Below are 56,674 nucleotides of genomic sequence, written 5' to 3'. Positions count from 1 at the left end.
TTTGGTGCGGGTGCCTTTAGCTCCGTTTTCGAGAATAATGAACGTAGAAGGCTGAATGCTCTGTTTGGTGGGCAAGGAAAGAGGAAAGATGGGCTAATTCTTAACAAACAAGAGGCCGACATCGAGCTTGGAGCTTTGTCGGTACATAATTACGTCCTCACACTCGACAAGAAACCAGGGCCGCTGAAAAGTGCGAGCGGAAATGGAGGCAATGTCATTTTCCTCAATGAACTCTCATCGGCACTTGATCCAAGTGTTCTTCAACAGGCTGCAGATCAAATTGATGGAAAAATATCATCGATCTAACCCTTAAAAATATGTACTGTCACTGCACAACTGCATCATTTACGGTGGCCGTTAGATCACGTGGCTTCGTCGTCTGGTGCCAATTCGCCTCCGGCCTACGCCTCATATGATGTTCATGTTCATCGGCCCGCAGTTTTGCTAGCGGCTTACTTCCCGCCGGCGTTCCGGAGACCGCCTCTCAAGGTTTGGCCCTTGCCATTCGCTAGTGGTTACCGTTGAATCAATCGGATAAAACCGGCTGAACGGTGATCTTCCCACAGGGGACTTTCACACCATTAGTTCATGCCCATGCTGGGCGTACACCAGGCTATGTAGCAGATGCCAAAACCTCCGCTACGCTAAGGCGTTGGCACCGGTGATAGCGGCGTTAGGCCACTGACCCGGAAATTCTCTAACGCCAGCACCAAAGCTTGCCATCGCGCAGGGTTGATGGGCAAGGGATATGCGCATATTATTGGAGTGTCATTTCTTCCGAGGACTGAACCATGCAAGCTGCTGAAGCCACCAAATCCATACGAAAGCCAACAAACCTATCGCTGGACAGTGCCCTTCTCAAAGAGGCAAAAGTTTTAGGAATTAATGTCTCGCGGTCAGCAGAGGCTGGGATCGCGGTGGCTGTGAAACTTCATAAGCAGGAGAACTGGCTGAAAGATAATGCCAAAGCCCTCGCAAGCTCGAACGCATACGTCGAGGCTAACGGCTTGCCTCTCGCAAAGCATCGCCAGTTCTGATGGCTCGTTTCGATGTCTTTGAAAATAAGGGTGGGGCTGGTTTTCTACTGGACGTTCAGTCAGACCTTCTCAGTGGCTTGAACACCCGAGTTGTCGTGCCACTGTTGCCCAAAACCTCGGCACCGTCCCCTGCTCAGAGGCTGAATCCTGTATTTAGCATTGAGGGTCAAGAGGTAGTCATGGCTACTCAGTACATGGCTGCTGTGTCCGAAGGTGAATTGCGTTCTGGCGTTGGTAGCCTTGCTGAACAACAGGATGAAATTTCCGTAGCATTGGACATGCTATTTTTAGGTTTTTGATACAAGGCCCTCTTTAAATTGGACATGCGGTACTGAGACTATGAGATGTATCCCGATTCGGAGTCTAGTTAACAAGCCGCGTGAACTGGGCGTTAAAACTTTTAAGAAGGAGGCATCATGCCAAGGATGACATTACCTAGCCTGTTCGTTCTATCCACACTCCCTGGTTTCGTACTTGCCGGGCAGCCAACCGCAGATGATTATTTGGCGAGCAAATCATTGCTTCTGGAAGTGCGGTACTGCGAGTGTCAGGCCACTAGACCAGACAGCCCTCCATCAGATCTATTGTCAGATTTTCTTGAAAGTTCAAACATGTTGCAGGCTTCTATTTCCGGCAAAGATAAGGGTTTCCTGTCGTCCCAAGAGTTTTCCATGGGCTATGAGTTAAGGCCTGCCGAAGGCTCGCCCGGAACATTTAATTTCAACTACGCTGGAGAGTATCTAGCAAGTAGCGGTGACAGTTCCGGCTACGGAAATCTGGTATTGAAAGCGGGCCAATGGACTAGTCTTTTCGGCTCACATCACGAAAATGAAACTGACTCGCAACATACGGATGTCGCGGTAAGGTTGGTCAAGATGGGTGGCTCCTGATCGTAAGTTTTGACAGTGCGCGCTGACTAAAAATTGACCATTCTCAATGTAGATCTACACTCATCTCATGGTGTAACAAAACGTAACGACAACAACAATCAAAGGGCAACCATCATGAGTCATAAACCATCCCTTCGTTCACTCAGTGTAGCGGCGGCCTCGGCCGTTTTGGTGAGCTTGCCGCTGGCCCTGCAGGCTAAAGCGCCTGAGGTAAGCCAAGATGTGTATTTGGACGGACTGGAAAGCCCGTGGGATCTGGCCTTTATGCCCGACGGCACCATGTTCTTCACTGAAAAGTGCAAAGGCCTCTCGGTTCAGTTGCCCGATGGCACGGTGAATCACCTGTTAGGCATGAGCGGTTCTGAAGGCTATGCCATGACCACTGACGATCTGTTCTGCTCCGGCCAGGCCGGCATGAACGGCGTTACGCTGGACCCAGATTTTGCGGACAACCACACCATCTACGTCTATTCCGCGTATCGCGTAGGCGACGACCCCGCTTCCAATCGGGTGTTACGACTGAAGGTGGGCGGTGACCTGGCCACCGTGTCTGATCGCACCGACATAGTGAAAGACATCCCCTACAAACAGGCACCCACGGATCATCCGTTCGGTGACTCCGGCGCCCACAACGGGGGGCGCATTCGCTTCAGCCCGGATGATGGCTTCCTTTACGTTACAACGGGCGACAACCACAACAGCAGCCTGCCGCAATTTGGGGACAACCTGGGTGCCAAGGTCTTGCGCATTGACGGCAATGGCGACGCGGCCCCCGGCAATGCCGACGCCACACCGGAGGGTTTCGACCCGCGCATCTTTACCTACGGTCACCGCAACGTTCAAGGCATCGCATTTCACCCAGAAAGCCACCAGCCAATCGTCACTGAACACGGCCCCTGGCATTCTGATGAAGTAAACGCCCTGGTGCCAGGTGGCAACAGCGGTTGGGACCCGCGCCCGAACATGGCAGGCCGGGGAGATTGCCCGGATGATTACTGCGGTTACCAGCCCAACCAAAACGAGGGAATGGACCCCGAGGAGCGCTCGGCCTACATGCCCATGACGGACCTTGAAACGTATCCGGATGCCATGAAGCCGCTGTGGAATAACAACGGCTACTCCCAGGGCATCAGCAGTGCCGCCTTTCTGGAAGGTGAACAGTGGGGAGACTGGAACGGCCGCTTGGTAGTCAGCTTTATGGGGATCGGTTTTGGTGGTACACCGGTAGGCCAGCGTATTAACGTGATTGATCTGGCGGCCGATGGACCAACTGTTCAGGACATCACCGAAATGCCGGTACCGGCAGGTTCTGCCCGTTTCCGCGGCCTGGTGATGGGGCCGGATGGTGCGCTCTATGTTACCGTTGACGAAGGCCAAATTCACCGGTTTACTGTTGAGTGATTACCTGACTGACTGCACTGCCCTCGGGCAGTGCAGTCCCCTCCAGAAGTTGAAGGACACCTTATGAAGCGAACAATGCTGTTTGCGTTGGCTTGTGCCCTGGGTCTGGCCCAGGCCCAAGCGGCAGATACCGCAGCAGGCAAGAGCCTCTACGCCAGCAACTGCGCCCAGTGCCACGGGCCGACCGCCAAGGGTATGGCCAGCTTTCCTGCTTTGGCTGGAAAAGATGCAGACTACCTCCAGTCTAGGCTGGAAACCTATCGCGCGGGCGAGAAAGTCGGGGCGAACTCCAGCCTGATGATTCCCAATGCGCGGAACCTGAGCGACGACGACATAGCTAACCTTTCGGCTTTCCTCTCAAATAACGCCCAGTAGTTCCTGCTTTGTTACAACCGCCACCCCTGTGTTCCGGTTCACCGGATGCGCGCAGAGCTGGCTTGTCTATCTTTTCAAAGGTTACTACCAAGGGGTCAGTTTTGTTGCCTGAGTTGAAAACGGTTGGGCTTTTCCTTGTTACAGCGTTAGCGGAAATTGTTGGCTGTTATTTGCCGTACCTCTGGCTTCGCGAGGGCAAAACTATCTGGCTTTTGGTGCCGGGCGCGCTGAGCCTTATGGCATTTGCCTGGTTACTGTCACTGCACCCCACCGCTGCTGGCAGGGTCTATGCTGCGTATGGTGGCGTTTATATTTTTACGGCAATACTTTGGCTGTGGGCCGTTGATGGAGTAAGACCAACGGCATGGGATTTGGTTGGTTCAGGTGTTGCGCTAGTGGGTATGGCAATCATCATGTTCGGGCCGCGCACCACATAACCACAAACTCTTGGGAAGGCTCTGATCTCAAAGAGGCTGAAGAAGAGAGCCGCAAGATAAAACGTCTTGAAGATGAGGTTCACTTTAACGACGCCAGTGCGACGATAACGCCTTCGTCTGCGGCCAGTTTGCCTTGGCAGATATCTGGATAGATCTCTGCCAGTCCACTCAAGCCTTTCACCGTTCTGATTTTTAACCAGTTTCGGCTCCATGCAGCCGATGCATGCAAAAAGCGCTCACTCCGTTCAGAAAAACCCTGCGGTCCCCAGTCTTTCATGCGTTTTTGGATGTACGCAGGCGCAAAGAAGAACTCGCTTTTCGCATCGTCCAGGCCCGCATCCCCCTGGCTATCGGCCCAATGGGTCAGACCAACTCTGATGCTGTAATTCAGGTTTTCGCCCATCCGTTGGGCCAGTTGCTTGAGCAGTGCACTGTTGCCCGACATATCCACGATAACTGTCGGCAGACTGGTATCAATTTGATCAAGCTGATCATAGGTATTCGCGTGCTGATAGACCCCCAGCTGCTTTACCAGCTCAAGGTTGTGTGAGGAGGTGAGCGCAACAGCGGGTGGTGCACCCGGATCATTTGCCAGTGCATAGGCCAGGCCGGTACTTGTTTTGCTGGAGGCGCTGAGAATGATAATTTGCCGGGCCTGATGCCACTCTTTATCTTTAAGGGCGTCCCATAAACAGAACGACGTGATATGGAGCGGCCATAAAAGCATGCGCTCTGCCTCGGCTCTCTTGTCGGCGTCTGCGCCCTGCGGGATTCGGGTATAGTTGTTATAAGCCGGTGGCAACTCCGCCCGATGTGCGCTGCCTTCCATCAGCTGACGCTCAGTAATGTGTGTTGGTTGCATAACAACGTGTGTTGCGGGCGGAAAGTAACCGAATAGCCTCTCCCCCACGGCTATTTGATCACAGCAAGAGTCGATAACCTCTGCAAATCCCCAAACAGGGATGACGCCCCAGCCAGCGCTGTCTTCACCCACAGGCGGGTAAAACTGCCAGTAACCAAGCATGTCGCCGGCCGCAGCGTAGGTGATGTTATTAGCCGTAAAAGAAAAGCTGTCTACGGCAAGCCTGATTTGCCCAGGTACAAGTGGTGCGTCGACGGCGTCAGGGTCTAAAGGAACCAGACGCTGCGTGAGAAAATCGTCTTTTCGTGTCTGGAATTGCGACATCTTTAGATCCTTTTTGGTTTAATTCGCATCTCTAATAAAGTTGATTTTCATCATAGTTCATTACCGAAAAACTTCTCGCCGTGTGCACCTCACCAAGCCTACTGGACACGCACCATCGTGATAAAACGATTTTTTTTGATTGAGCTGTGTTGTTCGCGCTTCACCCTTCAATGAGCATGGCCCTACGGGCGACCGATAGTCAGCAATAGCTTGCGCTTGCTGGTCGCTATGCACATGGGTGTCATCTATTGGGACATCCTCTACAATCTTGATACCCCAAGCGACACAGTGATTATTCTCCCGGAGGGCCTGAGTGTTAGAAGCTCATGATTTTTGGCTATTTTTAAGTGCAAGTTTTTTGCTCTGGATTACCCCGGGGCCCGACACCATGTACATTTTAGCCAGAACCATATCTCAGGGGCGCTTTGCGGGGCTGCTATCTGTACTCGGTGTAAGTGCCGGAATTCTCGCGCACACCCTCTTTGCAGCAATCGGGCTTTCCGCGATACTGGCAACTTCCGCGCTAGCATTTACAGCGGTTAAATTTATCGGCGCCGGGTATTTGATCTACCTGGCATTCAAGCCTTGCGCAATCATCGCAGGTTGGCTGCCGCTTCTGGGGTAGCAGCTCAACGCCGTTCACAACTTTTTTACCAGGGTTCCTTACTAACTTACTGAACCCTAAAATTGCTATTTTCTTTCTCGCATTCTTGCCGCAGTTTGTGGCTCCTGATAGCAATAACAGCTCCAGTATATTTCTGTTTTTAGGCGGTGTATTTGTGCTGGGCGGCACGCTGTGGTGTCTTTTGCTTGTCGCGTTCGCCTCCAGATTTACACAGGCAGCCAGGTCGAATACCCAGTTGGCTGGGGTTGTGGGTAAAATCACAGGGTTTGTGTATATCGGGCTTGGTTTAAACCTGCTCCGTGCAAAGCTTTAGCTCTGAATATCGAGCAGAACAGATCGCACCATGATCGCCGAAAGTATAAGCTACAGCGCCTGCGAAACGCTCAGGATTCATAAAAATGAAAGACTTGACTGATAATCTACGCTCCCTTGACTGGCTTGAAGCCATTCGCTGGACTGCCGACGGCCTGGTGCCGGCTATTGCTCAGGATTCCGCCACAGGCGACATTCTGATGATGGCGTGGATGAACCGGGAATCGCTTCGCCTTACCGTTGAAGAAGGCCAGGCAGTGTATTGGTCACGCTCGCGAGGCAAGCTCTGGCGCAAAGGTGAATCTTCTGGGCATCAGCAGGTCATTAAAGATATCCGCCTCGATTGTGATGAGGATGTGATATTGCTGAAAGTAGAGCAAAAAGGTGGCATTGCCTGCCACACAGGCCGGCGCAGCTGTTTTTACCGCTCCCTGAAAGACGGCCAGTGGGCCAGCGTTGAGCCTGTTATTAAAGATCCGGAGGCCATTTATGGTAGTAACTAAGGAGTGTGTGCAGTGAGTGATGTTCTGGAAAACCTCACTCGGGTTCTCGAAGCCCGTAAAACAGCGGATCCGGAGAAATCCTACGTCGCCAGTCTTCACGCCAAAGGTCTGAACAAGATTCTGGAAAAGGTTGGCGAAGAGTGTACAGAGACACTTCTGGCCGCCAAGGATGCCGAGCACTCGGGAGACACCCGGGCGGTGATCAGTGAAACCGCAGATCTCTGGTTTCACAGTTTGGTTATGCTCTCTAGCCTGGGGCTTAGCCAGAAGGATATTCTGGATGAGCTGTCTAACCGGTTTGACCTTTCGGGGCTAGACGAAAAGGCTTCCCGAATCGAGTAATCTGGCAATACCCCTTACGGGGGTTTCCGCCAACCTACTCCCTTGGCGTACAATACGGCTCTACAGAAACATCAAAAACGAGGACCCCGTAATGGGCATCAGTATTTGGCAACTTCTTATTGTACTGGGCATTGTGGTTCTGCTGTTCGGGACCAAAAAACTGCGCAACATTGGTGGCGATCTCGGTGGCGCCATTCGCGGTTTCAAGAAGTCCATGAATGACGACGACAAACCGGAAGACCCGGACTCTTTGGAAGGCAACGCTAATGAGCAGTCTCAACAGGCCCCTGAAGAGAAATCCAAGGACAAAACCAAAGGCTGAGACCAAGCAGAATGTTTGATATCGGCTTTCTAGAGCTGCTAATTTGCGGCGTTATTGCTCTGCTGGTGCTCGGCCCCGAGCGCCTGCCTACGGCTGCCCGGGCGGCTGGGCGTTGGGTTGGCGGTGCGCGACGCATGGTCAGCCAGTTTACCTCCGAACTGGACCGCCAACTGAAAGCCGATGAGCTGAGAAAAGAGCTGCGCGAAGCCGGCGATGTGGCTTGGACGACGTGAAGAAAACCGTACGTGGCGCCCTGGACGAAGCCAAACAATACGAGCACATGATTATGTCGGACAAACCAGCCAGCAAATCGGCGACCGACAAACAGGCTGTGGCTAAACAGAGCCATATAGCCGAAGACTCTGGCGCAAGCAATTCGGCCGATTCGGTTGCCACACCAAAATCATCGGATAAGCCTTCATGAATGCAAAAACAGATGGTGAAAAGCCAGGCCATCAGAGCACCTCGCCGCAACAACCCGAAATGCCTCTGGTTGCGCACCTGCTAGAGCTTCGCAACCGGTTGCTGAAAATGGTTTTGGCGGTAGTTATCTGCTTTGCGGCCATTTACCCCTTCGCCAACGAGTTGTACCTCTGGTTGTCAGAGCCTATTCGATCACTGCTGCCTATTGGCCAGACCATGATCGCAACGGACATCACCTCACCGTTTTTCGCGCCCCTTAAGCTGGCGCTGTTTTTATCGGTGTTCGCAGCCATTCCAATCATTTTGTACCAGCTCTGGAGCTTTGTTGCACCGGGGCTTTATGCCCATGAGAAGCGGCTGGCTTTTCCTCTGCTGTTTACGTCCGTTATTCTGTTCTATCTGGGCGCCGCGTTTGCGTATTTTGTGGTATTCCCGCTGGTGTTCGGCTTCTTTACGGCCATCGGCCCAGAAGGCATTGTTGAGCTGCCAGATATCAGCAGCTATCTGAACTTTGTACTGAAAATGTTCTTTGCTTTCGGGGTCGCCTTTGAGATCCCCATTGCCACCATTTTGTTGATTCTAAGTGGCGTAACAACACCCGAAGACCTTGCAGCAAAACGGCCATACGTAGTGGTGGGCTGTTTTATAATCGGTATGATGCTGACACCGCCAGACATAATTTCCCAAACCCTTCTGGCCGTGCCCATGTGGATCCTGTTCGAGCTAGGCATTCTGTTTGGCCGCTTGGCAAAGCGTGAAGTGGCAGAGCCGGAAGCGGACGAGTGATCTCCTGAATGAATCTGGCTTTACTGTTTGATGAAGACTTTGTTGCGCAAGATCGCGCTGTACTGCAGGGTCGACGGTTTGAGCATATAAAATCTGTGCTCGGAACATCCATTGGGGATCATCTCCCGGTTGGCCGCGTAAACGGTCAAATTGGGCTTGGGGAGGTGGTAGCGCTCACGGACTCTGAAGTTGAATTGGTTGTGTTGCTGGATCAGCAGCCCCCGCCGCCTTTACCTCTTACGCTTATCCTGGCCATGCCCCGGCCTAAAATGTTCCGCCGTATTCTGCAAACCAGCTCGACGCTGGGCATAAAAGACATCTGGCTGGTTAATAGCTACAAGGTAGAGAAAAGCTTTTGGCAAACGCCATGGCTGTCGGATGACAACCTGCGGGAGAACCTGACCCTTGGGCTGGAGCAGGCAAAAGATACGGCCATGCCAAACGTGCATATTCGCAAGCTGTTCAAACCCTTTGTGGAAGATGAGCTGCCCGCCCTACTGAAAGGTAAACAGGCCTTGGTCGCGCACCCGGGCACTTCTACGCCCTGCCCCACACACCTGAACAGGCCCACTGCGCTGTGCATAGGGCCGGAAGGCGGCTTCACGCCTTACGAAGTGGGAAAACTGGAAGAGGCCGGCTGCCAAAGCGTTCACTTAGGGCCACGCATCCTGCGGGTGGAAACAGCTGTGCCCGTTCTTGTCAGCAGGTTGTTTGACGCCTGCCTTTGAAATCAGCCCGCCTCTGACCTTGCTTCCCACATCCGCAGCAGGGGCGTAATCACGGCTACCAGCACAGCCCCCGCTACAACCCCGATCAGACCATTAGCCAGCATAGGAATCAGCGTGGTCGCCAAGCCACCAAAGTCTGCGGCGAAGTGTTCGATAGCGTTATAAATCGGCGGTATGCCGTGCACCAGAATGCCACCACCCACCAGAAACATCGCCAAGGTGCCGACAATGGATAAGGTTTTCATAAGATAAGGCGCAAGCCAGAGAATGCCATTGCCCACCCGCTGGGCCAGCTCATTGTCTTTCTGGCTCAGGTAAAGGCCAACGTCGTCCAGCTTTACGATCCCGGCAACCAGGCCATAAACCACCACAGTGATCATTACAGCCACAACCGACAGCACCGCAAACTGCATAGCGATGCCGGCGCCCGCCACCACTCCCAGGGTGATAGCAATAATCTCCGCAGAGAGGATAAAATCTGTTCGGATAGCGCCTTTTATCTTTCGTTTTTCCAAGACCTTCAGGTCTACCTCAGGCTTTTTCAGGGCTTCGCGAAGCTCCTTTTTTTTCTGCTCATCTTCTTTTGCATGCAGAAATTTATGGGCCAGTTTTTCAACCCCTTCAAAGCACAGAAACCCACCACCAAGCATCAGCAACGGCGTAACCAGCCAGGGCACAAAAAAACTGATCGCGACAGCGGCCGGTACAAGAATCGCCTTGTTCACCATCGAACCTTTGGCAACAGCCCAGACAACGGGCAGCTCCCGGGCAGGCTTTACACCAGTAACCTGTTGCGCGTTCAGGGCAAGGTCGTCCCCCAAAACACCCGCGGTTTTCTTTGTGGCGGCTTTTGTCATCAGGGAGACATCGTCGAGCAGTGTCGCAATGTCGTCGATAAGCATGAGCAGACTGGTTCCTGCCATCAGTGTAGATCCTTTATTTTGGTAGCCGTTTAAAGAGTAAGGCCCATCGCCTCTGCAGCGATACGATTTTTTACCGGGCCAAGCCCGTCAAGCCAGCGCATACCAGTATTTCTGATCAGCCTGAATGGCAACTCATCACGACCAAAGAACTGTTTAAAGCCCTCCATAGCCACCATCATGGTCAGATTCTCGCCTTTGCGACGGCGCTGGTACCGCGCCAGAACCAGTTCATGTGCGGGGTTCAAACCGGATCTTTTGGCCTTGCTCAGCTCGTCCAACAACACCCGGACATCGCCGTATCCGAGGTTGGCACCCTGGCCCGCAAGCGGATGAATAGTGTGGGCAGCATCTCCTACAAGTGCAAAGCCGGGGGCAATATAGTCTTTGGCGTGGCGCTGCCGAAGCGGAAAGGCAAAGCGCTTGGAAACCGACTCAATAGCGCCAAGCTCTCTTTCGATGGCTCGCTCCAATTCCGCAGTGAACGCGGTATCGCTCAGAGCCATCAGGCGCCGGGCTTCTTCGGTATCTTGCGACCATACAATAGAGCAGAAGTGCTCGTCACCGTTTTCCGTTGCCAATGGTAAAAACGCCAATGGCCCAGTTTGGGAAAACCGCTGCCAGGCGGTGTATCTGTGGCTTTGAGCCGTACGCACAGTGCACACAATGGCCTGCTGGTCGTAATCCCATTCACGGGTAGGCAACCCAACCCACTGACGCAGGCGAGAGTGGGTGCCATCGGCCGCGACCACAAGACGGGCACCGAGTTTGCGGCCATCGGCAAGTTCAATGCTGCGTTGATCGCCACCCTGGGAACAACCGGTAACCTGCACACCGTCAATCAACTCAACACCGCTCGTTTTAACAGCCTCGAACAATGCCCGAACCAGGCTGCGGTTTTCAACGATCGTCCCCAAGGCACGGGCCTGCAGTTCGGCCGCATCAAAGTGGATACGCCCGGTGCCATCGCCATCCCACACGGTCATGGCTTGGTAGGGACAATGGCGGCCTGCCACAACGCCTTGCCAGGCGCCCAGTGAGTCCAGCAACTGCTGGCTGGCCACGGAGATGGCGCTAACACGGGGTTCAAAATCCGCCACGCCTTTCACCGCCACAGGGGTACTCAGCAATGCGGCACGATCACCCCCTTCAACCAAGCCAACCTTCCAGCCCTGCTGAGACAAGCCAAGAGCCAGAGCCGTGCCAGTCATGCCACCGCCAACCACAAGAATATCGAACACCTGGGTATCACTCATGTCTTATCACTCGCCGCTGGCCCACTGATATTAGCTCGGCGCCCGCCAGTGCCCATAGCGTTGCGCGCGAACAATCGCTTGGCGCCGGGTAGTAAATCCAAACCCATTAAGCCGGCATCCCGCGCTGCGGCAACCGGGGCCAATGAGTGCCCAAAAATGCGGATCAGTGAATTGGAGAACTGCACGGTTTGCTGCCAATCCGGGCGATGCAATTCGTGGTAGCGACGCAAAATTTGGAAGTCCCCAGGTGGCCGGCCTTGCTCTGCTGCCAATCGGAACTGCTCTACCAGAGTCATCAGGCCCCGCAATGCCAGGTTAAAACCCTGCCCGGCAACGGGGTGTAAGGCGTGTGCAGCGTTGCCCACCAGCGCCACACCCGGCCGTATTGGCTCGTCCACCGTGGTGAGTGTTAGGGGGTAATGATTGCACTCGCCTATATGGGTAAACCGGCCCAGGCGCCAGCCAAAACGCGCCTGAAGTCGCTGGCATTTGTCGCTATTCGGCATAACCAGAACCTCTTCGAGTTCCTGGTCGCTCAGCGTCCATACCAAGGCAGACTGATGGCCCGCGCGGGAGGGTGACCCGTGGGGCAACATCGCCATGGGTCCGGTTTCGGTAAAACGCTCGAATGCACAGAACTGATGGCTGTCGCTGGTGGATACGTTGGCAATCAGGGCGTTCTGATTATAGCTGTGATGTATTGGCTGAAAGCCGAGTTTTTCTCTCAGCCCGGAGCGCCCACCGTCTGCAACAATCAGGCACTGCGCCGTTAGGGTGTGGGTCTCGTTGCCGGTTTTCAGCGCAACGCTTACGCCCTGCTCGCAGGGCGTCATATCAACAACCTCGGCCGGCGCCTGCCACTGTACGCTGGTGGCGAGCAGCTCCCGCATCAGGCACAGCCCCATCCAGCGGTTATCTACCACATAGCCCAGGGCTTGCTGCTCGTATTCTTTGGCATTCAGGCGAGTGGCGCCGAAACGGCCCCGGTCAGACACGTGAATGTGTTTAATGGGCGTGGCATGCTCTGATAACCGCTGCCATAGCCCAAGCTCTTCAAAAATAAGCCGTGACCCCCAAGCCAGCGCTGTGGAGCGGGCGTCATAACTGGGCTGATAAGAATCCGGCAAGGCATCCGCCGATAACGGGAAAGCCTCAACCACAGTTACGCTCAGGTTTGGTGCAACTCTGGCAAGCGCCAGGGCCAGTGTCGCCCCTGCAAGTCCGCCGCCGGCAATAATCACATCGGTATCTGAGTGTTTCACCGGCTCATTCCGCCATCAGCGCTTCAATCTCTTCAATGGTTTTGGGCACGCCCTCTGTCAACACTCGGCAGCCTTCTTTGGTAACCACCACGTCGTCTTCTATACGGATGCCGATGCCACGCCACTTTTCATCCACATCGGTATTACTCGGTGAGATATACAAGCCGGGCTCAACCGTAAGCGCCATGCCTGGCTCAAGCAGTCGCCATGCGTCGCCAACCTTATAGTCGCCTACATCGTGCACATCCAGGCCTAGCCAATGGCCGGTGCGGTGCATGAAGAACGGCTTGAAGGCTTCACTGGCAATGGCGTCGTCAACGGTACCTGACAAAATACCCAACTCGATCAAGCCGCCCGTAAGCACTCTCAACGCTGCTTCGTGGGGGTGGTTCCAGTGATTGCCGGGGCGAACGGCGTCAATAGCGGCGTACTGCGCGTCTAGCACCACTTGATAAACCGCCCGTTGCTCGGGGCTGAACGTGCCACTGACCGGGAAGGTGCGGGTAATGTCGGAGGCGTAGCATTCCACCTCACAGCCTGCATCGATCAGCACCAGATCGCCCTCTTTCAAAGGCGCCATATTCTCGATGTAGTGCAGTATGCAGCCATTGGTGCCCGCGCCAACAATAGATGGATAGGCCGTGGAGCGGGCCCCGTGATCCATAAATGTATGAATCAGTTCGGCCTCAAGGTTGTATTCACTACCTCCCTTGCGCGCTCGTTTCATGGCAAGGCAGTGGGCCTTGGCGCTGATCTCACCAGCACGAGCCATAGCCTTGATCTCGCTGGCGCTCTTATACAACCGCAGATCGTGCAGGAGGTGCTCCAACGATACGAACTCACCCGGCGGGTGAGCGCCGCTTTTTACTTTGCTGCGAAGAACCTTGACCCAATCCATCACACGGGTATCGAAACCCTGGTCTTTGCCCAGCGGGTAATACACCCGGCTGCGGCCTTCGATCATACCGGGCAGAATGTCGTCGATATCGGCCACAGGAAAGGCGTCATCCAGGCCGTAACGCTCAATCGCGCCCTCGGGCCCTACCAAAAAGCCATCCCAGAGCTCTTTCTCGGGGTTTCTTTCTTTGCAGAACAGCACTGATTCACCGTGTTCACGGCCTGGAATCAGCGCCAGTACCGCCTCGGGCTCGCCAAAGCCAGTCAGGTACTGAAAATCGCTGTCTTGGCGAAACGGGTGCAGTACGTCGCGGTTGCGAACACGCTCTGGTGCAGCCGGAATGATAGCGATGCTGTCCGGCGCCATGCGCTCCATCAGCTTGCGACGGCGCTCGGCAAATTCCTTGACGGGTATAATGGACGACATAAGTTCTCCCGCAGTGTGTGGCGTTCTCAGTGTAGCGTTGGCGCTTGGGACGCAGGCTTTTCTGGAGGATTGAATTCGGTAAACACGGCAAGAGCGCCAAGCCGAATGTACTCAATAATTTCCAGCAGGTGCTGCTCGCCCTCGTCGTTCGGCTCCTGATCTTCAGATACCTGGCTAATGGCCACCATATCCTCCATCAACTCGCGAATCTCTTCTGGCGCCTCGCCAAGAGACTCTCCGGCAGACAAGGCCATACCCTCAAGAAAACCTCGCACCCAAGCCACCAAAGCTTCCAGGCGCTGATCTATGGCGTAGTCATCATCAGGCAGCAGCGGATAAAAGCTCATATCCTCTGATTTTAAAAACGCCAGCGTTTGTTCATACGCTTCGTTCATAAAAACGGTCAGGCTCTCGCCTTCGCCAGCCGCACTCTCAGGCAGGCCCATGTGTTCGCACACCATGAACAGCCACTCTGGCTCCTCTAACCGGGCACCCGTAGCCATACGACCACAAAGAGCGCCGTGCAGCTCGGAGGGGTGACTGAAGGCTTTATGGGCTGTAAAAACATTCGCCCAGCGCTCAAATTCAGCGGCATGAGCCGCGTCGGCAGTGTCTGTTTCTGACATGAACCAAGGCAATCCTGTGTTGCGAAGTGAAGGTCATATCTTAGCATTCAGGTGTCTTCAAGGCACTGACCGGTTGGTACTTAGGCCGCAAGAATTGCCAACAAACAACTTATGACACCCCTGTAAATTGACCGCTATGGCACACACACTTATAGTTAGTCGCAATTACCTCAAACCTATGCTGGGCACGTCATGGAACAGTCCGAAGTACAAGCATTAGCGGACAAGCTGGACAAGCTGATCGAACACTGCCAAAAACTGGAGCAGGACAACGCTACATTAAGGCAGTTGCAGGACGGCTGGAACCGGGAACGGGGCCAGCTTATGCAGAAGAATGATCTTGCCAAAAACAAGATCGAAGCCATGATCGGCCGCCTTCGGGCACTGGAGCACCATTAATGTCTACGCAACCCACCACCGTTGAGGTGAAAATTCTCGATAAAGAATACCTGGTGGCCTGTCCCCCAGAAGAGCAAGATGCCCTCGTTCGTGCTGCCAGGCACCTGGACCACAAGATGCGTGAAATACGCACCAGCGGCAAAGTTTTTGGCACTGAGCGCATTGCGGTGATGGCCGCACTGAACATGACCCACGAACTGCTTGAGCGCGACAGCATGTCGGATGCCACCAGCACGCTCCTGAAAACCATGGACAGCAAACTGGAAAACGCCCTCGGAGAATCGTCAAACCACTGAGCCTGTAGAGATTCCCCAATAGGTGTTGCAATCTGCCCCGGATCTGGCCCTATAATGAACTCACTTCCTGGGCTGTTCGCTGGTCGGATTCGTCCTCGAGCCGATGCGCTTTACCCAGGTGGCTACTCTAGGGCATTGTGAGCACGTCCCCGCAAGGGGAAAGCCTAATATGTCACAGCGGCCACCGACCTTGAACTTTGGGTTCAAGGGCTACATCTGATAACGGCAGCCCGGGAAGCTTTATTTTGAGCCAGCTTATCGACTCCCCCCCTTCTGAAACCGATTTAACGTCACTGCCCCGCAGCGAGCTACGCAAACATTTGCGCCAACGTAGACGCCTGCTATCGCCTCGGGAACAAGAACATGCCGCTGTTTCGCTTGCCGTTAATCTGGTGAAAAATCCGGACCTACACAGGGCCAAGCACATAGCCATTTACCTACCCAACGATGGCGAGATTGATCCGCATCCGTATATCGCCATGGCCCAGCGCAAAGGCGTTCACTTCTACCTTCCTGTACTGCATCCGGTTCACCCGGGAAAACTGGTTTTCAGCCCGTATTACGATGGTGTGGAGCTGACGGCCAATCGCTTTGGCATTCCCGAACCTGCATTCAGCAAAGGGCTCAAGCGACCTGCCTGGTCGTTGGACGCAGTTTTATTCCCACTGGTGGGGTTTGATGAAAACGGTGGAAGGCTGGGAATGGGAGGCGGGTTTTACGACCGCACGTTCGCGTTCAGCCGCCTGCGCCCAAGATTGGCGCCCAAGCTTATTGGCTTGGCTCACGACTTTCAGCAGGTGGGCGAGCTACCGATTGAACCTTGGGATGTGCCACTGCATAGCGTGGTGACAGATAAGCGGCTTTACCGAGTAAAATAGCGAGGGGGAGGGGCGGATTACCGAGCGGCAGGAGCCCTGACCACATAGGCGGAATCTGCTGCAACAGAACTTTTCGTTACGGCCGAGGGCCTATCCTCAGAAGCCTGAAGTGATGTAAACCCTGTAATCACAAGGCCGACAGCAAAAATCAGCACAATTGCCCGGATAATGTCAGGCTTGCCACCCATGGTATATCTTCCTGCTCTAATAAAGTTAAATCTTCGGGAAATCAGTTAACTATTCTTGTTTCCCAGATTTTGACGAAAGACTAACACGCATCCTGAATTTTACAATTTTTAACAGATTAAAATTCAGTAAGAAAATTAAGCAGTAACACTGAGGAAGGTTGCGCGAAAGAGCCAGCCGGGAATTGAGTTCCCGGCTGGCTGCACTCACAGGCTAAGAGGCTTTACCGTTACCTGCCCCCAGGAACAGCTGGTAGGCTTCGTTGTCTGTCATGTTTTCATAACGAAAACCCACCTTTGCAAGCATGGCTTCAAAGTCTTTTACTTCGTCATTTTCTACCTGGGCTCCTAGCAACACTCGGCTGTAGGCGGCGCCATGATTGCGGTAGTGGAACATGGATATATTCCAGCGTGTTCCCAGAGACATCAGGAATTTCAGTAAGGCGCCCGGGCGCTCCGGAAACTCAAACTGGAAGACTTTTTCATTGGTAATCGTGAGGGCGTGGCCGCCAACCATATGGCGAATGTGCTGCTTGGCCATATCGCTGTCTGTGAGATCAAGAACAGAGTAGCCGGTTTCACGGAGATCCTGTACCAGCTCATCCTCTGCCCAAACCACCCGCCTGGACCTGAACACCCACAAAAATCGTCGCCTTGCCAGCATCTGCGTAGCGATAATTAAACTCGGTGATGCTGCGCTTATGCAGAGCGTTGATGAAGGTTTTGAAGGCCCCCGGCTTCTCCGGTATGGTCACCGCAAGAATGGCCTCACGCTTCTCGCCGATTTCTGTGCGCTCGGAAATATAGCGCAGGCGATCAAAGTTCATGTTGGCACCGCTCAGGGTGGCAACCAGGTTTTCATTCTCGATCTTTTCCCGCTCAATGTACTTCTTGATGCCGGCAACGCCCAGCGCCCCGGCAGGCTCTGAGATAGAGCGGGTGTCTTCAAAGATATCCTTGATAGCGGCGCAGATCTCGTCGGTGGAAACGGTGATCACCTCATCCACATGGTCTTTGCAGATTTCCCAAGGATATTTTCCGATCTGCTTTACCGCGACCCCATCCGCAAAGATGCCCACTTCGTCCAATATCACGCGTTTGCCGGCCTTCATGGCGGCTTGCAGGCAATTCGAGTCATCTGGCTCAACACCAATCACCTTGATATCAGGGCGCAAATATTTGATATAGGCCGCCATACCCGCAATCAGGCCGCCCCCACCTACACAAATAAATACCGCATGGATCGGCTTGCTGAATTGCGACAATATCTCCATGGCGACCGTGCCTTGCCCGGCGATAACATCCGGGTCGTCATAAGGCGGTATGTAGGTATAGCCATGTTTCTCGATCAGTTCGTGTGCGTGCGTTGCGGCTTCATCAAAGGCATCGCCTCTGAGCACTACCCGCGCGCCATGATCCCGCACCGAGCGCACTTTGATCTCCGGCGTAGTCTGCGGCATGACAATAACCGCTTTAATACCCAGCTTTTTGGCCGCCAGCGCTACACCCTGCGCGTGATTACCGGCAGAGGCACAGATAACGCCCTTGGATTTCTGCTCTTCCGACAATTGAACAAGCCGGTTGTACGCGCCGCGAATCTTGAAGGAAAACACCGGCTGAAGGTCTTCGCGCTTAAGCAGAATATTGTTGCCAAAGCGTTTGGACAGGCTGTGGGCTTCAGTGAGGGGTGTTTCGATGGCCACGTCATAGACGCGCGCATCGAGAATCTTCTTGATGTAGCGTTGCGGCATGTTGGTTCCGGTTACTGATGTGTGTTTGGGAAAACCTACAGTGTAGAAAGTTTGCACGGTAGCCGTCTATAAGCAGACCACGCTTAAGCGCTATAATGAGCCTGAACTCATACGATTTGCATCCGGAGTGCCCCATGACCCAGGACGAACTTAAGAAAGCCGTTGCCAAAGCCGCAGTGGATTACATAGCACCGCGTTTGGAGCGTGACAGCGTTATCGGTGTTGGTACGGGAAGCACCGCCAACTTTTTCATCGATATGCTCGCAGATTTGAAAACCGAGTTCGATGGCGCAGTGGCCAGCTCGGAAGCAACAGCGCAGCGCCTGAAAAGCCATGGCATTCCTGTATATGATCTGAACAGCGCCGGCGAACTGGAGTTTTATGTAGACGGCGCCGACGAAGTCAACGAACGCCTTGAGCTGATCAAAGGCGGCGGCGGTGCACTGACCCGCGAGAAGATCGTTGCAGCGGTTGCCAAGACCTTTATCTGCATTGCAGACGAATCCAAGAAAGTCGGTATTCTGGGCGATTTTCCTCTGCCGGTAGAGGTGCTTCCCATGGCACGGAGCCATGTTGGCCGTGAAATTGTTAAATTGGGCGGCGACCCCGTGTACCGGGATGGTTTCACCACCGACAACGGCAATATAATTTTAGACATCTACAACATGGATATTTCCCGCCCGATCCAGGTTGAGGAGCGGCTGAACAACGTTGTGGGCGTTGTGACCAACGGGCTCTTTGCCCGCCGCCCGGCTGACCTGCTACTGCTGGGCACCAGCGAAGGCGTCAAGAGCATTCCCCGCAAAGGCGCCTGACGCTTTTAACCCAAATGGTTCTTAAGCTGGCTCCCGGGCCGGCTTTTTTATTGCACGACCAAACAACAACCAAGCGCTTGCTTGGTTCTGTAAATTGAGCGACACTCACCTTTTATTCCAAGAACAAAGGTAATACCACCGTGTCCAACTACTTCAACGAAACCCATGAACAGGTGCGACTAACCGCCCGCAAATTTATACAAACCCATGTACTTCCTCATATCGATGAATGGGAAGAAGCTGGCGAGTTTCCCCGTGAAATCTATCAAAAAGCAGGGGATGCGGGTCTACTTAGCATAGGTTTCCCTGAAGCTTTGGGCGGGATAGGTGAAGGAGATATTTTCCTGAAAGTGGCTGTGTCTGAGGAACTGATGCGCTCCACCTCAGGCGGCTTCGTAGCCAGCCTGGGCTCTCTGGATATCGGCATGCCCCCTGTTGCCAAGTGGGCAAAAAAAGAAATCCGTGAACAGATTGTGCCCCCAGTATTGCGCGGCGAAAAAATTGCAGCTCTCGCAATTACCGAGCCCGGCGGTGGGTCCGATGTAGCCAGCCTCAAAACCCGCGCCGTGCGCGATGGCGATCACTACATCGTGAACGGCAGCAAAACCTTCATCACCAGCGGCACCCGGGCCGACCACTACACTGTAGCCGTGCGCACCGGAGGCGAAGGCCACGCCGGCATAAGCCTGCTGCTGATCGATCGCGACATGCCCGGCTTTTCCACCGGCACCAAACTCCGCAAAATGGGCTGGTGGGCCAGTGACACCGCCGAGCTTTTCTTTGACGACTGCAGGGTACCAGCGGATCGCCTGATCGGCGCTGAAAACGCCGGCTTCATCGCCATCATGAGCAACTTCCTGGCGGAACGCCTCAGCCTGTCCATCATGGCCTACATGACCGCCCAGCTTGCGTATGAAGCCGCCATGGAATACACGAAACAACGCCAAGCCTTCGGCCGCTCAGTTGCCGGCTTCCAGGTTACCCGCCACAAACTGGTCGACATGGCCACTCAAATCGACGTGGCCCGTGAATACACCTACCGTTGCGCAGCACTGATGCAAGCAGGCAAAAACCCGATCAAACAGGTCGCCATGGCGAAAAACTTCTCCGTGGAGGTGTGTGAGAAGGTCACCCGCGAGGCCGTGCAGCTTTTCGGCGGCATGGGCTATATGCGCGAATCTGTGGTGGAGCGGCTATACCGGGACGCGAAGATTCTGTCAATTGGCGGCGGCACGACGGAAATCATGAAAGAACTGATTGCCAAGCAGATCAAACTTTAACTATCCCCTCGCAATCCAGCTTTGCGCCCGACACGACCAACGTTTAGTTTCGAACTGCGAGAGAGTCCCGTATAATTGCGCGCACAAATTTTAACCGCAGTTAAACGCACACTCGAGACCTACCAGGAAGGATCGCATATGCAATTCGCCAACATCCCCGCAGGCAAAAACCCGCCTGAAGATATCTACGTTGCCATTGAAATTCCGGCCTTCAGCTCCCCGGTCAAGTATGAACTGGACAAAGACATGGGCGCGCTACTGGTAGACCGGTTTATGGCTACCCCCATGTTCTACCCGGCAAACTATGGGTTTATCCCCCACACTTTGGCCGACGACGGTGACCCGATCGATGTGCTGGTCGTTACTCCTCACCCGATTGAACATGGCGCGATTATCCGCTGCCGGCCGGTGGGTGTCCTGAACATGGAAGATGAAGCCGGTGGTGACGTAAAGCTGCTTGCCGTGCCACACACCAAGCTGACCACTGCCTACGACCATGTCAAAGAGCTCGAAGATCTGCCAGTTATGCTGCGCGACCAGATCAAGCACTTCTTTGAGAATTACAAAACCCTGGAGCCGGGCAAGTGGGTTAAGGTACAAGGCTGGGGCAGCGCTGCAGATGCGAAGCAAGCCATCGTTGATTCAATCAAGGCTTACACCAACTGATTTGCTTGATTGATTGAACACATAAAAAACCGGGCCATTGAGCCCGGTTTTTTATGTGTAAATGAACGCCCTCAACCGCGTGACAAAAGATCTCGCATATCGCTGATTGCCGCATTGGCGCGTGAAAGATAGGCCGCCATGGTCAGTGAATGGTTTGCCAGAACACCAAAGCCACTGCCGTTAAGGATAACCGGGCTCCACATTTCTCCTTGAGCGCCTTCAAGCTCAATAATCACCTGCTTCACACTGGAGATCGCGTTTTTGTCCCGGAGTATCTTCCGGAAATCCACTTCAATCGCGCGGAAGATATGCAGCAACGCCCAGGAGCTGCCCCGAGCCTCATAAAACACATCGTCAATTTTAGCCCAGTCAGTTTTAATGTCGCCGCCACTCGTTTCTTCCTCCAGCGGGTTGTCTGCATCCACATTGGCTACAGCTTCTGATACAGATGCCTTGCCAACGCTCTCACCCAGGGTGCGCGAAAGGCTGCCCAAGCGGGTTTCCAGATCGCCTAGCCAATTGCTCAAATTGTCGGCGCGGGCGAAGAACTGTGCATTGGACTGCTCCGGGCTAGAGAGACGGTTGAGGTAACGCTTGAGCGCCGTGATACCACGACGGTATTCCGCTTCCGTAGAAGGAATAGCCCAGCTTGCGCTGTCGAAGTGAAACTGCGGCTCGGCAATGATCAAATCAGGGTCTTCGGCAGACTGGCTCTGGGAGCGGCTGATGTCCTTGCGCATGGCGCGAGAAAGATCACGTAGCTGCACCAGTACGCCGTATTCCCAGTTGGGAGTGTTATCCATCCACAGGCCCGGCGGGAAAATGTCGTTGGAGATATAACCGCCAGGCTTGTCCAGAAGGGTTTCCGCTATGCGGATCATGGTTGCGGTGGTGGCAAAGCCGGTTACGGGCTCCCGCTGCATCTCGTTGGCAACCGCCCGGGTGTGTTCGCGCACAGAGAAGGATTCTGGCTCGCTGCTCCAGTAAATACCCAACACCACTGTTATCAGCAAATATACCAACAGAACAACCACTACAAATTTGCCGATCACGCCGTTGTTGCCGGCATAATCCTGAGCGTTTTCTTTCTTGTCTTTGAAATACTGTCTGATTTTGCCTGACATATTACGTTGAGCCCCTTGTCTGGAAATTGACTGTGCAAACGGTCTATACGGATCGTAACCTAAGGTGGGCTCTATATACACACCGCAGAATTCACAAACAATTACACAGTGCAACCTACGCCCACAACTCGAAACACTATAGACTCCGAAAACAGATTAAGGTTGGGAAAATCGTCCACACCGTAAAGGACGGCCCATAACGAAAAAAGACAGGCCGGAGCCCAATGAGCGACGCAAGCCAGAAAGAAAAACTCAGGCAGCACTTTGCACGCCGCGTAACAACCCAAGCACGGATAGTTTTGGATACCTGGCAGAAAATTCACGGCAGCAGCGATTCGTTTACCGCTCACCGTGAAGAGCTTATGACCGCTTCCGATAAACTGGTGCGCTATGCCCAAAGGTTCGAGATGCAAGGCCACGCAGAATCCGGCCACAAGATTCTCGAACTTACCCGCCATTGGCCAGCTAATGCGCCCATAGATGACGCCACCAAGCGACAACTTCAGGATGCTGTGGATGCACTTGCGCGCAACACCCTGCGGCGAACGGATCACAGCAATACCGAAACACCACATCAGTTCCGGCGCACCCCTGTTTATATCGCACTCGCAAACGAAGAGATGGCGAATCGGCTAATCCGTCAGCTTGAATTTTTTGGGTTCCGTGCGTCAGCCTTCAACTCTGCTGAAGAGCTTACCGAAGCCTGCGCTTTGCATAAGCCTGAAACCATACTGATGGATGTAAATTTTGGCAGCGGCCAGAATGCAGGCATCGCGACCATCGAGCGCCTGCAAGAACGACACGACACGCCCGTTCCGATTATTTTCATGAGCGACGAAGACGGATCTATCCAGACCCGCCTGCGCGCATCTCGGTGCGGCGGCGAAGAGTTTTTCTACCCGGCGGTTGATCCAGGCCAGCTGATCGAGAAAATCGAAACCTATACCCACGGAAACACCGTTGAGCCTTACCGGGTACTTGTGCTGGATGACTCCAGAGCACAAGCAAAATTTATGGAAACGGTTCTGAAAAAGGCGGGCATGACTGCACACGTCATTACCGACCCTATGGAAATCATCCACGCACTGGATATGTTCTCCCCCGAAATCATTATTCTCGACATGTACATGCCAGGGTGCACGGGCATGGAGATCGCCCGGGTGATCCGCCAGCAAGATAGATTTCATAGCGTGCCAATCATCTATCTCTCAGCTGAGGAAGATGTTACCAAGCAGCTGCACGCCATGAGCCTGGGTGGCGATGACTTTTTGACCAAACCCATTGACCCAAAGCACCTGATTGCAACGCTTCACAACCGGGGCCGGCGGGCGCGCTCTCTGTTGGCCTGATGATCCGTGACAGCCTCACTGGGCTGTACAACCATACACACACGCTGTATCTGCTGGACCAGGAAATCGTTCGAGCTCGACAAAAAAATCAGCCCCTGTGCTTTGCGATGATCGATATAGACTATTTCAAGAAGGTAAACGATACCTTTGGCCACCCCATTGGCGATCGCGTGCTTCGCAGCCTCTCAATGTTTCTTAAACAGCGCCTGCGAAAAACCGACCACATAGGCCGCTACGGCGGCGAAGAGTTTGCGATTATCCTTCCCAACACCCGGCTCAGTGATGCCCGCAATGTTCTTAACGAGATCCGCGAGCGCTTCTCAGAGCTTCAGCAACCCGCGGGCGACAGAGAGTTCAATGTTACCTTTAGCTGTGGCGTGGCCGCCTGGGACAACAACTCGTCCCAGACTCTGTGTGAGAATGCCGATCGAGCGCTTTATGTCTCCAAAGAACAGGGCCGCAACTGCGTCACACTTGCTGACAACTGACAGACAGCGATAACCAACCGGGCGGCTTCCACAGCTGCCTGTATGAAACCATCGTCGTATAGAAGTCCCCTCTGCGGTTTACGACAATGAATGCCACCAATGGAAAGATCTTTTTCTATTCTTCTGGTCTTTTGTTACGTCAGTCGACAACAGATAACATTGTCAAAAAGTGTTGATCTGAGAAATAAAAGCACACACTATGGGTGGAAAATGTCGTTATTTTCGGCGAACCTGTTATTAAAGTTATAAAGGCAGACGAAATCATGTCTACAATTCTCATGCTCCATGGCCCCAACCTGAACATGCTCGGAATCCGCGAGCCGGAGGTTTATGGCCACGAGACGCTGGCAGATATTGATGAACGGCTACGGGAGAAGGCGGCTGAGCACAGTCACCACCTGCTGCATATGCAGTCAAACGCTGAATATGAACTGATTGAACGGATTCACGAAGCCCGAGCTGAAGGGGTCGATTTCATAATCATCAATCCTGCGGCCTTCACACACACCAGCGTTGCTTTGCGGGACGCCATATTAGCCTCAGAAATTCCCTTTATAGAAGTGCATCTTTCCAATGTGCATGCGCGAGAGGCGTTCCGCCATCACTCGTATTTTTCTGATATCGCCGAGGGCGTTATCTGCGGACTAGGCAGCCAGGGGTACGAACTCGCACTCCAGGCCGCCATGCAACGAATTCACCGATAGACCTGAAAAACGGGACTGGATTGACTATGGATATTCGCAAGATTAAAAAACTGATCGAACTGCTCGAGGAGTCTGACGTCGAAGAGCTTGAGATTCACGAGGGTGATGATTCCGTGCGCATCTCCCGCCGTCGTGAGCAAGCTGCTGCCCAGTACATGAGCCACTATGCACCGCCCCCTATGCCTCAATCAGCTCAGGCCCCGGAAACCCCGGGCCCGGTTCAGGAAGATAGCTCAAAACAACCCGTTCTGAACGGGCATGCCCTGCGCTCCCCCATGGTAGGCACATTTTATCGAGCCCCCTCTCCTACCGCCGAGATGTTTGTCGAAGTAGGTCAATCGGTTAAAGCCGGAGAGGTTGTCTGCATTGTTGAAGCCATGAAAATGATGAATCAGATTGAGGTCGACAAGAGCGGCACAGTTACAGAAATTCTGGTAGAGAACGGTCAGCCAGTAGAGTTTGACCAGCCGCTGTTAATCATTTCCTGAACCCGGTGATAGCTACTCATGGCCATGTTAGAAAAAGTTCTGATCGCAAACCGGGGTGAAATAGCCCTTCGTATTTTGCGTGCATGTAAAGAGCTCGGCATTAAGACCGTAGCAGTTCACTCTCAGGTGGACCGCGATTTGATGCACGTGCGCCTGGCTGATGAATCCGTATGTATCGGCCCCAACAGTCCTCTGGAAAGTTACCTGAACATTCCAGCCATTATCAGCGCCGCTGAAGTAACCGATTCCGTTGGCATCCACCCAGGCTACGGTTTCCTTGCGGAAAACGCCGATTTCGCCGAACAAGTTGAGAAAAGCGGCTTCCGCTTTATCGGCCCAAGAGCTGAGACCATTCGCCTGATGGGCAATAAAGTCTCAGCCATTAACGCGATGATTCGCGCCGGCGTACCTACCGTGCCGGGTTCCGACGGCCCGCTAACCGAGGACGACGAGCGCACTTTGCAGGTTGCCCGCAAAATCGGCTATCCGGTGATGATCAAGGCAGCCTCTGGCGGCGGTGGTCGAGGCATGCAGGTGGTTCATTCCGAAGCAGCTCTGCTCAAGGCCGTACAGATTACCCAGTCTGAAGCCCGGAATGCCTTTGGCGACCCTACGGTTTATCTGGAAAAGTTCCTGGAAGCCCCGCGCCACGTGGAAGTTCAGGTATTGGCCGATATGCACGGCAACTGCATCCATCTGGGTGACCGCGACTGCTCCATGCAGCGCCGAAACCAGAAAGTCATTGAAGAAGCTCCGGCCCCGAATATTGATCCGGAAGCCCGCGAGCGCACACTCAAAGCCTGCGTGGATGCGTGCAAAGCAATCGGTTACGTCGGTGCTGGCACCTTCGAGTTCCTGTATCAAGACAGCGAGTTCTTTTTCATTGAAATGAACACGCGAGTGCAAGTAGAGCACCCAGTCTCCGAAATGGTTACCGGTGTTGATATCGTTCGCGAACAGCTGCGCATTGCCAGCGGCCTACCACTGCAATACACGCAGGAAGACATTCACATCACGGGTCATGCTATGGAGTGCCGCATCAACGCGGAAGATCCGGCAACCTTTGTACCCAGCCCTGGTAAAGTGAAACATTTTCACGCCCCTGGCGGTTACGGCGTGCGAGTGGATTCACACATTTACAGTGGTTATACGGTACCTCCGTTTTATGACTCTCTGATCGCCAAGTTAATCACTTGGGGTGATGATCGGCAGATAGCCCGGCGGCGCATGAAAAACGCTCTGGACGAACTGTTGGTTGATGGAATTAAAACCAATCAGTCTTTACATCGGAAACTGGTGCGCGACGGCGGCTTTAAAACGGTAGACTTCACCATCCACTACCTTGAAAAATTGATGCGGGACTAACACCCTGCATCGCAATGCAGGAAGACTTATGCCCTGGATACAACTTCAGATTCCAGCTGATCCCGACACCGCGGATCAGTTGGAGGATCTGCTTATGGAGATGGGTGCCGACGCCGTTTCCATGGAAGATGCCGCAGATCAGCCGCTCTACGAGCCGGACCCTGGAACCACACCCTTGTGGAGCCAGACTACCGTTACTGGGCTATTTCAGTCAGACCGGGACATTGACCAGCTGTGCACCGACGTGCGCAACGCCTGGCACCAGCAAACCCAGCAATCCCTGGCAGACATTGACGTAACCTTGGTTGAAGACAAAGACTGGGAACGGGCCTGGATGGACGATTTTCATCCACTGCAGTTCGGCGAGCGCCTTTGGATAGTACCCAGTTGGGCCGACGCGCCCGACCCAGATGCGGCGAACCTGATGCTGGACCCAGGGCTAGCCTTCGGAACCGGCACCCACGCCACCACCGCGTTGTGCCTGGAATGGTTGGATGGGCAGGATGTTCAAGGCAAACAGGTTACAGACTATGGCTGCGGCTCCGGCATACTTGGCCTGGCGGCTCTGCTACTGGGCGCGGACCATGTGGTTGGCGTAGACACCGACCCCCAGGCGCTGGAAGCTAGTCGCGAGAATGCACGCCGCAATGGGGTGAATCAGGCTAAGCTTGATCTCTATCTACCAAAAGACGAACCAAACACCAAAGCCGATGTCATGCTGGCGAACATTCTCGCGCAGCCACTGATTGGCTTGGCACCGCACCTCGCAGCGCTCACAAAGCCAGGAGGTGACCTGGTGCTTTCAGGTATTCTGTCTAATCAGGCCCGTGAGGTGATGGTTGCCTACGAACCCTGGTTTATTATGGACGAACCGGAGCAACGTGAAGAATGGATACGTCTCACAGGTCGGCGTAACGACAGATGACGAAGGCTGTCTTAACAACTAAACTCTCTGACTCCTAGTTCAGTCGCTTTCAGGAACGAAGCATGACCCAGAGTAGCCTGCAGACCCAGTGCCCCAAATGTCGCACCCGCTTCCGGGTTACCGATGAACAGCTTGGCATTGCCAGGGGCAAGGTGCGCTGCGGCCACTGCATGGAGGTTTTCAATGCGGTCGAGCATCGGGTGCAAGTCGACCCCCCTGCGCAACCTGCAACCAGCTCCAGTTTAAGCGGCGACAACACGGAAGAGGACTTCATCTTTGCGGATAACCCTGAAGAAGACGCCCAGGAAAGCCGATATACCGGTACAAAGCTAACGTTCTCGGATGACGAGCTGAGCGACAGTTTTCGCAGCTTCGACGACAAGGATCATTCCACACAGGATGAAACAGACGACGCCGATATCGATGAGAGCTGGGCCGAAGCGATTCTTCAGGAAGATGTCGCTCCCACGAAAATAGCACCCGAGCCAGAATCTGAGCCCGAGCCCGAGCCCGAGCCCGAGCCCGAGCCCGAGCCCTCTAATTCTGGCGCCTCCGAAGCCAATAAAAGCCCCAGTGAGCCCCCCAAAGAAGACCCACAAGGCTTTTACATTGACCAGCAACCGAACCCGGAGTTTGAGTCTTTTGCCAGCGACCACGGGCCTGAACCCGTGAATGAAAACCGAAACCAGGAAGAACCTTTCACCGCGAATACCCCGTTTGGTGACCTCAGGCACGACCCTGTATCCGTGGGCAGAAACAACAAAAGCTGGCTACGCACCCTGGTTTGGTCAGTCATTGTGCTTGGCCTTTTCGGTGTTCTGATTGCGCAAGTCACCTGGTTCCAGTTTGACCGGTTATCGGCCATACCAGAGCTACGACCCTTTTATGAAAAGGGCTGTGCACTGGCAGGCTGCGAACTGAGACCTCTGATCAACGTTGATGCCATTCAGAGCCGAAAGCTTGTGGTGCGCACTGATCCGGAAAATCGTAGCCAATTGGTTGTAGATGCAGTCATCATTAACCGGGCAGATTTTCAGCAACCCTTTCCTGCCATCGCCCTGACTTTCTCCAACCTGAATGGAGATGTTGTAGCCCAGAGTGTTTTCACGCCGTCGGAATACCTGGCTGGCGAGGCCAACGAGCTCGACATCATGCCCGTGGAAACGCCCGTTCGCATTGCGATCCGCATTCGCGACCCGGGCCGCGACGCTGTGAATTACAACATAATTTTCCGACCCTACGCGCCCTGAAACTGTCTGCCGGTGACCACCCGGCAGACACACCAACCCCCACCACATCGCACAAAAGTCAACCAGAAAGAGCGAAAAATAATCAGTTTTTTAGCCCCTTTGCCCCTTCAATCAAAGGGCCCCCGGCGGTATCATTAGCGCCCTTCGGAATCGGCATCGGTCATTTATTAAACAGCCGCACCGCTCCGACTTTTGCTTACTCTGCTGTGATACGGGTTCAAACCATGTTGCCAACGGCAAAAATCGGGCCGTACACACTGCCCAACTCGCTGATTGTTGCGCCCATGGCAGGTGTAACAGACCGCCCCTTTCGGCTACTCTGCCGCAAAATGGGCGCGGGCCTGGCGGTGTCGGAAATGGTCATAGCAGATAGCAAGCTCTGGCATACGCGCAAATCCAGATCCCGTATGGATCATGCCGGAGAGCCTGAACCGAGATCGGTGCAGATTGCTGGCGGTGACCCGGAAATGCTGGCCAACGCGGCCCGCCTTAATGCCGAATCTGGCGCCCAGATTATTGACATCAATATGGGTTGTCCGGCGAAAAAAGTATGCAACAAGGCGGCTGGTTCAGCGCTGATGAAGGATGAAAGCCTGGTTCGAGACATATTGAATGCTGTAGTCAGTGCCGTTGATGTCCCCGTTACGCTGAAAATGCGTACTGGTTGGGATCAGGACAATCGCAACGCGCTTACCATCGCCCGTATGGCCGAAGATAGTGGCATTCAGGCTTTGGCGATTCATGGTCGTACCCGCGCCGACAAGTACAACGGCGAGGCAGAATACGACACCATTGCACAGATCAAAGCCAGCGTTGGCATTCCGGTTTTCGCCAATGGCGACATCACATCGCCGGAGAAAGCCCGCATGGTGCTTGAGCATACCGGCGCCGATGGCCTGCTTATAGGTCGCGCCGCTCAAGGCAGCCCATGGATTTTTCGGGAAATTCTACATTTCCTTGAAACCGGTCGGCACTTGCCGGCGCCTCCATTGAGCGAAGTGGAACAGATTTTAAGCGAACACCTAGGCGCCCTGCACAGCTTTTACGGCGAGCTCATGGGCGTGCGTATTGCCAGAAAACACGTGGGTTGGTACTTGCAGTCCCACGACCCGGACAAACAGTTCCGCAGTCGCTTCAACGTGCTCAACAGCGCGGTGGAGCAGAAAAACAGTATCCGACAGTATTTTTCAGGTTTACGAAATGGAGAGGAATTCGCAGCATGACCGCTGAGACTTTGGCAAACAACACACTGAACACCCCGGCCAACGATGATATTCACCAGCTACAAACGGTGAACAGCAGCGGCAACACCGTTACCCTGCGAGATAACGTTGAAGTGGCTCTGAAAAACTACTTTGCCCAGCTTGATGGAGCGCCCGTTACTGAAGTCTACCAACTGGTACTTTCCGAAGTGGAAGCACCTCTGCTGGAACAGGTAATGAAGTACACCCGCAACAACCAGACCAAGGCATCCACCATGCTCGGCCTGAATCGCGGGACCTTGCGCAAAAAGCTGAAGCAGTACGGCCTGCTATAATCGAGACATCCTGACTTGAAGAGGGCCTCCCGGATACCCTTCGCGAGGCCCTTATTCGTTCACCCCAAGTGAAGAATATAACCCCATGGCAAACCAGGCTAATACCCCCGTCCGTCGCGCACTGATCAGTGTCAGTGATAAATCCGGCATTGTTGAGTTTGGGCGCGCCCTGACCGATCGCGGTATCGAGCTGCTTTCCACCGGAGGCACCTTTCGGCTCCTTAAGGAAAACCGCGTTCTCGTTACCGAAGTCTCTGACTACACCGGGTTTCCCGAGATGATGGATGGCCGGGTAAAAACCCTGCACCCGAAAATCCACGGCGGCATTCTGGGCCGCCGGGGCACAGACGATGCCATCATGGGCGAGCACGGCATCAACCCCATTGATATGGTTGTGGTGAACCTGTACCCATTCGAATCCACCGTCGCCAACCCCGACTGCGATCTTGCTACCGCTATTGAAAACATTGATATCGGCGGCCCAACCATGGTTCGCGCTGCGGCCAAAAACCACAACGATGTCGCCATTGTGGTCAATGCCTCAGATTACAGCCTGGTTCTGAAAGAACTGGAAGACAACGATGGCCAGCTGAGCCACAGCACCCGGTTTGATCTGGCAGTAAAGGCATTCGAGCATACCGCAGGCTACGATGGCGCCATTGCCAACTACCTGGGTGGCCGCACCGCTGACAACAACAACGCCGATTTCCCGCGCACCTTTAACAGCCAGTACGTAAAAGTTCAGGACATGCGTTACGGCGAAAATCCGCACCAGCGCGCGGCTTTCTACGCGGAGCGCAACCCGAAAGAAGCCTGCGTGGCCACGGCAAAGCAACTTCAAGGCAAGGAGCTGTCCTACAACAACGTGGCGGACACCGACGCTGCCTTGGAATGCGTGAAGCCGTTTGCGGACCCCGCCTGCGTAATCGTCAAGCACGCCAACCCCTGCGGCGTAGCAATTGGGTCGGATATTCACCAGGCCTATGACCTGGCCTTTGCAACCGACCCCACCTCGGCTTTCGGCGGCATTATTGCCTTCAACCGGGAGCTGGACGCCGAAACCGCCAAGGCCATTATTGATCGCCAGTTCGTGGAAGTTATTATTGCACCCTCCATCGCACCGGAGGCAGTGAAGCTGGTCAGCGCGAAAAAGAATGTACGCCTGCTGGCCTGCGGCGATCTCAACGGCGAGCGCGCCCAGTCCATGGACTACAAGCGCGTAACCGGCGGCCTACTGGTACAGGATCGTGACCTGGGCATGGTGGCCATGGCCGACGTAAAAGTGGTGACCACCCGCCAGCCAACCGAGCACGAACTGAACGACCTGCTGTTTGCCTGGGAAGTGGCAAAATACGTGAAATCCAACGCCATTGTTTATGCCCGTTCAGGCCGCACAATTGGTGTTGGCGCAGGCCAAATGAGCCGCGTTTACAGCGCCCGGATTGCTGGCATCAAGGCCGCCGATGAAAACCTGGAAGTGAAAGGCTCAGTAATGGCTTCTGATGCCTTCTTCCCGTTCCGGGATGGCATTGACGCAGCCGCTGCGGCCGGTATTACTGCGGTGATACAGCCAGGCGGCTCCATGCGGGATCAGGAGGTGATCGATGCCGCCAACGAACACGGCATTGCCATGGTCTTCACCGGCATGCGCCATTTCCGGCACTGATACGACACGTTATAAACGTATAGGGTAGCGAGATATGAACATTCTGGTAATCGGCAGCGGCGGGCGCGAACACGCTCTGGCCTGGAAAGCAGCCCAGTCCCCGAATGCGGGCACCGTATTCGTGCGCCCGGCAACGCAGGTACTGCCCACGAGCCGGGCGTGCAGAACGTCAACATAGACGTGCTCGATCTTGAAGGCCTGGCTACCTTTGCCAGCGAGAACAACGTTGGCCTGACCATTGTTGGTCCGGAAGCACCTCTTGTGGCCGGCATTGTGGATCTCTTTGAAGAGCGCGGTCTGCGTGTATTCGGCCCCAGTGCCGAAGCCGCGCAACTGGAAGGCTCCAAAGCCTTCACCAAGGACTTCCTCGCGCGCCAGAACATCCCTACGGCCGGCTACGGCAACTTCACGAACGTAGACGAAGCCCTGGCATACGTTCGTGAACAAGGCGCGCCTATTGTGGTCAAAGCTGACGGCCTTGCCGCGGGCAAAGGCGTTATCGTGGCCATGACCCTCGAAGAAGCCGAAAACGCCATCCGCGACATGCTCGCAGGCAACGCCTTTGGCGATGCTGGCAGCCGTGTTGTGGTTGAGGAATTCCTTGACGGCGAGGAGGCCAGCTTTATTGTAATGGTGGATGGTGAGCATGTTCTGCCCATGGCCACTTCACAGGATCATAAGCGCGTAGGCGACGGAGATACTGGCCCTAACACCGGCGGCATGGGAGCCTACTCTCCTGCCCCTGTGGTGACCGCTGACGTGCACAAGCGCATTATGGATGAAGTCATTTACCCAACAGTGCGTGGCATGGCGGCTGAAGGCCATCTCTACAAGGGGTTCCTTTACGCCGGCTTGATGATAGACACCACCGGAGCACCCAAGGTTATCGAATTCAATTGCCGCTTTGGTGATCCGGAGACTCAGCCCATCCTGCTTCGCATGAAGTCAGACATTGTTGAGCTGTGTCAGGCGGCCATTGATGGCAAGCTGGATCAATGCAGCTCCGACTGGGACGAGCGCGCCGCAGTCGGCATTGTATTGGCCGCAGGTGGCTACCCTGGCAGCTACAACAAGGGCGATGTTATTTCCGGCCTGCCGCACACAGACACCGAAGGCGAGAAAGCCTTCCATGCGGGCACCAAGTTGGGGCCAGACGGCAACGGGGCGGTCACCAGTGGCGGACGAGTGCTCTGCGCAACGGCATTGGGCAACACAGTAACTGAAGCCCAGCAGCGAGCTTATACACTTGCCAAAAAAATACGCTGGGATGGCGTGTTTTATCGCAACGACATTGCGTATCGGGCCATTGCCCGGGAAAAATCGTAACGACGCTCTGCAAGCTAAAGCCCGGCCAATGACCGGGCTTTTTTATAGAGTACTGTATGCGCATTCGCCCAATGGGCGTAAAACACAAAACAGCCAGGAACCGCCCGAATGCTGCAAAAATTGCCCATCACCGCTATTTTTCTACTTATCTCCATTCTGCTTGTAAGCGCCTGTTCCCGACACGGCATATACGAAACGGCCATCAGCCTGGAGCGCTCTGCCGCAGGTTTGGAAGCGACCAGCATTACCGTGGGTGAGCTGAACATCGCTTACTTGCGAAACACCAAAGCCAACAACGGCGACACCATTGTTCTGGTTCACGGGTTTGGAGCCAACAAGGATAACTGGACTCGAATCGCCCGCGAGCTCACTGATGATTTCAACGTTTATGCCATAGATCTTCCTGGCCACGGCGAGAGCAGCAAACCGCTAGATTTGGGATACAGTTTGGAACAACAGGTTGGTCACCTTGCCCGCATTATCGAGGCTTTAGGTATCAATGAGATGCACATGATGGGCAACTCCATGGGCGGCGGCATTACTGCCCTTTACGCCGCTACGTACCCGAAACAGATCAAAACTGCTGTGCTGTTCGACCCGGCAGGCATTCTTGAGTACGAAAGCGAGATGGTCGATATGGTACTTGCAGGTGACAACCCTCTCATTCCGAGTAAGCCGGGGGATTTCGAGCGGTTGATGGATTTTGCCTTGGAGGAAAAGCCCTTTGTTCCCTGGCCGATCCTGGGTGTTATGGAAGAGCAAGCCATTGCCAATCAAGCCGTGAACAAGGTGATTTTCGCCGCCATACAGGAGGCGGGTTTCAAATCGGAGTTTCGCAACATCATTAAAAATATTGAAGATCCGACGCTCATAATCTGGGGCAAAGAAGACCGCATTCTCGATTACCGCAACGGCGACGTTTTTCAGAAAATCATTCCCGATGCACGTCTGGAAGTAATGGACGGCATTGGCCACGCACCGATGATCGAGCGCCGGAAGAATCTGCACGCCTGTTCCTTGAATTTGCCAAAACCCACATTTCAAACACCAACTGACGCAAACGGCCACGAGGTTCTGGCGTTATTGTCTTCAACGACCATGGGAAACAAGGTAGCCTTACACGGAAGGTCACCCGTTTCGCCTGAAAGAACCTCTCATGCCTGAAGCTATCTGGATTTCCTTTGCATTCGGCCTTGGCCTCCTGATAAAAGCCGTAGGCCTACCGCCGCTGGTTGGCTATCTGGGGGCGGGTTTCGTGCTCAGTGGTCTCGCCGCCAGCCCGTCTATCGGTATTTCGGCAGAACCCACATCCGTACTGGCTCATATTGCCCATTTGGGCGTATTGCTCATGCTGTTTACGGTGGGCCTCAAGCTCAAACTCAAGTCGGTTATCAGCCCAGAGGTAATCGGCGGCAGCTTGCTGCATTTTGCCATCACCTGCTTTGTGTTTACGCCCGGCCTTTACCTGCTGCTGGATATAAGCTGGTACGTGGCCTTCCTGTTAGCCGTTGCCCTATCGTTCTCCTCTACTGTGTTAGCTGCAAAGGTATTGGAGAACAAACGCGAGCTCAGAGCATTCCACGGCCGGGTGTCCATCGGCATCCTGATTATGCAGGATTTGATTGCCTTACTGGTGATGAGCCTGGCTGCGGGCCAGACACCTTCAGAGTGGGCGTTGATTGTCTTTGGCTTGCCACTGTTGCGGCCGTTGCTGTTCAAGCTTCTGGATGCCAGCGGGCACGACGAGCTGCTGGTTCTTCTGGGCCTTCTTTTGGCACTGGTGTTGGGAGGCATGGGCTTTGAAACCGTTGGTCTTAGTTCAGAGCTGGGCGCTCTGGTTTTCGGTGCCATTCTGGCCAATCACCCTCGCAGCCAGGAGCTGGCAAAATCCCTGTGGAGCGTAAAGGAAATCTTTCTGGTCGGCTTCTTTTTGCAAATCGGCATAGGCGGCCTGCCAGATACAAATGCCATTATATTTGCCGTTGTGGCGGCTCTAGTGCTGCCTATAAAGGGGATTCTGTTCTTCTTCCTTATGCTGCTGTTTCGCCTGCGTGCCCGCAGCGGCTTTCTTACCGCGCTGGCTCTCACCAACTACAGCGAGTTCGGGCTGATCGTTGCCAGCATCGCACTGCCGGAATGGCTGGTACCTTTAGCCATAACCGTGGCACTGTCGTTTCTGATTTCGGCGCCGTTGAACCGGCTCGCTCACCCACTTTACGAGCGTTTGAGCCACCGGCTTGTGCCCTTCGAGAGTCAACAGCGCCACCCGGATGAGCTGCCCATTTCTCTGGGTGACACCCGCGTTCTGGTGATGGGAATGGGGCGCACCGGGACCGCAGCGTACGACTGGCTGAAAACGTCAGAAGCAAGGCTCATGGCGCTGGATTCTGACCTCCCCAAGGTGCAACGACACCAGGCAAAAGGGCGGAACGTTGTCTACGCCGATGCTGAAGACAACACCTTCTGGGAAGCGCTACATATGCCAGCCGTGGAAGCCGTTATCCTTGCCATGAGTGATATAGAGGCCAAACTGATCGCTGCGCGAATGCTAAGAAAACTGGGCTTTACCGGCTACATTGTTGCCCACACCATGTACGCTGACGAAGCCGAGCGCATTTGCGAAGCCGGCGCCGATGACGCCTACCTCACCATGAGCGAGACCGGCGTTGCGCTGGCCAGCCACCTCCTGGACAGAGTTCCGGCAATACCGGCACTGGCTTCAGACAAAGCGAGCTGAACTTAACTTTCGGTTAAAGCGCAGGTGCGAAAGCCGGTATACACGTCGGTTCTCTGGGGCAGATATGCCTGCCGATAGGTACCGCGAATCAAGCAAGACGACGTGGCACAACTGCCACCACGGCTAACCTTATGATCCCCGAACTGGAGCGTAGACATGAACGGGTACATGTCTACGCGAAACCCGTCATAAGGCAGGAACTGACTGCTGGTCCATTCCCACACCGTGCCGATCATCTGCCGGCCGCCAAAAGGGCTGTCGCCTGCCGGATAATCGGCCACTGAGTTCTGCGCCATGCCGCTAGCGTTCATATCTGCATGCGTATCGTCTGGCAGCTCGTTGCCCCAAGGGTATCTCCGGAACGGCTCACCCAGCCTGTTACCAAGCGCCGCCGCTTCCCATTCCTGCTCGGTAGGTAGGCGCCGGCCCGCCCAACAGCAGTATGCTTCTGCCTCCCAATAGCTGACATGGGTTACCGGCGCATCTAGCTTCAACGGCTGCCATTGATCAAACAACCGCTCCTGCCACTGACCCTCGTGCCAGCGCCAGTAGAGCGGGTGCTGTGGTGTTTGCAGTAAGGGGATTGCCGACCCACACACGTGCGCCATGTCCGTTTCTGTTCTCAGCCATTTCTGGCCACCAAACGACCACAGTTCAGGTTTTTGATAACCGCCATCTTCCAAGAAGGCCACGAACTCCTGATTGCTAACCAGGCATCGGGAAATCGCAAACCCACCCAGGCTTACCGCATGGCGTGGTTTTTCGGCGTCGAATGCAAAATCCTCAGTCGCATACTGCTCCGACTCACCCGGCATGCCAATCAACCATTCGCCGGCGGGAACCGCGGCATCACCCTGCAATGGGCTGGCTTGCAACTCACCTGGTGCCGGGCGCTCAAAGCTAGCTCCTGGCGGCGGTGCGTAACCCGCGGTCTGACGACACCACACCAGTGATTCTATATGCATATTCTGGTGATAAATGGCGTAACGGCACAGATACAGCTCGCGATCTGTCAGTAGCGTGCGCCCAATACGTTCCGCCATTTTGTCGTAAACATGATCGAAATAAGCCAACGTCTTTTCAAGGCCGGGAAACAGATCCCCGCGCCAGCGATCCTGATGATCAATGTGGAACGAATCCCACAGGTCGTCCATGGACGGATCAAAGCTGGCATCCCCATCCAATAGGCTGAACACGAATACTTCATAGAAAAAAGCGGCATGACCCATTTCCCAGAGCGGCGGATTCACCCCAGGGTGGTAAGGCACGTCAAGCTGTTGCTCGTCCAATGATGTGATGAGTTCCCGCGTTCGCTTTCGCGTTAGCGCAAGCTCCGCCAGCAATTGAGCTCGATACATCTGCTTTGCCTCCATCATGGCTCCTCAGGCTTGATTCATTCTTATACTATCAGGTCCAGACCAGCATAATGACTGGCACTGCAACAACCGTGACCACCAGGGTGAGGGGCAAACCCAGGCGCCAGTAGTCACCAAATTCATAGCCCCCTGGCTCCATAACCAACGCGTTAGATTGATGCCCTATAGGCGTCATAAAGGCACAGGACGCACCAACGGCAACCGCCATCAACACCGCATCGGAAGGTATTTGCAGGTCACTGGCCAGGCTCAGAGCAATTGGCGCAACCACAATAGCCGCTGCTGCGTTATTTACTACGTTGGATAACAGCGTTGTGCTCACCAGTATCATCACCAGCACCGACGCAACCGAAAGATTCTCACCCAGCACCAGCATCTGTGCAGCAATCAAGCCCGCGCCCCCGGTGGTTTCCATAGCCTGGCCAACCGGAATCATCGCCGCCAACAATACAATCACCGACCAATCAATCGCCTTATACGCCTCGGCTGCAGACAGGAGCTTCACCAGCACCATTGCAACCGCCCCGGCGACAAGAGCAACTGGGGCAGCAAGCAAGCCCGTCACAATGGCGACGATACTGGCCAAAAAGATGCCGGAAGCCATAGCAGTGTTGCGGGGAGAACCCAACCTGAGGCCACGCTCCGCCAGCGGTAAGCAACCCAGTTCCGCCAGGCTGCCACCCAGAGAATCCTCAAAGCCCTGCACCAGCAATATATCGCCGGCGTTGAAGCGTATATCGCCCAGACGTCGCTTGAGCCGGTAACCCAATCGGGCGACGGCCACAATATTAAGCTGATAGCGTTCCCGTAACTGTAGCCGGTTAGCAGTTTGGCCCACCAGCGAGGACTCGGGCGCTATAACAGCCTCGACCAAGTGAAGCTCGCCTTTGGCTATCCGAACCGAGGATTCCTTATCGTCTTCTGTGTTTTCTTCACTGCTGACCTCGTTGGCTGCGCTATCGCTATTCTTTTCCTTGTCGTTTTCCGTTTCTTCATCGTCTACAGCCTGGTGCGCAAGCTCTAACCCGGTTTTATCAAGAAACGTCTGCAAGCTGGTCGTATCGGCCTCTACCAGCAGCACATCGCCCTCACGCATTACCTTGTAGGTGGAGGGAACAGCTTGGCGCTGCTCGCCTCGAATCAAAGCAAGAACCACAATATCCGGTTCATCCCCGGCCCCGGTGATCAAGCTATGCAAAGTAGACCCGGCGTGAGGTGAATCCACAGGGATGCGCAACTCAGTAACGTACTCACCAACGCTAAACAACTTGCTGTTGGCCGGGCTTTCCTCTCGCCGAGGGGTAAAGCGCCAACCAATAAGCGTAATGAAGGCAATCCCTGCCAGCGTAATAGCCACGCCAACAGGCGCGAAATCGAACAACCCGAAGGAGCCGCCCTCACGATAGGAGGCAATGATGATATTAGGCGGCGTGCCTATGAGGGTCATGGTGCCGCCCAGCAGCGACCCGAAGGCCAAAGGCATCAGCAGCAGAGAAGGCGAACGCCCCGCCTCACGTGACATCCAGATAGCAACGGGCATCAGCAACGCAAGCGCACCCACGTTATTGATAAAACCAGAGCAAAGCGCCACCACGCTAGTCAGGGTGAACACCTGAAGTGTCGGTCGATGGCTGATCTTACCCAGCAAACGTGCGATGTTGTCTACCACCCCACCGTTCACCAATCCTTGGCTGATAACCAAAACCGCAGCTACGGTAATCACGGCAGGGTGACCAAAACCGGCAAACAACTCTTCTGTTGGCACCAAGCCTGCGACCGCCACCGCCAATAAAGCCAGCATGGCCACCACATCAAAACGTAGGCGGTTCCATACAAACATGGCAAGGGTAATTCCGAGCACCGAAAACACAATGCCTTGCTCGATACTCAAGGGCAATCTCCTGCATCGGGGGCGGGTAATAATATATAGCAAAGCCGCGCGGGCGGGCACTTAGAGGCGATGACAGCCTCTTGGGTCATGTCAGCCAACTTTACAGTTTTACGCCGCGCCAAGCATCCGTATTTCGCAACCGCCTGTATAGTCTTACCTATATGCTTTATGGCACACAACCTGCCTGCAAAGAAGGCACATAGAATAATATTCATGGCTGTATTCCACAGTCATAGCGGGTCACTCAGGGCAGTGACCGGAGCCTTAGCCGTACCGGTTAGTTAACGCATTCCTGAACGACTGGCAGTCCCATTTCCGAGGCACCACTTTTGTGGAGGTTTGCCATGATGGAAAAGAGACCGCTTGTTTGGCTGTCAGCAGCAAACAGCAAAACCTATGCACGAAAAGAGCTAGAGACAAGCTGGAATCTGATTGATTTCAATCTTGGCAACCCGGTTTCCCTGCTGGCTGCAGCCAGCAACGGTGCCAGAGTTGGTGTACTGGAGTTCCCAAGGTTATCAAACGAAGACTTTCCGCCGCCGGAAAGCTGGCTAGAGACGCTTGGACTGAGATACTGGGTTGCCATCGCTCCTCAAAGGCCCATATGCGGATCGCGCATGGCCAGGTTAATCACCCACTACTGTTCCGATTTCCATACACTGCCCGTGGACTACAAGCGCATTAATACCGTGCTGGGTCACTTGTGGGGCATGGCAACAATTTTAGAGCCAGCTGACATCTCTGCACACGATAGCTATCAGAGACTGGCCCTGCGGGGAAGCTCTCAATCTATCCAGCAGGCTCGAAGCCTGCTCCGTCGTTTTGCGGCAACATCAGAGCCTGTATTAATTACCGGAGAAAGCAGCACCGGAAAAGAGGCTGCAGCCAAGTTCATTCATTCCCAATCTGCCCGTGCAGCTGGCCCGCTGGTTACCATTAACTGTGCGGCCCTGCCCACAACACTTACCCAAAGCGAGCTGTTTGGTTATGAAAAGGGCGCCTTTACCCACGCTCTGAGCGCTCGACCAGGGCGGCTTGAACAAGCGAACGGGGGCACACTGGTATTCGCCGGCATTAACGAACTTAAACTGGAACAACAGTCTGTCATCTTGAGGTTTCTTCAAGAAGGCCACATTGAGCGGGTCGGGGGCAACGCCCAAATCCCGATCGACTGCAGAATTATCACCACCACCAACCAACCGTTACCAGAGTTAATTGCACTCGGAGGCTTCCGCAGTGATGTGTATTACCGGCTGGGTGGCCTGGAAGTGAAGCTACCTGCGCTGAAAGACAGGCTTGAGGACATCCCAGCACTTGCCCAGGCAATGCTTAATGCCGCTTCTTCTGGAGCCAAACCGAAACGGCTGACTAAGGGGGCTATCCAAAGCCTGGTAAACCATTCATGGCCAGGCAACTTTCGGGAGTTACAGAACTGCTTGCAACAAGGGTGGCTACTCAGCGATGAATCCACCCTTGAAGCTTCCGATCTTGGGCTGGCTAACCCGGGGCTAACCTTGAAAGCTTCCACCCATCTCAACCTCAAAGAGTTCCGCGCCCGCGCCGATCGGCAAGCACTTTTATGCAGCCTCCGAATGGCGAATTACAACATGTCGGAGGCTGCGAGACTTCTGAACATATCGCGAGTCTCGCTATATCGGCTGATGAACAAGTACACCCCAAGCACGAGCACCCAAAACACCCGCCAAGGCACTGACCAAAAGGGAGATTTGCCATGAGGTTCCAAACTCACCTACTACTCACTGTCGGCTTAAGCATGATTCCTGCAATCAGCGTTGCAAAACCAGAAAGTGATGACGCTGGAAAGACACAGACCCGCAGTGAGAAATCGCAAGACCAAGCCTCAGATATTGCCTCAATAACCTCTGACCGTGGCATTGTCACCCAGCCTGGCCGCTTCACCATTGAGCCGTCCTTTTCCTATGCCCACAGCAACGCAACGCAGGTTGCGGTGGAAGGCTATACGGTGATTCCTGCCCTGCTGATAGGCCTGATCAATATTTCAGAGGTTCAACGGGATATTTTTGTCGGAGCCCTGTCGCTCAAATATGGGTTTACCAGCCGATTTGAGGCAGCAGTGCGCGCACCCTATCTGAGCATTCAGGAAGATCTTCGGGAGCGCCAGGCATTTGAAGGTACGCCTGTTGATACGCTGCGGGAGTCATCCGGCGAAGGCTTGGGCGACGTAGAGCTGTCCTTTCGCTATCAGCTAAATGACGGCCTGGAAGGCTGGCCCTACGTCATTGGCTCATTCCGGGCAAAAGCACCCACGGGGGATAGTCCATACGATGTCGACCAACGTGTCATTATGGACAGTAATGGCAATCCCATAGGGCTTGAGCTTGAAGAAAGGCCAACAGGTTCCGGGTTCTGGTCATTTGAACCAGGCGTATCGTTTATCTATCCTTCGGATCCTGCCGTTCTCTATGGCAACCTGAGCTATGTCTTTACGCTGAAAGACGAAAAGGGCTTCGAGAACGGCAATACCGTTAATCCTGGTGATGTGGTTCGGTTTGGCTTTGGCATGGGGTTCGCGTTCAATCAGCGCACATCATTCAGCCTTGGCTACGACCATTCAATTATCCGAAAGACAACCTATGAGCGCGACTTTGATCTTTTTGGCGCAACCTTCGACAGCATCCAGATCGGCTCGTTGTCGTTTGGGCTTTCTCAACGGCTGTCGCCCAGTACAACCTTAAGCCTTACCGTCAGTGTCGGAGTAACGGAAAATGCGCCGAACAGTGAGATTACACTGAAGCTGCCAATTAGCCTCTAAGCGATTAGAGACCCGGCGTACATGTTCGTCAGGGCCTGAGAAACTGGAGGATGGGATTGCGCAGGCTTTCGGGAATGCGGTAACCGGAACCCAGATTATTCAGCTCGATATTTAGCTGTCGCGCATTCTGTATGACCGATCCATTCAAGTCATTCTGAATCAGCGTCATCCACCCTCCTGCACCCGTGGCGACAGAGACCAACGCCTGCCCATTCTGCCCGGAGTTAATGATACCAAGCACAGTCTCCATTCGGTGCGGCGCTGTCTGCCCGCTCACTATCTGGTTCAGGTTGGGGATGGTTAGTCGATTGATCGCCAGGGTTTCGCCGTTGACAGAAACCACTTGCTCCAGCCCAATCGAAATTTCCAAATTGTTCAGGCTAAAACCACCCCTTTGTGACGCAAGTTCGCCATCGCTCATAGCCAAAGCCTGCGTCAGTCCGTCGGCCACTGCAGGCACGCCTGCACCTCCTAGAGCAAAGGCCAACCCCATCATTGCCCATCGCTGTATGCTAACCATGTGTTACCACTCCCTCGTGGATGGCCAATATGGCAGCGTATGGCCAAGTGGCGGGCCTTCCTGCCCCTTAAACAGCGGCGCCCGGACAATTTGTGGCCAGTCTCCGCCTGTCAGGAATGTGCTACGCCCCTGTTGCAAATGGCTACGAATGACAAAGGCGGCACCGTTCCAATAGTCCTCAAACTCAGCCCTTGGGTATACTTTAAGCCCGCGAGCTGGGTCGCCAACAAACACTTCATGCTCACTGATTCCCTTAATAACAACAAAATGCCGGAAACCATCCATGTTCATAAGCACAATGACCGGCAGTCGTACTTTTTCTCGCAGGCCCGATAACGGCATGCGAAAGCCGTCGGCCTGATAGCCTTCAGACTCCAGAAACCGCTTCATATCCAGCATCGAGAAGCCTTCAAGGCGCACCTTTTCCGGGTCTGCCAGCGAGAACATCCCGGTAAAAACGTCTTGCTCCGTAAAGGAGTCATCGTAGTGATAAGACAGCAGTGAGGCTATCGCGGCCGAACCGCAACTAAAATCAAACTGCTGTTGCATGATCGAACTAAACCGTTGCTCCTTGAAGCTGCGAACCCCCAACTGAAGGTCGCCACCCACTCCCGGCAGCATAACGGTACCGGCAAAAGCAGTGGACCAGAGCATCGCAGCGCCCACTGTGGATACAACAAGCCTCCGACTCACCATGGCCCACCTCCTGTCAGCGATTGATAAGAATGTTTACTTGAGTGCTGTCCTGAATCACCACCTGGTTACCGGTGTTCTGAATAACCGTGGCAATACCGCTCATGTTCCCGAATGCTTGATCTGAGATCAGGTTGTCTCCGGTGCTCGAAGAACCCGTCAGCGTATTTCCGGTAACCACCCCATTCTGGTGGTTTTCATTGAGTTGTAACTGGAGGGGAACCCCCTGTCGCCCGCTGGTACCTTCTAGCTGATCTGCACTCATCGTGGGTAGCGTCATCCATTCTTCGGCTACCGCTGTGCCAGCCAGTCCCATAGCAACGAACAAACATACGGTTTTCAAAATCCCTCTGATGACGTTGTTAGTCATAACGCGTCTCCCGACAGCAGCCGGGGCCACACCCTGGGGTGTGGCCCGCTTTGCTTACTCGCTACCACCGCCGCCTGCGGACAGGTTAGACATAACACTCACATTAGCTTGGGTAACACTTCCCACGCCGGCGTTCTGAGCAAAAGCGCCTACGCCTGTGAAGTTAGCCGAGCCTCCACTTATCCGGTTGGACACATGGGTTTCAGTGTAAGAGTTCCTGCCGTTAGCATCTCCATAGTTGACGGTAGTGCCACTCACCGCGCCATCAAGATCGGCGTTGTTCATGAACACATCCAATGAGAGGGCCACATCCGTGGTGCTGTTATCGGAGCTGTCACTGTTGCCACTGTCAGCTGTATTGAACGAATCGTTGGTGCTGTTATTCGAGTTGTCTGAATTATCCGAATTATCCGAGTTGTCTGAATTATCCGAGTTGTCAGAGTTGTCAGAATTATCGGAGTTGTCCGAATTGTCCGAACTATCGGAGTTGTCAGACATATCATTTCCGCTGTCAGCAATTTTGAACGAGTCACTGACACTGGTGCTGTTATCCGAGCTGTCGGAGTTGTCAGAGCTGTCCGAATTATCCGAACTGTCCGAATTGTCCGAATTATCGGAGTTGTCAGACATATCATTCCCGCTGTCAGCAATTTTGAACGCGTCGTTCAGGTTGGTACTGCCATCCGAGTTGTCGGAGTTATCCGAATTGTCGGAATTGTCGGAGCTATCGGAGTTATCTGAGCTATCTGAATTATCCGACATGTCATTGCCGCTATCGGCAATCTTAAACGCATCAGCAACATCTGTGCTGTTGTCTGAATTATTCGAGTTATCAGAGCTGTCTGAATTATCAGAGCCATCCGAGTTATCGGAATTGTTGGTGCTCGTTGAGTTGTCGTTTCCTGAATCGGCATTTCCCGAATAGCCGTTGTTGGCCGTGGAGGTATCCTTCGCATTGGTGTTCGGATCTCCGTCTCCACCTTGATCCGCATAGGCGAAACCGGAAACACCCAAACTCATTGCGATCGCAGCTGCTAGCAGTCCTTTCCTTGCATTCATGATGTCATTTCCTTCTAGGTTATTGGCTTTGTTAAAGGATCCGACCCAACCCGCTAGCCTTCGGGTAAGCCAAGGTCCAGACCCGCAAGGTGAAGAAAGCGATTCCCGTGCCAGAATATGAGCACACAATCTAAGGCGATGCTTTTAAAGAAGTTTTTTTCGTAACGCTCGGGGGAAGCCAGCCGTGCGAAGGCAGGAACTGTTTCAGGGATGAAACAGTCTGGATAAAGAAAAGTAGGGAATCGAAGGTTTGTGCAGCCGTTTCAGTCATATACATGAAACCGCCACTGTAAAAAACCCCGCTAGCTGTTTCCAGCTGCGGGGTTTTTTACCCTCGGAACAGGCCCGAGAGTAGGAACACAATAAGCCGTTCGCTTAGAACTGGTTCATCGTGTTGTCTCCACCACCGGCTTTCAGCGCAGCATCACCTGCGAAGAATTCCTTGTGGTCGTCACCGATGTTAGAGCCAGCCATGTCCTGGTGCTTAACAGTGGCGATACCCTGACGGATCTCTTCACGCTGTACGCCTTTAACGTAAGCCAGCATGCCTTGGTCGCCGAAGTAGCCTTTGGCCAGGTTGTCGGTAGACAGTGCCGCAGTGTGGTAAGTCGGCAGCGTGATCAAGTGGTGGAACACGCCTGCTTCACGAGCAGCATCACGCTGGAAATTAGCGGTCCATTCGTCAGCCAGCTTGCCCAGTTCGGTGTTGTCGTACTCTTCGCTCATCAGCTTAGGACGGTCGTATGCAGATACGTCCTTACCTTCTTCAGCCCAGGCATCGAATACCTGCTGACGGAAGTTCAGAGTCCAGTTAAAGGACGGGCTGTTGTTATACACCAGCTTGGCATCTGGAACTTCTGCCTTGATGCGGTTAACCATGGCAGCGATCTGGCCAACGTGCGGCTTCTCGGTCTCGATCCACAGCATATCCGCGCCATTTTGCAGGCTGGTGATGCAGTCAAGAACAACACGGTCTTCACCTGAGCCTTCTTTGAACTGGAACAGGCCAGACGCCAGACGCTTAGGCTTAACCAACTTACCGCCTTGCTTGATCACAACGTCGCCGTTATTGATGTCGGCAGCGTTTTCGATAATGTCGCCATCGATGAAACTGTTGTACTGATCGCCCAGGTCGCCTGGCTCGTCGGTTACAGCGATTTGCTTGGTCAGGCCAGCACCCAGTGAGTCAGTACGGGCAACGATAACACCGTCATCCACACCCAGCTCCAGGAACGCCAAACGAACAGCGTTGATCTTGGACAGGAAGTCGGCATGAGGAACGGTTACTTTGCCGTCCTGGTGGCCACACTGCTTCTCGTCAGAAACCTGGTTCTCGATCTGGATAGCACACGCACCCGCTTCGATCATCTGCTTAGCCAGCAGGTAGGTCGCTTCGTCGTTACCGAAACCTGCATCGATGTCTGCAATGATCGGTACAACGTGTGTTTCGTGGTTGTCGATCTGCTTGATCAGCTCTTCTGCCTTGGCAGTGTCGCCCGCTTTTTCAGCAGCTTCCAGATCACGGAACAGGTGGTTCAGTTCCCAGGAATCTGCCTGACGCAGGAAGGTGTACAGCTCTTCGATCAGGCCAGAAACGGCAGTTTTCTCATGCATGGACTGGTCAGGCAGCGGTCCGAACTCGGAGCGCAGTGCCGCAACCATCCAGCCAGACAGATACAGGTAACGACGCTTGGTAGAACCGAAGTGCTTCTTGATAGCAATCAACTTCTGCTGACCAATAAAACCGTGCCAGCAACCCAGAGACTGGGTGTACTGAGACGTATCGTTGTCGTAGTTGGCCATGTCTTCGCGCATGATCTTGGCGGTGTACTTGGCGATATCCAGGCCTGTTCTGAACTTGTTCTGAGCGCGCATACGAGCCGCATGCTTAGGGTTGATAGCGTTCCAGGTCGGGTTTTGCTTCAGTACGGAAGCAATGGCATCGACGTCTTTTGCGTAAGGCATGGTTTCGATCCTTTGTGTTGATGAGCGAGCTTGCCGATACTTTAATGGCTTAAAATTTATAATTGAAATTTATATAATCTATTTTCGGCATTTTTCTTATGAATGATGGCAATTGAACAACGTTGCTCAACCGCAGGCCTCAAGACTGGCCAAGCACTACCAACCGGTCGCCAGGCTGCAAGTCCAGGTACTGCCTGCGCGGGGGGTTCATCATAAGATGCCGGCCGCGAGAATCTGCGGTGGCCCGGAGTACGCCAAGAGCCACCTCACCCTGGGCAGCCAGTACCTTTTCCAGTACGTGAAAATCTGCACTCGCCGGCAGTACGTAATCTTCAGGCGACTGGAATCGAATCTCCGCCCCACCGGCGGTAAATAACTCATCCAGCACCACCCTAAGCTCTCGGCGTAATGCGACCTGGGCCAAAATATGGCTGAGGATCATCGGGCTGATGAGCATTTCGCTCTGATGACCATAGAGCAGCTGGCGGTTGTCTGGGTCGCTTAGCTCCATAATCAGCTGGGGGCGCCCTGGGGACTCTGCCAAAATGTCTTCGAGCTGGAGATAGCCAACCATTGTTCGCGCATCTGCCTCCTCACCGGAGGCTAGTCGATCGCTACTGAGGAGTATAATGGTGTCGTAACCAGCAGGGTTGATCCGGCGCAATTCCTCCTCAACCATATAGTCTGCTTCAATGTGACTGTAGTTCTCCAAAGGTTTTCCGACGGCATAACGGCTGAGCGCATGCTCGCGCTCAGGCATTGGCACAACCGAGACAATATCTATCACCGGTTGCGCAGGACCGTAACTCGCGAACTCAGCCATCAGGCTGGGCACTCTGCGGTTCCAGCCAAGCAACAGAATGCGGCGCCCGTCCAGCCCTTCTCCGCGCACAACACGCCTGGCCTCCCCACGGCTTACCTGAGGCAGCGATTGGGTTTTAGAATCCGCATCCGTTTCGGAGTAGTCCCGGGCCATCATCACAACCCGATCTTCCATTTTTATAGGCGTCGCCGATGACGCTGCCAGCTGAACCTCCCAGCCCTGCTCGCATTTGCGAAGCAAACCAAGAACAATTGCGCCCGGGCGCTCGGCAGCCAGCTCTCCCAGGGTCATGCCCTCTATGGATTCGCCACCTCGAATAAAGAGTTCATTGCCCTCACCGGCCGTGAGCAGCTCGTTATAAACCTCAGACAACCCCGGGTGCAGCACATTCTGCACCATCAGGCGGCTGATGGTGGCGTTGCCGGCTACCACTTCGACCGCACCGGGATAAGCCCGCTCAACCACCGGCAATTTGCGAATATCCTGAATCTCTGCCACCACATAAGGCAAGGGCGCTTGGTACTGTCGTGCCTGCGCTGCAATGGACAACAGTGCTTTAACGGTTTCTACATCGGAGGAAATCAGGCTACCAGCCTCGTAGGTTGCACTGGGCACAATGACTGCCGCTGCATCCAGGCAAGCGACCCTGTGCAGGGCCTCTGGCTGAATCGCCAATCCGGAGCGCAAAATAATCTGGCGAGCGCGCCGGCCAATGCCAGGCTCATTACGCAGCTCATGAACCTGCGCAGCAGACGCTTCTTCGGATAAAACCACCAGGTTCAGCTTCTGAATATCATGTTTTTGCAGAAACCGGCGCATACGCCCGGAGGAGCCCAGCAACTCCGAAAGCAGCGGTAATGTCTGATTTGTCCATCCCAGCACAACCACATGATTTTTCAGAATAACCGGAGTTAGGCCACGTTCCAGATCCGCCATTTTGGCAATCAGCCAGCGGGTAAGAATGGCCACCAGGGTGCCCATAAACACCACATACCCACTGATGGTTAGCAGTGTCGAGACGAAGCGCTGCCAAGTACCCACATCGTCACCCAGATAGCCGGGGTCAGTCAGGCGCAAAAAAGCCCACCAGACCGCCGAACCTGGGTCATCAAACTCACCACCCTGGGGAACCACCAGCAGACCACCGATGAGAGAAATCAGCCCGATAAAAACACCTACGACCACCAGCTGGAAGCCTGCGCCCTTCACCAGCTGTCGCTCTACAATAAACTTCACACGGTCAACCACCCGGAAGGGCAGCATGGCGGTCTTCTTCATCAATTTGGCCCGGAGAGGTTTGAAAGTGTTGAGGTGTGCTGAACCATGGATGAGAGGGGCAATGCCAAGGCCTCTCGCAGGGTTGGTGTAAACTGCAACACCCCTTCCACCGGCCCAAGGCCACCGCGGGCAAGTGTTCGCTGTGGCTGGGACTGCATATCGGCAATCACAATTCGTGTACCGTCATGTTGGCAAGTGGCAATCAATTTGTTGAGGGCGGACAGGCCCCCCGCATCCAGTACAGTAACGCCATCTACATACAGGATAAACCCGTCGACGTTGCGAGAGAGCTCCGCAAGCTCACCAAAAATACGGTCTGCCGCTGCAAAAAACAGCGGGCCATTAATTTTGAACACCCGCCAGCCAACCGGCAGGTTTTCTTCCGCGACCCGTTTGCCGCTTGTGATATCAGTCACCTTGGTCATTTCGGCCATTTCACGCATAAACAGTACAGCGGCTAGCAACACGCCGGTGGTAATGGCAATAACCATATCCAGCGCCACCGTTAGCGAAAAGCATGTCAGGAACACCAACACGTCACTGCGCGGCGCGGTCTTCAGCAAACGTACAGCCTTTGGCGCCTCACTCATATTCCAGGCCACCACAATCAGCAGGGCCGCCATAGCTGGCATAGGCAGGTAGGCCAACACACCCGCCAAGGATACCAGCGCCAGCAGAACCACCGCGGCATGAATCATCGCCGCAACCGGCGATTCGGCGCCGGCACGGTAGTTGGCCGCAGAGCGAGCAATGGCTGCGGTTGCGGTGATGCCCCCAAAAAATGGCACGATAATATTGCCAAGCCCCTGCCCCATCAGTTCGCTGTTGGCGCTGTGGCGCTTTCCGGTCATGCCATCAAGCACCACGGCGCACAGTAGGGACTCAATAGCGCCAAGCATAGCTATGGCGAACGCTGCGGGCAGCAACTCGCGCACCATATTCCAGGACAGCCCGATGGCCAGACCGCTGGCGTCCGCTTGCTGCCAGGGCCAGGCAAACTCCGGCAGAACAGGCGGAATACCAGCGCCCGTGCCACCACCCGGCAGCAGATAACTAAAGCGCGACCCTATAGTATCAACCGTGGCGCCATTCGCGTTCAGCCATACCGCCAGCAGGCTGCCAATAACCACTGCTGGTAAATGCGGCGGAATCGGAGTTTTCAGACGCGGCCAAAGCAGCATAACCGCAAGCGTAACCACGGCAACCAAGGCGCTCATGCCATCCAGCGCAGGAAAACTCTGTGCCAGCACTGCCAATTTGTCCCAGTAGTGTTCCGGCATGGTCGGCACAGCCAGACCAAAAAAGTCTTTTATCTGTAATGTGGCGATCACCACGGCAATTCCACCGGTAAACCCAAGCGTAACGGATTCCGGAATGTATTCGATAAAACGGCCTAACCGCATGAGCGCCATGATCACCAGCAGAACACCGGACATCAGGGTGGCGAGCAACAGACCGCCCAGGCCATAGGCCTGGGCAATAGGATAAAGAATAACCACAAAAGCCGCCGTGGGGCCCGAAACACTAAAACGGCTACCGCCTGTCAGGGCAATAATGAAACCGCCAATAAACGCGGTATAAAGTCCGTATTGAGGCGCTACGCCGCTTGCGATAGCCAGCGCCATGGCCAGCGGTATTGCAATAATGCCCACCGTAACGCCCGCCATAAGATCGCGCAGGAATCGGCGGCTGCTATACGGCTGATCAATACAGGCTTCCCGGAAGGCATGGGCGAGCCGGAGTGAAAAAAGGTGAGCGCGGTGGGGCATACTGGCCTCGTGTTTAGGAACACATACAGGTAGCGAGGCCTTACATCATATATAATTTTGCCATGAAAAAATTATTCATCGCCGTGCTCATTTTGCTAACTGGCAACCTGGCCGGTTGTGCAGCCACGAACCATCCAAACAAAAGCAGCGCCGACACACGCCCCCAAACCCTTTACGAGGCTCGCTTGGTTAACGCAGCTAGCGGCACCGGGTTAAGCGTAAAGGCACTCGCTCAAAAGCTTGCGCACACTGACGTGGTGTTCATTGGTGAACTCCATGGCCACCAAGCCTCTCACCTTCTACAATCGAAGCTTCAGGCTGCCCTTTACCGACAGGACCCGCGCCAAGTGCTGTCTATGGAGCAATTCAATCTGGATAACCAAGCCGCAGTGGATGCCTACTTGAGCGGCAAAACCGGCGAGACTGAAATGATTGAAGACAGTGGCGCCTGGGACAATTACCGCGCGTCCTACCGCCCGCTGATGGAGTTTGCACGCCAGCACGGCTTGCCTGTGATCGCGGCCAACGCACCTGCGTCGGTTGTACGTTGCGTCGGCCGGACAGGGCCGGATTACCTGAACAAGCTACAGGCTAATGATCGGGCACAATTACCAGATAATCCGTTTATGGACACTCCTGCATACCGCGAAAAGTTCGATGTCGTTATTGCCGACAGCCACAGCGCAGCAAATGAAACCATGCGCGAGCGCATGAACAACACCTATCGAGCCCAACTGCTGCGGGACAACACCATGGCAAACCGCATACTGGCCGCCCGTGCAGCACACCCTGGCGCCAGATTGTCCACACCACCGGCACATTCCACAGTGAAGAGCATCTGGGAACCGTTGCACTGCTCAAGCAACGGGCTCCGGGCATTTCGGTTGCAGTGATTTCCCCAGTAGCCTGGCCCGTAAACACAAACGAAGCGCCCTTGCATAGCAGCCGCCATAAGGGCGATTATCTCTACTTTATTCAGCCTCTACCGGACGCGTTCCGCAACGCCGAGCGCGAACAAGAGGCCATGTCGGCCAGGTTCCGCCGGCCCGCTAAAAATACCTGCCAAGGAGATTCTCCATGAAAATCATTGCTGCCCTTATTCTGGGCATCAGCGCCATTATCTCCGCATCGTTTATCGGCGACGGCCTAACCGACCTGCGAACCGGCGACCGCTACGTTACGGTGAAAGGCGTGGCAGAACGGGAAGTCACAGCAGACCTTGCCCTATGGCCAATCCGCTTTGTAGCCACAGGCAATAGTCTTGGCGAGGCGCAGGAAAAAGCCAACAGCAGTCGCGATGCCATCATGGCGTTCCTGAAGCTACAGGCCATCAACGACGGAGCAGTAGAACTTCAACGGCTGGATGTTACGGACACCCGGGCTAATCCGTACCAGGACGACAACGGCAAACAGAAATTCATTATCAGCCAGACCCTGATGGTGCGCAGCGACAACATAGAAAAAATCCGCCAAGCCGCACAGGCTGTCAGTGAGCTGGTTGATTCTGGCGTAGTGTTGTCATCCGACTATGGCCCAAGCGGGCCTACTTACCTGTTTAACGGCCTGAATGAAATCAAGCCAGATATGATTGCCGAAGCAACGGCCTCCGCCCGTAAGTCAGCCAGCCAATTTGCCGAGGACGCCAAAACCGAACTGGGCGACCTGCGCCGGGCCAACCAGGGCGTGTTCCAGATACTTGCGCGGGATCAGGCCCCGGGGGTTTCCGAGCAGCAGCAACCAATGAAAACCGTGCGGGTGGTTTCTACCGTTGAGTATTATTTGCGGTAACAACCTTAAAAGACCACCCACCTATTGGGTCTGAACCATCTCGTCGGTTACCTGATACTCACCCTCCAGCCAGCGTAGAATTTCGCTGGCTGCCGGGTGATCATAAGCATCGTAGGTACGCATCAGGCCTTGCCGCTTTTCCTCGCTGATGCGCCCAAGGCCTGCATCCTGAAGCACCAGCAGGTCCGCGCGGAGCTGCTCTGCCAACTCCCGCCCAAGCACTTCCTTCGCAGCACTAAGGAAGGCATGGCCGTACTGGTATTCAGAACCCAGGCGATAAGACTCAGCCAGGGTTATCGCAGGAATCGTGGTTAATGTTGGCTGCAGCGCTGGGTTGATTCCATGGCCCGACAGATAGGCGCCGTTAGCCGCCGGACGGCCGGTAAATGCCCGCAGATGCAAGTGTCGAGACATGCGGTCGCCGTCGTTCACCGGGTAATTGTCCCAAAGCACCGGTTTGCGCCCAAGCTGGTCAGTCACACGCTTTAGGTGCCCGGGAGAAATCTCTCTGGAGCATACTTCCTCCCCTGTCCAAAATACCTGAATGTCATGGTCCAGCAGGCGACCAAGGGTCTCCAGATAGCCAGCAGGTCGTTCACCGAATACCCGATCCAGCACCGGATCATCAGAATAGTAACTGGGGCATATGGAAAGATAGCGAACCTGGGTGCGCTCGCGGATCCAGTGCATAATATCCGCCTGGGTTTGCGCAAGCGCAGGGGTATCGGCATGCATGTCGTCGAACAGAATGGCCAGCTCATCGATTCCAATACGATCAAGTAACTCAAGCTTCGCAGCAAGAGCGGTACGGGCGGCATCGTCAAAACAGTTAAAAATTTCGAAAGGGCTCAGGCCGATACCGAACCGCAACCCTTGCTTGCGACAAAGTCTGCCAAAGTCTGCCAGCTCTGCAGCCATTGCGGGTGGATGCGGCTCCTGCCAGCGCCGGCGCAGAAAAGCATCAGCTTTAGGTGCATAAAGATAAAACCCGTAACCGTGTGGCGCCAGTGCACGCACAAGTTGTTGCCGCTCCTGCCAGTTCCATACCGGCCCGTAGAAGCCCTCAATAATCCCCAACGTTGTGCTCATGGCGCTCTCCCTGTGGCAACCCGTGTATTACCACATGGTATACCTGCAGCAAGGGAACGGTATATCCCATCTGTATTGCCCGGCGCCAAAGCACGCTACTATAGAAAAAATTCCGACGGAAACTATTATGAACCCTTCCCAGGCCCGACTGGGCAGTCTTGATGCATTGCGAGGCCTCGCAGCTCTGGGGGTGGTGCTTTTTCATTATCTGCCCTATTACGACAAGCTCTTCGGCCACGAGTTTGAAATCCCGCAACTGCTAACAGACACTCTATTGTTCGGCCGTTACGGGGTTCACCTGTTTTTCATTCTCAGCGGTTTTGTCATCTTTATGACCCTTGAGCGTACCCGCAATGCGGTCTGGTTTGGGCTAGCCAGAGGGATTCGTCTCATGCCGGCACTCTGGCTGGCATTGCACTCACCTTTATTTCCGTGCACCTCTTCGGCCCCGAAAGTCGCGCAGTCAGCTTAGAGACCGCCCTGCTTAACGCAACCTTGCTGCATGAGTATCTGGGTGCCGAACACGTAGACGGGGCTTACTGGAGTCTCGTGATAGAGGTGACATTTTACAGCTGGATGGCGTTGCTGTTTTACAGCCTGCGCGACTGGTCACGATTACGGATAGCCTTCTGGCTATGGATGCTGGTGAGCTACGCCGGCGTCATCTGGTGGAAACACATTCCCGAGAGCATGGAATTCCTGGTCAAAGACTTGATGTTCGTGAAATACGCCCCGTTATTTATTGGGGGTATGCTGATTTTCCGCATTTACCAATATGGTCGCCCGGCGGCTGCAGATGCGGCATTACTTGCACTGGCTGTTTGCCATGGCCTGTTTGCTTACAAACTGCCATACAGCCTGTTTGTGCTCGGTTGCTTCGGAACGTTTGCACTGGCTGTTTCGGGGCATCTGAACTGCTCGCCAACAAACCCATGCTGTGGCTGGGCAGTCTTTCCTACAGCCTGTACCTGGTACACCAAAACATTGGCTATGGCGTGATTACCCTAAGCTACAACGCAGGCCTTCCAGGGTGGCTGGGGGTCAGTTTAGCTACTGTCACAGCACTTCTCCTTGCGTCACTGATTCACTACAGCGTCGAGAAACCAGCACAACGACGATTCCGAGCCTGGCGAAGTCGCGCGGAAACTGCTCAGTCATTCAAAGCCCCGGCAAAGGTTACTGACTTGCCTTAAGCTTGATCACTCAAAAGAATAGACCGCCCATTGACGGAGTTTGGTTATGGACATAAAAACCTTCGAAGATTTAATTGACTGGACCCGCCAATTGCATTCCAAGTTGGCAGAATGCCTACAGGAGTTTGCCCAGCGACATAGCAATGAGCGGGCCAGCGCTTTGCTGGATTACGTGGCAGGCCACGAATCTAAACTCGCAAAAGCCGTGAGTGAGTTCCAAAAGCAAGCCGAACAAAACGTTCTGCATACCCGTCTTTACGATTACCTGAACCACGAGCCGATCACTCTGGATCGGATGTGCGATGGACGACTCGCAACACTTGGTTTCGATGACATCGCCCGGGAAATCTTTGCTTTCCACGACCAGATTATGGAATTGTACGATTCTCTGATCGGCAAAGCTGAGATCGAAGGTGCCAAATCACTGCTGGAAGATCTGCTGGCACTTGAGCAACATGAAGCCATGCAGTTGTCCAGCCAGGTTGGCCGGATGTGGGACATGTGACAACAACTACGACCTATGTCGCACCCGAGGCATTTTTCATTTCGCTGCCTCCCAATACTTGATAATGTGAAATAGTTGTAAGGCTTCTCAAAGAAAGCTAAAGCTCGATCCACAAAAATGACAAAAGGACACAAGAGCAATGAAGATCCGTTCCGTTCTCTCCGCGGCGGTACTCGCTGTCGCAGCAACCTTTGCCTCTACCCAGGCGCTGGCCCAGGATACATTTACCCTAAAGCTGGCAGAAACCTGGGGCCCGAACTTCCCGATTTTTGGCGACACTACCAAGAATTTCGCCAAATCTGTCGAGAAAATGTCTAACGGGCGCCTGAAGATCCGTATCGATTCTGCCAACAAGCACAAGGCTCCTCTGGGCGTGTTTGATATGGTTAAAGCTGGCCAGTACGACATGGGCCACTCCGCTTCCTACTACTGGAAAGGCAAAGTGCCTGAAACCCTGTTTTTCACCAGCATGCCCTTCGGCATGGACGCTGTTGAACAGTGGGCCTGGTTTTACCACGGCGGTGGTATGGAGCTGATGCAAGAAGTGTACGAACCACACAACATGTTGTCGTTCCCGGGTGGTAACACCGGCGTTCAAATGGGCGGTTGGTTTCGTGAGGAAATTAAATCACTGGATGACCTTAAAGGTCTGAAAATGCGTATTCCGGGCTTTGCCGGTGAAGTCTTTGCTGAAGTGGGCGTTAACCCAACCAACATTGCACCTGGCGAGCTGTACACCGCGCTTGAGCGCAACACCATCGACGCAGTTGAGTGGGTTGGCCCGGCCCTGGATTTGCGCCTTGGCTTTCAGCAAATTGCCGATTACTACTACACTGGCTGGCACGAACCTGCCACTGAACTGCAATTCCTGATAAACACGAAGGTCTGGGAAAAGCTGCCAGCAGACTTACAGGAAATTATGCGGGTTGCCATGCGCACTGCCTCTTACGACATGCTGGTACTCTCTCAGCACGCCAACGCAGAAGCCTGGGCCAACATCAAGAAAGACTACCCGAACGTGCAGATTAAGCAGTTCCCTCAGGACATTTTCCAGGCCATGTACGATGCCAACAAAAAGCTCCTCAAAGAAGCTTCTGAGAGCAACGAACAGGCAGCCAGAATCATAAAATCCCAAGAAGAGTATATGGAGCAAAGCCGCGCTTATACCGATATTTCTGAGCGTGCATACCTAAACACCATGGGCACAGTCGAGTAAGATACAGGCAGTAATGGAGCCGGGATCGCTCTGAAGGGTGATTCCGGTTTTGTTGTTTATAGCAATAGCAGAAACGCCAGCCCCGTGGCGGAGGAATGTGAATGCAGTGGATCATAAAGCTGGATGAGGGCCTTGCCCGCTTATCCATGGTTTGCGGCTGGGTTGCCTGTGTCGCGATGTTGCTGATGGCAGGCAATGTTTTTTACGACGTTGTTGCCCGTTATGCGTTTAACGAAGTATCCATCGGTATGCAGGAGATGGAATGGCACCTGTATTCGGTGGTATTTCTACTCGGCATCCCCTACGCGCTGCGCACCGACGGCCATGTACGAGTCGACGTGTTTATACCCGCTGGAGCAAC

At 54.2% G+C, this 56,674-nt stretch carries 57 protein-coding genes, 1 other RNA gene and 4 pseudogenes (1 of these 62 cut by a window edge); 43 read left to right on the top strand and 19 right to left on the bottom strand.

The window, feature by feature from the left end:
* The 7 genes from BCA33_RS10650 to BCA33_RS10620 all read left to right on the top strand — a co-directional run.
* Positions 1 to 306: the 3' portion of a hypothetical protein gene (locus BCA33_RS10650; protein ID WP_071265686.1), read on the top strand. 264 nt of this gene lie to the left of the window's left edge; only the last 306 of its 570 coding nucleotides appear in the window; the start codon falls outside the window, past its left edge; it ends in the stop codon at positions 304 to 306.
* Positions 307 to 791: 485 nt separating this feature from the next.
* On the top strand, positions 792 to 1,037 hold the full coding sequence (locus BCA33_RS10645) for a type II toxin-antitoxin system CcdA family antitoxin (protein WP_071265684.1): 246 nt from the start codon (positions 792 to 794) through the stop codon (positions 1,035 to 1,037).
* Positions 1,037 to 1,336, top strand: a complete 300-nt coding sequence (locus tag BCA33_RS10640; RefSeq protein ID WP_071265682.1) for a CcdB family protein — start codon at positions 1,037 to 1,039, stop codon at positions 1,334 to 1,336. Before BCA33_RS10645 ends, BCA33_RS10640 begins: the two co-directional genes overlap by 1 nt.
* 117 nt (positions 1,337 to 1,453) lie before the next feature.
* A complete protein-coding gene (locus BCA33_RS10635; RefSeq protein WP_071265680.1) occupies positions 1,454 to 1,927 on the top strand; it encodes a hypothetical protein in 474 nt (157 codons plus the stop codon).
* Positions 1,928 to 2,041: 114 nt separating this feature from the next.
* Complete coding sequence (locus tag BCA33_RS10630; protein ID WP_071265678.1) at positions 2,042 to 3,328, top strand: sorbosone dehydrogenase family protein; 1,287 nt, start codon at positions 2,042 to 2,044, stop codon at positions 3,326 to 3,328.
* Positions 3,329 to 3,391: 63 nt separating this feature from the next.
* A complete protein-coding gene (locus BCA33_RS10625) occupies positions 3,392 to 3,703 on the top strand; it encodes a c-type cytochrome (RefSeq protein ID WP_071265676.1) in 312 nt (103 codons plus the stop codon).
* A 104-nt stretch (positions 3,704 to 3,807) separates the two neighbouring features.
* Positions 3,808 to 4,140, top strand: a complete 333-nt coding sequence (locus BCA33_RS10620) for a YnfA family protein (RefSeq protein ID WP_071265697.1) — start codon at positions 3,808 to 3,810, stop codon at positions 4,138 to 4,140.
* Positions 4,141 to 4,219: 79 nt separating this feature from the next.
* Here BCA33_RS10620 and BCA33_RS10615 read toward each other — a convergent pair whose 3' ends face one another.
* A complete protein-coding gene (locus BCA33_RS10615; RefSeq protein ID WP_071265674.1) occupies positions 4,220 to 5,326 on the bottom strand; it encodes a DUF2855 family protein in 1,107 nt (368 codons plus the stop codon).
* A gap of 313 nt (positions 5,327 to 5,639) precedes the next feature.
* Here BCA33_RS10615 and BCA33_RS20820 point away from each other — a divergent pair, with 313 nt between their 5' ends.
* The 8 genes and pseudogenes from BCA33_RS20820 (at position 5,640) to BCA33_RS10580 (ending at position 9,367) form a co-directional block, all read left to right on the top strand.
* A complete protein-coding gene (locus BCA33_RS20820) occupies positions 5,640 to 5,951 on the top strand; it encodes a LysE family translocator (protein WP_217632655.1) in 312 nt (103 codons plus the stop codon).
* Positions 5,952 to 6,000: 49 nt separating this feature from the next.
* Positions 6,001 to 6,264 (top strand): LysE family transporter, encoded by a 264-nt coding sequence (locus BCA33_RS22800; RefSeq protein WP_217632656.1) that lies wholly within the window; start codon positions 6,001 to 6,003, stop codon positions 6,262 to 6,264.
* Positions 6,265 to 6,349: 85 nt separating this feature from the next.
* Positions 6,350 to 6,766: a phosphoribosyl-AMP cyclohydrolase gene (gene hisI / locus BCA33_RS10605; RefSeq protein ID WP_071265672.1), complete on the top strand. Its 417-nt coding sequence runs from the start codon at positions 6,350 to 6,352 to the stop codon at positions 6,764 to 6,766.
* 12 nt (positions 6,767 to 6,778) lie between these two features.
* On the top strand, positions 6,779 to 7,108 hold the full coding sequence (locus BCA33_RS10600; RefSeq protein WP_071265670.1) for a phosphoribosyl-ATP diphosphatase: 330 nt from the start codon (positions 6,779 to 6,781) through the stop codon (positions 7,106 to 7,108).
* A gap of 91 nt (positions 7,109 to 7,199) precedes the next feature.
* On the top strand, positions 7,200 to 7,430 hold the full coding sequence (gene tatA, locus BCA33_RS10595) for a Sec-independent protein translocase subunit TatA (protein WP_071265668.1): 231 nt from the start codon (positions 7,200 to 7,202) through the stop codon (positions 7,428 to 7,430).
* 11 nt (positions 7,431 to 7,441) lie between these two features.
* Positions 7,442 to 7,719, top strand: a pseudogene (gene tatB, locus BCA33_RS10590) (Sec-independent protein translocase protein TatB); the annotation flags it as partial.
* Positions 7,720 to 7,850: 131 nt separating this feature from the next.
* Positions 7,851 to 8,639, top strand: a complete 789-nt coding sequence (gene tatC / locus BCA33_RS10585) for a twin-arginine translocase subunit TatC (RefSeq protein WP_071265666.1) — start codon at positions 7,851 to 7,853, stop codon at positions 8,637 to 8,639.
* An 8-nt stretch (positions 8,640 to 8,647) separates the two neighbouring features.
* Complete coding sequence (locus BCA33_RS10580; protein WP_071265664.1) at positions 8,648 to 9,367, top strand: 16S rRNA (uracil(1498)-N(3))-methyltransferase; 720 nt, start codon at positions 8,648 to 8,650, stop codon at positions 9,365 to 9,367.
* Positions 9,368 to 9,369: 2 nt separating this feature from the next.
* On the opposite strand, the gene BCA33_RS10575 is transcribed toward BCA33_RS10580, so the two are convergent.
* From BCA33_RS10575 to BCA33_RS10555, 5 genes are read right to left on the bottom strand one after another with little or no spacing between them, the layout of a single operon-like run.
* Positions 9,370 to 10,290: a DUF808 domain-containing protein gene (locus BCA33_RS10575; RefSeq protein ID WP_071265662.1), complete on the bottom strand. Its 921-nt coding sequence runs from the start codon at positions 10,288 to 10,290 to the stop codon at positions 9,370 to 9,372.
* Positions 10,291 to 10,319: 29 nt separating this feature from the next.
* A complete protein-coding gene (locus BCA33_RS10570) occupies positions 10,320 to 11,543 on the bottom strand; it encodes an FAD-dependent oxidoreductase (RefSeq protein WP_071265660.1) in 1,224 nt (407 codons plus the stop codon).
* Positions 11,540 to 12,805, bottom strand: coding sequence for a 2-octaprenyl-6-methoxyphenyl hydroxylase (ubiH, locus tag BCA33_RS10565; protein WP_071265658.1), 1,266 nt, complete (start codon positions 12,803 to 12,805; stop codon positions 11,540 to 11,542). The genes BCA33_RS10570 and ubiH overlap by 4 nt, the downstream gene beginning before the upstream one ends.
* A 4-nt stretch (positions 12,806 to 12,809) precedes the next feature.
* The gene (gene pepP, locus BCA33_RS10560) at positions 12,810 to 14,129 is read right to left on the bottom strand and encodes a Xaa-Pro aminopeptidase (protein WP_071265656.1); all 1,320 of its coding nucleotides are present in this window, start codon (positions 14,127 to 14,129) and stop codon (positions 12,810 to 12,812) included.
* Between the two features lie 26 nt (positions 14,130 to 14,155).
* Entirely contained in the window at positions 14,156 to 14,755 is a 600-nt protein-coding gene (locus BCA33_RS10555; protein WP_071265654.1) for a UPF0149 family protein, read from the bottom strand.
* Positions 14,756 to 14,947: 192 nt separating this feature from the next.
* Here BCA33_RS10555 and BCA33_RS10550 point away from each other — a divergent pair, with 192 nt between their 5' ends.
* The 4 genes from BCA33_RS10550 to BCA33_RS10535 all read left to right on the top strand — a co-directional run bounded on the left by BCA33_RS10550 (position 14,948) and on the right by BCA33_RS10535 (position 16,328).
* Positions 14,948 to 15,154: a TIGR02449 family protein gene (locus BCA33_RS10550; protein ID WP_071265652.1), complete on the top strand. Its 207-nt coding sequence runs from the start codon at positions 14,948 to 14,950 to the stop codon at positions 15,152 to 15,154.
* Positions 15,154 to 15,450, top strand: a complete 297-nt coding sequence (locus BCA33_RS10545; RefSeq protein WP_071265650.1) for a cell division protein ZapA — start codon at positions 15,154 to 15,156, stop codon at positions 15,448 to 15,450. The genes BCA33_RS10550 and BCA33_RS10545 overlap by 1 nt, the downstream gene beginning before the upstream one ends.
* Positions 15,451 to 15,511: 61 nt before the next feature.
* A non-coding RNA gene (gene ssrS, locus BCA33_RS10540) (6S RNA) lies at positions 15,512 to 15,691 on the top strand.
* A 4-nt stretch (positions 15,692 to 15,695) separates the two neighbouring features.
* Positions 15,696 to 16,328, top strand: a complete 633-nt coding sequence (locus tag BCA33_RS10535) for a 5-formyltetrahydrofolate cyclo-ligase (protein ID WP_071265648.1) — start codon at positions 15,696 to 15,698, stop codon at positions 16,326 to 16,328.
* A 399-nt stretch (positions 16,329 to 16,727) separates the two neighbouring features.
* Here BCA33_RS10535 and ilvA read toward each other — a convergent pair.
* A pseudogene (gene ilvA, locus BCA33_RS10530) lies at positions 16,728 to 18,264 on the bottom strand (threonine ammonia-lyase, biosynthetic).
* A 134-nt stretch (positions 18,265 to 18,398) separates the two neighbouring features.
* Here ilvA and rpiA point away from each other — a divergent pair.
* The 3 genes from rpiA (at position 18,399) to ppa (ending at position 21,025) form a co-directional block, all read left to right on the top strand.
* Positions 18,399 to 19,079 carry a ribose-5-phosphate isomerase RpiA gene (rpiA, locus tag BCA33_RS10525; RefSeq protein ID WP_071265646.1) on the top strand — a complete coding sequence of 227 codons (681 nt, stop codon included), beginning with the start codon at positions 18,399 to 18,401 and terminating at the stop codon, positions 19,077 to 19,079.
* Positions 19,080 to 19,219: 140 nt separating this feature from the next.
* The gene (locus tag BCA33_RS10520; protein WP_071265644.1) at positions 19,220 to 20,359 is read left to right on the top strand and encodes an acyl-CoA dehydrogenase family protein; all 1,140 of its coding nucleotides are present in this window, start codon (positions 19,220 to 19,222) and stop codon (positions 20,357 to 20,359) included.
* Positions 20,360 to 20,497: 138 nt separating this feature from the next.
* Positions 20,498 to 21,025, top strand: coding sequence for an inorganic diphosphatase (gene ppa / locus BCA33_RS10515; RefSeq protein WP_071265642.1), 528 nt, complete (start codon positions 20,498 to 20,500; stop codon positions 21,023 to 21,025).
* A 71-nt stretch (positions 21,026 to 21,096) separates the two neighbouring features.
* Here the strand turns inward: ppa and BCA33_RS10510 are convergent, their stop codons facing one another.
* Positions 21,097 to 22,149 carry a DUF2333 family protein gene (locus BCA33_RS10510; protein WP_071265640.1) on the bottom strand — a complete coding sequence of 351 codons (1,053 nt, stop codon included), beginning with the start codon at positions 22,147 to 22,149 and terminating at the stop codon, positions 21,097 to 21,099.
* A 224-nt stretch (positions 22,150 to 22,373) separates the two neighbouring features.
* On the opposite strand from BCA33_RS10510, the pseudogene BCA33_RS10505 reads away from it, so the two are divergent.
* The 12 genes and pseudogenes from BCA33_RS10505 to BCA33_RS10450 all read left to right on the top strand — a co-directional run bounded on the left by BCA33_RS10505 (position 22,374) and on the right by BCA33_RS10450 (position 35,984).
* Positions 22,374 to 23,986: pseudogene (locus BCA33_RS10505) on the top strand (diguanylate cyclase).
* A gap of 263 nt (positions 23,987 to 24,249) precedes the next feature.
* Positions 24,250 to 24,690: a type II 3-dehydroquinate dehydratase gene (gene aroQ, locus BCA33_RS10500; protein WP_071265694.1), complete on the top strand. Its 441-nt coding sequence runs from the start codon at positions 24,250 to 24,252 to the stop codon at positions 24,688 to 24,690.
* A gap of 26 nt (positions 24,691 to 24,716) precedes the next feature.
* On the top strand, positions 24,717 to 25,178 hold the full coding sequence (gene accB / locus BCA33_RS10495) for an acetyl-CoA carboxylase biotin carboxyl carrier protein (protein ID WP_071265638.1): 462 nt from the start codon (positions 24,717 to 24,719) through the stop codon (positions 25,176 to 25,178).
* An 18-nt stretch (positions 25,179 to 25,196) separates the two neighbouring features.
* A complete protein-coding gene (gene accC, locus BCA33_RS10490; protein ID WP_071265636.1) occupies positions 25,197 to 26,543 on the top strand; it encodes an acetyl-CoA carboxylase biotin carboxylase subunit in 1,347 nt (448 codons plus the stop codon).
* Positions 26,544 to 26,571: 28 nt separating this feature from the next.
* Entirely contained in the window at positions 26,572 to 27,468 is an 897-nt protein-coding gene (gene prmA, locus BCA33_RS10485) for a 50S ribosomal protein L11 methyltransferase (protein WP_071265634.1), read from the top strand.
* Between the two features lie 62 nt (positions 27,469 to 27,530).
* Complete coding sequence (locus BCA33_RS10480; protein ID WP_071265632.1) at positions 27,531 to 28,718, top strand: DUF3426 domain-containing protein; 1,188 nt, start codon at positions 27,531 to 27,533, stop codon at positions 28,716 to 28,718.
* A gap of 227 nt (positions 28,719 to 28,945) precedes the next feature.
* Complete coding sequence (dusB, locus tag BCA33_RS10475) at positions 28,946 to 29,941, top strand: tRNA dihydrouridine synthase DusB (RefSeq protein ID WP_175469756.1); 996 nt, start codon at positions 28,946 to 28,948, stop codon at positions 29,939 to 29,941.
* On the top strand, positions 29,938 to 30,255 hold the full coding sequence (gene fis / locus BCA33_RS10470; protein ID WP_071265628.1) for a DNA-binding transcriptional regulator Fis: 318 nt from the start codon (positions 29,938 to 29,940) through the stop codon (positions 30,253 to 30,255). The genes dusB and fis overlap by 4 nt, the downstream gene beginning before the upstream one ends.
* Before the next feature lie 85 nt (positions 30,256 to 30,340).
* Complete coding sequence (gene purH, locus BCA33_RS10465; protein ID WP_071265626.1) at positions 30,341 to 31,921, top strand: bifunctional phosphoribosylaminoimidazolecarboxamide formyltransferase/IMP cyclohydrolase; 1,581 nt, start codon at positions 30,341 to 30,343, stop codon at positions 31,919 to 31,921.
* 34 nt (positions 31,922 to 31,955) lie between these two features.
* A pseudogene (gene purD / locus BCA33_RS10460) lies at positions 31,956 to 33,247 on the top strand (phosphoribosylamine--glycine ligase).
* 108 nt (positions 33,248 to 33,355) lie between these two features.
* On the top strand, positions 33,356 to 34,411 hold the full coding sequence (locus BCA33_RS10455) for an alpha/beta fold hydrolase (RefSeq protein WP_368087239.1): 1,056 nt from the start codon (positions 33,356 to 33,358) through the stop codon (positions 34,409 to 34,411).
* A complete protein-coding gene (locus BCA33_RS10450) occupies positions 34,404 to 35,984 on the top strand; it encodes a cation:proton antiporter family protein (RefSeq protein WP_071265624.1) in 1,581 nt (526 codons plus the stop codon). Before BCA33_RS10455 ends, BCA33_RS10450 begins: the two co-directional genes overlap by 8 nt.
* 2 nt (positions 35,985 to 35,986) lie before the next feature.
* Here BCA33_RS10450 and senA read toward each other — a convergent pair whose 3' ends face one another.
* Positions 35,987 to 37,342 carry a selenoneine synthase SenA gene (gene senA / locus BCA33_RS10445; RefSeq protein WP_083394720.1) on the bottom strand — a complete coding sequence of 452 codons (1,356 nt, stop codon included), beginning with the start codon at positions 37,340 to 37,342 and terminating at the stop codon, positions 35,987 to 35,989.
* Between the two features lie 49 nt (positions 37,343 to 37,391).
* Positions 37,392 to 39,251: an SLC13 family permease gene (locus tag BCA33_RS10440; RefSeq protein ID WP_071265620.1), complete on the bottom strand. Its 1,860-nt coding sequence runs from the start codon at positions 39,249 to 39,251 to the stop codon at positions 37,392 to 37,394.
* A 344-nt stretch (positions 39,252 to 39,595) separates the two neighbouring features.
* On the opposite strand from BCA33_RS10440, the gene BCA33_RS10430 reads away from it, so the two are divergent.
* Together BCA33_RS10430 and BCA33_RS10425 are read left to right on the top strand one after the other, a co-directional pair.
* Positions 39,596 to 40,987 (top strand): sigma-54 dependent transcriptional regulator, encoded by a 1,392-nt coding sequence (locus BCA33_RS10430; protein WP_071265616.1) that lies wholly within the window; start codon positions 39,596 to 39,598, stop codon positions 40,985 to 40,987.
* A complete protein-coding gene (locus BCA33_RS10425; RefSeq protein WP_071265614.1) occupies positions 40,984 to 42,045 on the top strand; it encodes a transporter in 1,062 nt (353 codons plus the stop codon). Before BCA33_RS10430 ends, BCA33_RS10425 begins: the two co-directional genes overlap by 4 nt.
* Before the next feature lie 28 nt (positions 42,046 to 42,073).
* On the opposite strand, the gene BCA33_RS10420 is transcribed toward BCA33_RS10425, so the two are convergent.
* The 7 genes from BCA33_RS10420 to dauA all read right to left on the bottom strand — a co-directional run bounded on the left by BCA33_RS10420 (position 42,074) and on the right by dauA (position 50,522).
* Complete coding sequence (locus BCA33_RS10420) at positions 42,074 to 42,565, bottom strand: hypothetical protein (RefSeq protein ID WP_071265612.1); 492 nt, start codon at positions 42,563 to 42,565, stop codon at positions 42,074 to 42,076.
* Between the two features lie 3 nt (positions 42,566 to 42,568).
* Positions 42,569 to 43,261 (bottom strand): C39 family peptidase, encoded by a 693-nt coding sequence (locus BCA33_RS10415; RefSeq protein ID WP_071265610.1) that lies wholly within the window; start codon positions 43,259 to 43,261, stop codon positions 42,569 to 42,571.
* A 13-nt stretch (positions 43,262 to 43,274) separates the two neighbouring features.
* Positions 43,275 to 43,628 carry a hypothetical protein gene (locus BCA33_RS10410; RefSeq protein WP_139172979.1) on the bottom strand — a complete coding sequence of 118 codons (354 nt, stop codon included), beginning with the start codon at positions 43,626 to 43,628 and terminating at the stop codon, positions 43,275 to 43,277.
* 54 nt (positions 43,629 to 43,682) lie between these two features.
* Positions 43,683 to 44,687 carry a hypothetical protein gene (locus BCA33_RS10405; RefSeq protein ID WP_071265608.1) on the bottom strand — a complete coding sequence of 335 codons (1,005 nt, stop codon included), beginning with the start codon at positions 44,685 to 44,687 and terminating at the stop codon, positions 43,683 to 43,685.
* Between the two features lie 375 nt (positions 44,688 to 45,062).
* Complete coding sequence (locus BCA33_RS10400) at positions 45,063 to 46,652, bottom strand: isocitrate lyase (RefSeq protein WP_071265606.1); 1,590 nt, start codon at positions 46,650 to 46,652, stop codon at positions 45,063 to 45,065.
* Positions 46,653 to 46,791: 139 nt separating this feature from the next.
* Positions 46,792 to 48,738, bottom strand: a complete 1,947-nt coding sequence (locus BCA33_RS10395) for an ion channel DMI1 (RefSeq protein ID WP_071265690.1) — start codon at positions 48,736 to 48,738, stop codon at positions 46,792 to 46,794.
* Positions 48,739 to 48,752: 14 nt separating this feature from the next.
* Entirely contained in the window at positions 48,753 to 50,522 is a 1,770-nt protein-coding gene (gene dauA, locus BCA33_RS10390) for a C4-dicarboxylic acid transporter DauA (RefSeq protein ID WP_071265604.1), read from the bottom strand.
* A 62-nt stretch (positions 50,523 to 50,584) separates the two neighbouring features.
* Between dauA and BCA33_RS10385 the strand changes: the two genes are divergently transcribed.
* Both BCA33_RS10385 and BCA33_RS10380 read left to right on the top strand, forming a co-directional pair.
* On the top strand, positions 50,585 to 51,415 hold the full coding sequence (locus tag BCA33_RS10385; protein ID WP_368087238.1) for a ChaN family lipoprotein: 831 nt from the start codon (positions 50,585 to 50,587) through the stop codon (positions 51,413 to 51,415).
* A 184-nt stretch (positions 51,416 to 51,599) separates the two neighbouring features.
* Entirely contained in the window at positions 51,600 to 52,310 is a 711-nt protein-coding gene (locus BCA33_RS10380) for an SIMPL domain-containing protein (RefSeq protein WP_071265602.1), read from the top strand.
* Positions 52,311 to 52,331: 21 nt separating this feature from the next.
* On the opposite strand, the gene BCA33_RS10375 is transcribed toward BCA33_RS10380, so the two are convergent.
* Positions 52,332 to 53,399 (bottom strand): beta-N-acetylglucosaminidase domain-containing protein, encoded by a 1,068-nt coding sequence (locus tag BCA33_RS10375; protein ID WP_071265600.1) that lies wholly within the window; start codon positions 53,397 to 53,399, stop codon positions 52,332 to 52,334.
* 127 nt (positions 53,400 to 53,526) lie between these two features.
* On the opposite strand from BCA33_RS10375, the gene BCA33_RS21775 reads away from it, so the two are divergent.
* Positions 53,527 to 53,871: an acyltransferase gene (locus BCA33_RS21775; protein WP_071265598.1), complete on the top strand. Its 345-nt coding sequence runs from the start codon at positions 53,527 to 53,529 to the stop codon at positions 53,869 to 53,871.
* 86 nt (positions 53,872 to 53,957) lie between these two features.
* The gene (locus tag BCA33_RS21770; RefSeq protein ID WP_254774334.1) at positions 53,958 to 54,398 is read left to right on the top strand and encodes a hypothetical protein; all 441 of its coding nucleotides are present in this window, start codon (positions 53,958 to 53,960) and stop codon (positions 54,396 to 54,398) included.
* 204 nt (positions 54,399 to 54,602) lie between these two features.
* Here BCA33_RS21770 and BCA33_RS22795 read toward each other — a convergent pair whose 3' ends face one another.
* The gene (locus BCA33_RS22795; protein WP_368087241.1) at positions 54,603 to 54,662 is read right to left on the bottom strand and encodes a hypothetical protein; all 60 of its coding nucleotides are present in this window, start codon (positions 54,660 to 54,662) and stop codon (positions 54,603 to 54,605) included.
* On the opposite strand from BCA33_RS22795, the gene BCA33_RS10360 reads away from it, so the two are divergent.
* The 3 genes from BCA33_RS10360 to BCA33_RS10350 form a co-directional block, all read left to right on the top strand.
* Positions 54,639 to 55,097 (top strand): ATPase, encoded by a 459-nt coding sequence (locus BCA33_RS10360; protein WP_071265594.1) that lies wholly within the window; start codon positions 54,639 to 54,641, stop codon positions 55,095 to 55,097. The genes BCA33_RS22795 and BCA33_RS10360 overlap by 24 nt on opposite strands.
* Before the next feature lie 139 nt (positions 55,098 to 55,236).
* Complete coding sequence (locus tag BCA33_RS10355; protein ID WP_071265592.1) at positions 55,237 to 56,313, top strand: TRAP transporter substrate-binding protein; 1,077 nt, start codon at positions 55,237 to 55,239, stop codon at positions 56,311 to 56,313.
* 101 nt (positions 56,314 to 56,414) lie between these two features.
* On the top strand, positions 56,415 to 56,674 hold a 260-nt coding region (locus tag BCA33_RS10350; RefSeq protein WP_139172977.1), incomplete at its 3' end, for a TRAP transporter small permease subunit.

The sequence above is a fragment of the Marinobacter sp. AC-23 genome (assembly GCF_001858325.1).
In the GTDB taxonomy this organism is placed as follows: Bacteria; Pseudomonadota; Gammaproteobacteria; order Pseudomonadales; family Oleiphilaceae; genus Marinobacter.
The sequence above is the reverse complement of the archived record's forward strand: the minus strand, read 5'-3'. Positions and strand labels throughout refer to the sequence as shown.

Excerpts from the sequence above, each read along its gene's own strand:
- BCA33_RS10570 (WP_071265660.1), bottom strand. The coding sequence starts at position 11,543 with ATGAGTGATACCCAGGTGTTCGATATTCTTGTGGTTGGCGGTGGCATG.
- accB (WP_071265638.1), top strand. The coding sequence starts at position 24,717 with ATGGATATTCGCAAGATTAAAAAACTGATCGAACTGCTCGAGGAGTCT.
- BCA33_RS10410 (WP_139172979.1), bottom strand. The coding sequence starts at position 43,628 with ATGACTAACAACGTCATCAGAGGGATTTTGAAAACCGTATGTTTGTTC.
- BCA33_RS10630 (WP_071265678.1), top strand. The coding sequence starts at position 2,042 with ATGAGTCATAAACCATCCCTTCGTTCACTCAGTGTAGCGGCGGCCTCG.
- BCA33_RS10385 (WP_368087238.1), top strand. The coding sequence starts at position 50,585 with ATGAAAAAATTATTCATCGCCGTGCTCATTTTGCTAACTGGCAACCTG.
- pepP (WP_071265656.1), bottom strand. The coding sequence starts at position 14,129 with ATGTCGTCCATTATACCCGTCAAGGAATTTGCCGAGCGCCGTCGCAAG.
- tatC (WP_071265666.1), top strand. The coding sequence starts at position 7,851 with ATGAATGCAAAAACAGATGGTGAAAAGCCAGGCCATCAGAGCACCTCG.
- aroQ (WP_071265694.1), top strand. The coding sequence starts at position 24,250 with ATGTCTACAATTCTCATGCTCCATGGCCCCAACCTGAACATGCTCGGA.
- BCA33_RS10555 (WP_071265654.1), bottom strand. The coding sequence starts at position 14,755 with ATGTCAGAAACAGACACTGCCGACGCGGCTCATGCCGCTGAATTTGAG.
- BCA33_RS10510 (WP_071265640.1), bottom strand. The coding sequence starts at position 22,149 with ATGTCAGGCAAAATCAGACAGTATTTCAAAGACAAGAAAGAAAACGCT.
- BCA33_RS10635 (WP_071265680.1), top strand. The coding sequence starts at position 1,454 with ATGCCAAGGATGACATTACCTAGCCTGTTCGTTCTATCCACACTCCCT.
- BCA33_RS10640 (WP_071265682.1), top strand. The coding sequence starts at position 1,037 with ATGGCTCGTTTCGATGTCTTTGAAAATAAGGGTGGGGCTGGTTTTCTA.
- BCA33_RS10625 (WP_071265676.1), top strand. The coding sequence starts at position 3,392 with ATGAAGCGAACAATGCTGTTTGCGTTGGCTTGTGCCCTGGGTCTGGCC.
- BCA33_RS10420 (WP_071265612.1), bottom strand. The coding sequence starts at position 42,565 with ATGGTTAGCATACAGCGATGGGCAATGATGGGGTTGGCCTTTGCTCTA.
- accC (WP_071265636.1), top strand. The coding sequence starts at position 25,197 with ATGGCCATGTTAGAAAAAGTTCTGATCGCAAACCGGGGTGAAATAGCC.
- BCA33_RS10425 (WP_071265614.1), top strand. The coding sequence starts at position 40,984 with ATGAGGTTCCAAACTCACCTACTACTCACTGTCGGCTTAAGCATGATT.
- BCA33_RS10450 (WP_071265624.1), top strand. The coding sequence starts at position 34,404 with ATGCCTGAAGCTATCTGGATTTCCTTTGCATTCGGCCTTGGCCTCCTG.
- BCA33_RS10430 (WP_071265616.1), top strand. The coding sequence starts at position 39,596 with ATGATGGAAAAGAGACCGCTTGTTTGGCTGTCAGCAGCAAACAGCAAA.
- BCA33_RS10360 (WP_071265594.1), top strand. The coding sequence starts at position 54,639 with ATGGACATAAAAACCTTCGAAGATTTAATTGACTGGACCCGCCAATTG.
- BCA33_RS10545 (WP_071265650.1), top strand. The coding sequence starts at position 15,154 with ATGTCTACGCAACCCACCACCGTTGAGGTGAAAATTCTCGATAAAGAA.
- senA (WP_083394720.1), bottom strand. The coding sequence starts at position 37,342 with ATGTATCGAGCTCAATTGCTGGCGGAGCTTGCGCTAACGCGAAAGCGA.
- BCA33_RS10580 (WP_071265664.1), top strand. The coding sequence starts at position 8,648 with ATGAATCTGGCTTTACTGTTTGATGAAGACTTTGTTGCGCAAGATCGC.
- BCA33_RS10575 (WP_071265662.1), bottom strand. The coding sequence starts at position 10,290 with ATGGCAGGAACCAGTCTGCTCATGCTTATCGACGACATTGCGACACTG.
- tatA (WP_071265668.1), top strand. The coding sequence starts at position 7,200 with ATGGGCATCAGTATTTGGCAACTTCTTATTGTACTGGGCATTGTGGTT.
- BCA33_RS10380 (WP_071265602.1), top strand. The coding sequence starts at position 51,600 with ATGAAAATCATTGCTGCCCTTATTCTGGGCATCAGCGCCATTATCTCC.
- BCA33_RS10645 (WP_071265684.1), top strand. The coding sequence starts at position 792 with ATGCAAGCTGCTGAAGCCACCAAATCCATACGAAAGCCAACAAACCTA.
- BCA33_RS10480 (WP_071265632.1), top strand. The coding sequence starts at position 27,531 with ATGACCCAGAGTAGCCTGCAGACCCAGTGCCCCAAATGTCGCACCCGC.
- BCA33_RS10615 (WP_071265674.1), bottom strand. The coding sequence starts at position 5,326 with ATGTCGCAATTCCAGACACGAAAAGACGATTTTCTCACGCAGCGTCTG.
- ppa (WP_071265642.1), top strand. The coding sequence starts at position 20,498 with ATGCAATTCGCCAACATCCCCGCAGGCAAAAACCCGCCTGAAGATATC.
- BCA33_RS10415 (WP_071265610.1), bottom strand. The coding sequence starts at position 43,261 with ATGGTGAGTCGGAGGCTTGTTGTATCCACAGTGGGCGCTGCGATGCTC.
- BCA33_RS10455 (WP_368087239.1), top strand. The coding sequence starts at position 33,356 with ATGCTGCAAAAATTGCCCATCACCGCTATTTTTCTACTTATCTCCATT.
- BCA33_RS21775 (WP_071265598.1), top strand. The coding sequence starts at position 53,527 with ATGAACCCTTCCCAGGCCCGACTGGGCAGTCTTGATGCATTGCGAGGC.
- dauA (WP_071265604.1), bottom strand. The coding sequence starts at position 50,522 with ATGCCCCACCGCGCTCACCTTTTTTCACTCCGGCTCGCCCATGCCTTC.
- BCA33_RS10355 (WP_071265592.1), top strand. The coding sequence starts at position 55,237 with ATGAAGATCCGTTCCGTTCTCTCCGCGGCGGTACTCGCTGTCGCAGCA.
- prmA (WP_071265634.1), top strand. The coding sequence starts at position 26,572 with ATGCCCTGGATACAACTTCAGATTCCAGCTGATCCCGACACCGCGGAT.
- purH (WP_071265626.1), top strand. The coding sequence starts at position 30,341 with ATGGCAAACCAGGCTAATACCCCCGTCCGTCGCGCACTGATCAGTGTC.
- rpiA (WP_071265646.1), top strand. The coding sequence starts at position 18,399 with ATGACCCAGGACGAACTTAAGAAAGCCGTTGCCAAAGCCGCAGTGGAT.
- BCA33_RS10375 (WP_071265600.1), bottom strand. The coding sequence starts at position 53,399 with ATGAGCACAACGTTGGGGATTATTGAGGGCTTCTACGGGCCGGTATGG.
- hisI (WP_071265672.1), top strand. The coding sequence starts at position 6,350 with ATGAAAGACTTGACTGATAATCTACGCTCCCTTGACTGGCTTGAAGCC.
- BCA33_RS10405 (WP_071265608.1), bottom strand. The coding sequence starts at position 44,687 with ATGAATGCAAGGAAAGGACTGCTAGCAGCTGCGATCGCAATGAGTTTG.
- BCA33_RS10550 (WP_071265652.1), top strand. The coding sequence starts at position 14,948 with ATGGAACAGTCCGAAGTACAAGCATTAGCGGACAAGCTGGACAAGCTG.
- BCA33_RS10400 (WP_071265606.1), bottom strand. The coding sequence starts at position 46,652 with ATGCCTTACGCAAAAGACGTCGATGCCATTGCTTCCGTACTGAAGCAA.
- fis (WP_071265628.1), top strand. The coding sequence starts at position 29,938 with ATGACCGCTGAGACTTTGGCAAACAACACACTGAACACCCCGGCCAAC.
- BCA33_RS10395 (WP_071265690.1), bottom strand. The coding sequence starts at position 48,738 with ATGCTGCCCTTCCGGGTGGTTGACCGTGTGAAGTTTATTGTAGAGCGA.